The following is a 54,943-nucleotide window of genomic DNA, read 5'->3' on the forward strand; positions in this document are numbered from 1 at the left end:
CGGTGTGCTCGGCGCAGCCGCCCTGGCCGCCGCGGTGTGGCCCGCCTACGCCGCGACGCCGCTGGCGGCTGGCCCGGCGCGGGCCGAAGCCGTGGCCGAGGCCTACTCCCCGTCGCGCCTGGCGGCGCTCCGCTCGGACGGCAAGCCGGTGTTCGTCAACTACACCGCCGCCTGGTGCGTGAGCTGTCAGGTCAACGACCGCGTCGTGCTCTCCACCCGCCCGGTGATCGAGGCCATGAAGCGCGACGGCTTCACCTACCTGAAGGCCGACTGGACGCGCCGCGACCCGGCCATCGCCGCCGAGCTCGCCCGCTACGGCCGGGCCGGCGTGCCGCTCTACCTGGTCTACGGCGCGGGCGGCGCCCAGCCGGTGATCCTGCCCGCCATCCTCACCGAAGGCGCGGTCATCCACGCCCTCGACGCCGGCGCCGCGAAGGCGGGCTGATGGGACCCGCGCGCCGGACAGCCCTGGTCGCGCTCGCCGCGCTCGGCTTCGCCGCGCCGGCGCTGGCGGCGCCGCAGATCGATGCGCCCGCGCCCGACTTCCAGGCTGCCGACGCGCGCGGCCGCGTCCGCGCGCTCGCCGGCTATCGGGGCAAGATCGTGGTCCTGGAGTGGACCAGCGACGCCTGCCCCTACAGCCACAAGCACTACGATTCCGGCAACATGCAGCGGCTGCAGGCCAAGGCCCGCCGGCAGGGCGTCGTCTGGTTCACCGTCATGACCGCGCCCCGCGCCAGCGCCGAGTACATGACCCCGCCCGAGGTGCGCGCCTGGAAGAAGAAGGTGCACAGCCACGCCACCGCCGTGCTGATCGATTCCGACGGCCGCCTCGCCCGCGCCTACGAGGCCAAGACCACGCCGCACATGTTCATCATCGATCCGACCGGGCGGCTGGTCTACATGGGCGGCATCGACGACCGTCCGTTCACCGACCCCAAGAGCCTGAAGGGCGCGGACAACTACGTGGCCGACGCGCTCGCCGACCTCAAGGCGCACCGCCCGATCGCCCATCCGGTGACCCGCCCCTACGGCTGCAGCGTTAAGTACCCGCCCCTGTGATGATGGGAAGCCTCCACCCGGATGGACCTGCGCGTGCCTGAGACGGACGCCGCCTGGAGCCGACTGCAGGCCGCCGCGGGCCGGGCCTCCGAGCGGCGCATCGCCGACCTGTTCCGCACCGAGCCCGACCGTCTGGCGCGGCTCAGCGTGAGCGCCGCCGGCCTCGACCTCGATCTGTCCAAACAGCCCTGGTCCCTCGGCGACCTCGACGTCGCGATCGATCTCGCCCGGGCCTCGGGCCTGGAGGCCGCCCGGACGGCGCTGTTCGCCGGAGAGGTCGTCAACCGCTCGGAGGGGCGTCCCGCCCTGCACATGGCGCTGCGCGCGCCGCCCGGCGCCGGTTTCCGCGCCGCCGGCGCGCCGGTCTCGCCCGAGATCGAGGCGACGCGAGCCAGGATCGCCGCCTTCGCCGAAGCGGTCCGCTCCGGGGACCGCCGCGGCGCCGCCGGAAAGCCGTTCCGCGCCGTCGTTCACATCGGCATCGGCGGCTCGGATCTCGGCCCGCGGCTCGTCTGGGAGGCGCTGAAGCCGCTCAGCCCCGCGATCGAGCTGCGCTTCGCCGCCAATGTCGATCCGGCCGAGCTCGCGCAGGCGCTGACCGGGCTCGACCCTGCCGAGACCCTGGTCGTGGTGGTCTCCAAGACCTTCACAACGCTGGAGACGCTGACCAACGCCGAGACCGCCCGCGCCTGGCTCCGCGACGCGCTCGGGGCCCGCGCCGACAGCCAGCTCGTCGCCGTCTCCGCCGCTCCCGAGAAGGCCCGCGCCTTCGGCGTCCCTGAGGATCAGGTCTTCGCCTTCTGGGACTGGGTCGGCGGTCGCTATTCGGTCTGGTCGGCTGTCGGCCTCTCGTGCGCTGTCGCCCTGGGCTTCGAGGTGTTCGAGGCCCTGCTGGCGGGCGGTGCGGCGATGGACGCGCACTTTTTTCAGGCGCCTCTGGAGGCGAACGCGCCGGTCCTGTTGGCGCTGGCCCATGTGTTCAACGGCGACGGGCTCGGCCGCCGGGTCCGCGCGGTCGTTCCCTACGCCCAGCGGCTGCGGCTGTTCCCTGCCTTCCTGCAGCAGCTGGAGATGGAGTCCAACGGCAAGCGGGTGGACGCGCAGGGCCGCCCGGTGGCCCATCCCACCGCGACGGCCGTGTTCGGTGACGCCGGCACCAACGGCCAGCACGCCTTCTTCCAGTACCTGCACCAGGGCACCGACATCGTGCCGGTCGACATCCTCGCCGTCCGCGAGCCGACCGACGGCGATCCCGCCGGCCAGCGCAAGCTGCTCGCCAATGCCGTCGCCCAGGCCGAGGCCCTGATGATCGGCCGCTCGCAGGACGAGGTCGGCGCCGAACTGGCCGCCGCCGGCAGGCCGCCGGCCGAGATCGCCGAGCTCGCGCCGCAGCGCGCCTTCCCCGGAGACCGGCCCTCGAGCTTCATCCTGCTCGACCGCCTCAGCCCCGAGCCGCTAGGCGCGCTCATCGCGCTCTACGAGCACAAGGTGTTCGTGGAAGGAGTGCTCTGGGGCATCAACGCCTTCGACCAGTGGGGCGTCGAGCTCGGCAAGACCCTGGCCGCCCGTGTGCTCTCGGATCTCGAAGGCGGGCCGCCGGGCGCCCACGACCCCTCCACCGCCGCGCTCATCGCCCGACTGAAGCGTTGAGTGGCCATGCTTTGCCGGTCTGCTAAGCTGGAGCTCGGGGAAGGAGCTCCGTCATGAAGCGCACATCCGGCGTCGTCTTCGCAGGCCTGCTGCTGGCCGCCTCGGCAGGCTTCGCGGGCTCGGTCCAGGCCCAGGCGCCGAGGGCGCGCCCCGACCCGGTCACCGACCAGAACGCGCCGGGTGATGCGCTGAGCGACCCGTCGCTGAAGGGTCCGCAGGTGGTGGCCTTCGTTGGGGTGAAGGCCGGGGACCGGATCGCCGAAATCGTCGCCGGCCGCTTCGTGCGCATCTTCGCGAAGACCGTCGGCCCGAAGGGCAAGGTCTACGCCGTGATCCCCACCGAGGTGATCAAGGCCCACCCGCAGGTGGAGGGCCTCCTGAAGTCCACCGCCGCCCAGACGCCGAACGTAACGGTGCTGACCCCGCCGATCGACCGCATGGACCTGCCGAAGGGCCTGGACGCGGTGTTCATCCGCCAGAACTATCACGACCTGCACGACAAGTTCATGGGCCCGGCCGACGTGGCGGGCTTCAACAAGGCCGTCTATGCGGCGCTGAAACCCGGCGGCGTGTTCGTGGTGCTGGACCACGCCGCGCCCGGCACGGGGCTATCGGCCACCGAGACCCTGCACCGCATCGATCCGGCCGCGGTGAAGTCCGAGGTCGAGGCCGCCGGCTTCAAGTTCGACGGGTCGAGCGACATCCTCGCCAACCCCGCCGATGACCACACCAAGATGGTCTTCAACCCGGCGATCCGCGGCAAGACCGACCAGTTCCTGTACCGTTTCCGCAAGCCCCGCTGAGCCTCGCCTCCCGCTGTTGCGCGGGCTCTGAGTTCCTCCCCCGGCCCGCAGCCGGGGTTCGACGCCGCCCCGTCGCCCGAGCCGCGACCGTCCGGCTGAGCGCGGATTCGCTTTCTTCACCATCCTCGGCTATATGCGCCGCCCCATGAACGCCGCCGCGCACCATCACCGGCCTCACCATCCGACCCACGCGGGATCGGGCTGGGATCGCTTGCCCTAAGCGCCGCCGCCTGAGCCCCGCCGATGCGGACGGGGCTCGCTCACAGCTTCGTCCGTCGCGACCCCCTCCAGCAGGATCCGACGCATGGACCGTTCTCCTTTCCAGAACCCTCGCTTGAGCCCGCCGCCGGCAACCGCTAAGCGGCCCGGCATGCCCGATCCGCCCAAGCCGTCCGCCGCCCGGCCCGAGGCCCGCAATCCGCGCGGCTTCGCCGATCGCCGCGCCCGCGACCTCGCCGCCGAGCGCGCGATCCTGGCCGCCGTTTCGGCGGTGTACGAGCGCTACGGTTTCGAGCTCCTCGAGACGCCCGCCTTCGAATTCACCGATGCGCTCGGCAAGTTCCTGCCCGACGCCGACCGGCCGAACGAGGGCGTCTTCGCCCTGCAGGACGATGACGAGCAGTGGCTGGCGCTGCGCTATGACCTGACCGCCCCGCTCGCGCGCTTCGCGGCCCAGAACTGGGAAACGCTCGCCAAGCCGTTCCGCCGCTACGCCTTCGGCCTCGTCTGGCGCAACGAGAAGCCCGGTCCCGGCCGCTACCGCGAGTTCGTGCAGTGCGACGCCGACACCGTGGGCTCCGCGCGGCCCGAGGCGGACGCCGAGATCATCGCCATGGCCGCCGAGGGCCTTGCCGCCACGGGCATCCCTGAGGGCGCGGCGGTCCTGAAGATCAACAGCCGCAAGCTGCTCAACGGCCTGATGGCTTCGGCCGGCGTCGCCGAGGAGGGCCAGAAGCTGGCGGTGCTGCGGGCCGTCGACAAGCTCGACCGGCTGGGCGAGGACGGCGTGCGTTTGCTGCTGGGCGAGGGCCGCCTCGACGAATCCGGCGCCTTCACCAAGGGCGCGGGCCTCGACGGCGCCGCCGCCGAGCGGGTGCTCGCCTTCACGCGGGCGGGCGCCGGCCGCGACGAGACCCTGAATCGGCTCTCCAACGTGATCGGCGGTTCGACGGCGGGCGATGAGGGCCTGGCCGAGCTGGCCGGCATCGAGGCGGCGCTCACCAGCCTCGGCGTTGGACCCGACCGCGCCGTCTTCGACCCTTCGGTCGTGCGCGGCCTGGAGTACTACACCGGCGCGGTCTTCGAGGCCGAGCTGCTGCTGGAGACCAAGGACGAGCGGGGCCAGGCCGTGCGCTTCGGCTCGGTGGGCGGCGGCGGCCGCTACGACGACCTTGTCGCCCGCTTCACCGGCGAGCGGACGCCCGCGACGGGATTCTCCTTCGGCGTCTCCCGCCTGGCCGCGGCGCTCAGAGCGGCCGGCCGCGATCGGGGCGCGGAGGTGCGCGGGCCGGTGGTGGTGGTCGCCTTCGACCAGGGCCGCATGGCCGACTACTTCGCGGTCGCCTCCGAGCTTCGCGCCGCCGGCATTCCCGCCGAGGTCTATCTCGGCCAGTCAGGCATGAAGGCGCAGATGAAGTACGCCGACCGCCGGTTCTCGCCCGCCGCGGTGATCATCGGCGAGGACGAGTTCGCCGCGGGGACCGCGACCGTGAAAGACCTCGACCTCGGCCGCGCGCTTTCGGCCGGCGTCGCCGACAACGCCGCCTGGCGCGCCGAGCGGCCCGGTCAGGTCACCGTGCCGCGCGCCGAGCTGGCGGCCGCGATCCGCAAGATCCTGGATCCGCGCCGGTGAGGGTCGAGCCCGCCGTTTCCGGCGAAGCCAGGGCCGCCATCCGCGAGGCGCTGCTCACCGGCGGCGCAGAGCCGGCTGACGCCCCCCTTCTGCAGCCGCTCGGCCTGCTGCTCGACCTCGCCGGCGAGGCCATGCGCGCACGCCTCTTCGTGGTCCAGGCCGAAGGGGGCGCCGAGATGTGCCTGAGGCCCGATTTCACCGTCGCGGTGGCGCGACAGCATATCGAGCGCGGCGCGCTCTCCGGCCGCTACTACTACGAGGGGGCGGCGTTCCGCGCAGCCCCGGGCTCCGACCGCCCGGAGGAGTTCCTGCAGATGGGCGTCGAGGTCTTCGCCCCCGCCGAAGGCTCGCCGGCCCGCGCCGACGCCGAGATCGCGCAGATCGCCTGGCAGGCCGCCCGCGCGGGCGGCCGTGGCGACCTCACGCTCTGGCTCGGCGACGTCGGCCTGTTCGGCCCGTTCATCGATTCGCTCGGCATGTCGGGCGCGCTCGCCGGGCGGCTGAAACGCGTGGCCGGTCGTCCGCGCCTGCTCGCCGCCGAGCTCGCCCGGGCCGGCCGGGAGTCGGCTGCGCCCGGCGCGGAGGGCGCGCTCGCGGCTCGCCTCGCGGGGCTTCCGCAGGCCGAGGCCGCCGCGCTGCTGGAGGAGGTCTGGAGCTTGGCCGGCATCGAGCCGGTCGGCGGACGCGGTCCAGGCGAGATCGCCGCGCTCCTGGTCCGCAAGGCGGACGCCGCGCGGGCGGCGGCGCTCAAGGCCGACCAGGCCGGCGCCATCTCGGCGTTCATGGCCATCTCCGACGCGCCGGAGCCGGCGCTGGCCAAGGTCCGCGCGCTCGCCGGCCGCAAGGCGGGAATGCTCGACGCGGCGCTGGAGACCTGGCGCGCGCGGCTCGAACGCCTCGCCCAAGTCGCGCCGGCCGACCACATGCGGTTCGCCCCGGCCCTCGGCCACGCATTCGACTATTACGATGGCCTGACGTTCGAGGTGCGCAGCGCCGCGCTCGGCGAGGACCGCCCCATCGCGGTCGGCGGCCGCTACGACAGCCTGCTCGCCCGGTTGGGCGCCCGCGCCGACGCCGGCGCGGTGGGCTGCGTCGTGCGGCCCTGGCGCGCGTATGTGGAGGGCGAGGCGTGAGCCGGCCGCTGATCATCGCCTTGCCGTCCAAGGGGCGGCTGAAGGAGCAGGTGGAGGCGTGGCTCTCCGATTGCGGCCTGGAGCTGCAGACGGTCGGCGGCGCGCGCGGCTATCTCGCGAGCCTTTCCGGCCTGGCCGGCGCGCAGGTGCGCTTGGTCTCGGCGGGCGAGATCGCCGAGGCGCTGGACGCCGGCGAGGTTCACATCGGCGTCACCGGCGAGGATCTGCTGCGCGAGCGGGGCGAGGACCTCGACAGCCGCGTCCTGCTGCTGCGGGGGCTAGGCTTCGGCCGCGCCGACCTGGTGGTCGCCGCGCCGCGGAGCTGGCTCGACGTGGAGACCATGGCCGATCTCGAGGAGGTGGCGCACGATCATCTGGCGCGGACCGGCCGGCGCATGCGGGTGGCCACCAAGTACCCCGCCCAGACGCGCGCATTCTTCGCCCGCCATGGGGTCGCCGACTACCGAATCGTGGAGTCTGGCGGCGCCACCGAAGGCGCGCCCGCCGCAGGCGCGGCCGAGCTTGTCGTCGATATCACCACCACAGGCTCGACGCTCGCCGCGAACGGCCTGAAGACGCTCGCCGACGGGCTCATCCTGAAGAGCCAGGCGCAGCTCGCCGCCAGCCTGCGCGCGCCCTGGCGCGCCGAGAGCCTCGCGGCCGCCGAGCAGCTCCTGCGCACGGTCGAGGCTCGGGCGGCGGCGCGCACGCGCGCCACGCTCATCTGGCCGCAGTCCGGCGGCGCAGCGGAAAAACGGATCGTGGCGAAGCTCGCGGCGGCCGGCGCCGCGCCCCGCCCGAACGGCCTGCTGGTCGACTCCGCCCGGGTGTCCGAGGCGGCCCGGGCGCTGACCGAGGCGGGCCTGGGGCCGGTGACCGCCGCGCGGCCGGACTTTGTCTTCGAGGTCGGCTGCCCGCCCTTCGAGGCGCTGAAGGCCCGCGTCTGCTGACCCCGGCGAGAACATGACGGCGTAAAGATTTGCCGCCTCGCGAAATTCTGATCTGGCCTTGCCGGGAACTTGCCGGGCGTGCGTTGACTCGGGCAGAAAATTGCCGTTCCTTCCGTGTCGCGAGAGACATGAAGGCGCCAAGTCCTGAGGTCTCCGGCGTTTCGGGGAGGAAACGCCCGCTCATCAGAGCGACTGCTCAAGAAGCGGCCCGCTGCGATTATCCCCCGCAGCGGGCCAAATTTTTGCCATCGCCAAACCTGCGACCCATCGGTTGGCGCGACCTGCGCCATGGCGGCTCAGCGGGTTTTCGCGTCAGGCGGCGGGGTGATCCTCACGACCAGATTCGTGCGGATACGCGCTCCGCTGGCCAACCTCAGGACCGCCGGGATCTGGTCCCCCGGCCGCTCGGCGTGCTTGAGGCCGATCAGCATGAGGTGCGCGCCGCCGGGCCCGAGCGTCAGCGCGCCGCCGGCCGGGATCTCCAGTCGGCGTACCGGCGCCATGGACATCACCCCGCCGGTCATCCCCGTGCGATGGATCTCCACCCGCGTGGCCGCAGGCGTCTCCGCCGCCACCAGGGCGTCGGCGGCGCGGCCGTGGTTGACCAGCGTCAGGAAGCCGGCGCCGGTGCCGCCGGCCGCGGCCGGCCTGCTCCACGCGTCACGGACCTCCATGCGGGCATGCGCCCCCTGCGCCGCCGCGGCTTGGCCGGCGAGGCCCAGGATCGCCGCGAGGCTCCAGGCGAGGCGAGGACGAGGATTCGGGAACATCATGGCGGCTCTGTAGGCCTTCGCGCGGCTCTGACAAGCGCGCCTGCCCTCCCTGGGGCGAAGCGGCGCCGGAATGATGGCGCGGCGCGGCCTTAGGGCGAATCAGCCGGGCGCCGGAACCAAGCGCGGCCATGGACGTTGAAGGCCCATCGCTGCAGGGGCGGCGCGGGATCGAAGTGGGGCGTATGGGCCTGTTGCGTTACAGCGCGAACGGCAGCATCAGCGTGAGGGTCAATCCCGCTGCGCCGCTCTCGCGCTGCGGCGTCGCAAGAGCTTCCAAAATATTAACAATGACTTCGCAAATGGTCTGTCAGGATGGCCCTGGTTCGCGCCGAGGTGAAGGCCGAGAAATCGACCGACGGCTCGGCGGTTTCGGCGGACGCCAGGAGCATCGAGACCTGAGATTGGAGGGCTCCGCCATCCGCCGCCGCGTTGATTGCAGGCGTGGAGGTCGTATAGCGTCCTGGCTTGGGTCGAGCGGCTTTGGGAGATTGCGGTCTGAGTGTGGCTTCAGCGACACTTACGCAACCGACGGGCCTTGATATAAACCGTGCTGGGTCAAATGGCCGCAGCAGTGAAGGGCAACGAGAGGGCTTTGAGAATGAAATTCAAACTCCTGGCGGGAGCCGCCTTGATCGCGGTCTTCACCGCCTCCAGCGCTGCCGCGCAGGTTGGCTGGTACGGCGCCGCGGATCTCGGCTACCACTGGCCGGACGCGTGGAAGGGCACGTCGAGCAACAACGCTGCGAACGGCATCCCCTTCACCTGGAACTTCGACCAGAAGAACGACTGGGCCGGCTTCGCCCGCGTTGGCTATCAGGTCAGCGACCACTGGCGGGTCGAGCTCGAGGTCGGCTACCGGCCCGGCGAGGTCGAATCGGTCCGCGGCGGCTCGAACCAGGCGGTTCTTGGCCTCTGCACCCCCGCCGTCACCCGTACGGCTGCGGCGCCGAGATGCGGATCGCCCAATGGCGACATGCAGTCCTGGACCGTCATGGGCAACGTCCTCTTTGACATCCTGCCCAGCTCGAGCCTGGATCCGTTCATCGGCGCCGGCGTCGGCGTGAACCACCTCTCGATGCACGTCGACGGCCAATTCTCCAACGTCACCGGCGTCATCACCGGCACGCCGAGCGGCGGGGCCAATCCCGCGCTTCAGAACCTGCATATCGGCGATGACGACACCGCCTTCGCCTGGCAGTTGATCGGCGGCGTCGCCTGGCGGGCGACCGATCGCCTGAACGTGGACCTGACCTATCGCTATCTGGACGGTTCGGACCTCACCTTCGCTTCGACGGGCACGGCGGCGCTGCAGCCCGGCAAGTTCCAAGGCAAGTACAAGGATAACTCGGTGACGCTGGGGCTGCGCTACTCGTTTGCTGCGCCGCCGCCTCCGCCTCCGCCGCCTCCGCCGCCTCCTCCGCCTCCGCCGCCGCCTCCGCCTCCGCCGCCGCCGCCTCCGCCGCCGGCCTTCGAGGCGAAGCAGTTCATCGTCTACTTCCCCTTCGACCAGTACATCCTGACGCCGGAAGCGCAGCAGGTGGTGCAGGAAGCGGCCAACTACGCCAACCAGGGTCACGCGACCAAGGTGGTGGTGGTCGGCCACACCGACACCTCCGGCTCGGACGCCTACAACGTGCGTCTGTCGGAGCGCCGCGCGAAGGCGGTGGCCGATGCGCTGGTGGGCCTCGGCGTCAACCAGTCCGCCCTGGCGGTCGACTGGAAGGGCGAGAAGGACCTCGCAGTCCAGACGCCCGATGGCGTGAAGGAGCCGCTGAACCGCCGCTCGACGATCGACATCAACTTCTGATCGCGATCGTTCGGACGGAAGCTAACGGGAGCCCGGCCGTACGGCCGGGCTCCTTTCCTATGGGGCTCTGACCGGAGCGAACGGCCCTCCGGCGGCGTCAGCCCAGGCAGCCATTAGTCGCGCTTTGCGTTCCCTGCCTCGGTCCGCCGCGATCCGGCGCCCGGGGAGAGCGCATGACCTATCACCAGGCCCTGGCCTTCGGCTTGGTCGTCGTCACTATCGCGTGCTTCATCTGGGGGCGCTTCCGCTACGACCTCGTTTCGCTGTTCGCCCTCCTCGCCTCCGTGGCGCTGGGCCTCGTGAAGCCCGCCAACGCCTTCGCAGGTTTTTCCAACGACGTTGTGGTGATCATCGCCTGCGCCCTTGTGGTCAGCGCCGGCTTCGGCAAGTCCGGCCTGATCGAAGCCCTGCTGCGCCCGATCACGCCCCGCCTGAAGAGCGCCCGCAGCCAGGCGCCGGTGTTCGTCACGGCCGTGACCCTTCTCTCCATGGCCACCAAGAACGTGGGCGCGCTCGCCATCATGATGCCGATCGCCACCCAGACCGCGCGGCGGACCGGCACGCCGGTGTCGCGCCTCTTGATGCCGATGTCGTTCGGGTCGCTGCTGGGCGGCCTCGTGACCCTGGTCGGAACGTCGCCGAACATCATCGTCTCGCAGGTGCGCCAGGAACTCTACGGCAAGCCGTTCGGCATGTACGACTTCGCCCCGGTGGGCCTGGGTCTCGCCGCCATGGGCGTGGTCTTCCTGGTCTTCGCCTACCGCCTGCTGCCGCACGCCCGCACGGGCGCCAAGACGATGGACGCCGTGCTCGAGGCCAAGCCCTACGTGACCGAGGTGGCCGTACCCGAGGACTGGGCGCCGGAGAAACGCCGCATCGCGGACCTGCAGCATCTGGCCGAGGGGCGGGTCTCGGTGATGGCCCTGCTGCGCGGCGGCAGCCGCCGGAGCGAGCCGCACGCCAACACCCGCCTGCAGGCCGGCGACGTCCTGCTGCTCGAGGGCGAGCAACAGGCGCTGGACGCCATCATCTCCCGCGCCAAGCTCAAGCTCACGCGCTCGGATCGCCCCGTGCTCATGGAGCAGCCCACCGACGAAGTGCGCGTCGTCGAAGGCGTCATCGAGCTGGACTCCATCCTGGCGGGCCAGTCCGCCGCCAAGCTCGATCTGCATGGGCAGTATGGCGTGAACCTGCTGGCGGTGAGCCGCAGCGGCTATCGGCTGAGGCTGAACCAGACGCTCCGCAGCGTTCGCTTGCGGGTCGGCGATATCGTCATCCTGCAGGGCGGCGAGCGCAACCTCCCGGGCGCGCTGGAGGATCTCGGCGTGCTGCCGTTGGCCGAGCGCAACGTCAGGCTCGGCGGCTTCCGCCGCGCGCTCGCGCCGGCCGCCATTCTCGCGGCCGCCATGCTCTCGATCGCCTTCCACCTGGCGCCGGTGGCGATCGCCTTCTTCGCCGCCGCCGTCGCCATGCTGGCGTTCGGCGGCCTGCGCGTGCGCGAGGCCTACGCCGCTCTCGACGGCCCGGTGCTGGTGCTGATCGCCGCCCTGATTCCGGTGGGCGAGGCGATCCATGCGACCGGCGGGGCCGACCTCGCGGCGGGCTGGCTTTCGCAGATCCTCGGTCCGACGCCGCCGCTCGTCGGTCTGGGCGCGCTCATGCTCCTGGCGATGATCAGCGCGCCGTTCATGCACAATGCCCCCACCGTCCTGGTCTTCGCGCCGATCGCCGCCGGTTTCGCCGAGCGGCAGGGCCTGCATCCGGATCCGTTCCTGATGGCGGTGGCGGTGGGCGCGGCCTGCGACTTCCTCACGCCCATCGGCCACCAGTGCAACACCCTGGTCATGGCGCCTGGCGGCTACCGGTTTTCGGACTACCCACGGTTGGGCGCGCCCCTGAGCGTCCTCGTGCTGGTTGCCGGCACTCTGCTGATCGCCGCGGTCTGGCCGCTCAGGGGGTGACGGCGCCGTTCACAGTCGCGTGAGCGCGGATATTCCGCGGCGGTCCAAAGCCTGGGCCTGCCGAGGCGCCGGCGCACGCGTTAACCTCTTGTTTACGAAAAAAGCTGGGGGCGGACGGCCCGCCTCATTGACGACTCCTTAGGCACTGTGTCCCCATATGTGGGTTGTCTGGGCTCCCGGGCCCACAACATATTGTTGGGCGAGCAGATCGGGGCCGGGGGAGCCACCGCCTGCATAGTAGGGTTTGGGGACGATGAGCGAAGCGGCGAAGGTTGGGGTTGCCGAAACGGCGGACCGGGGCCAGAGGCGGCCCGAGCGGCCGCAGCTGCAGCTGGTCAGGAAGGTCGAGGTCGACCGTACGCGCGATGCGCTGCTGACCGATTTCGGCAAGACGACGCTGGAGGACCGCTATCTGCTGCCGGGCGAGTCCTACCAGGACATGTTCGCCCGCGTCGCCACGGCCTTCGCCGACGACGCCGAGCACGCCCAGCGCATCTACGACTACATCTCGAACCTGTGGTTCATGCCGGCCACGCCGGTGCTGTCAAACGGCGGCGCCGGGCGGGGGCTGCCGATCTCCTGCTTCCTGAACGCCGTGCCGGACAACCTGGAAGGCATCGTCGGGGTCTGGAACGAGAACGTGGCCCTGGCCTCCAACGGCGGCGGCATCGGCACCTATTGGGGCGGCGTCCGCTCGATCGGCGAGAAGGTGAAGGCCGCGGGCCAGACCAGCGGCATCATCCCTTTCATCCGGGTGATGGACTCGCTCACCCTTGCGATCAGCCAGGGGTCCCTGCGGCGCGGCTCCGCCGCCGTCTATCTCGACGTCCACCATCCCGAGATCGAGGAGTTCCTGGAGATCCGCAAACCCTCGGGCGACTTCAACCGCAAGTCGCTCAACCTGCACCATGGAATCTCGGTCACCGACGAGTTCATGGAGGCGGTGCGCGAGGGCGCCCCGTTCGGGCTGCGCTCGCCGAAGACCGGCGAGGTGATCCGCGAGGTGGACGCCCGCAGCCTATGGCAGAAGATTCTCGAGATCCGCCTGCAGACCGGCGAGCCCTACCTGATCTTCGCCGACACCGTGAACCGGGCGATGCCGCAGCACCAGCGCGAGCTCGGACTGTCGGTGCGGCAGTCCAACCTCTGCTCGGAGATCATGCTGCACACCGGCAAGGATCACCTCGGCGAGGAACGGACCGCGGTGTGCTGCCTGTCCTCGGTGAACGCCGAGAAGTTCCTCGAGTGGCGCGACCATCCGAGCTTCATCGAGGACGTCATGCGCTTCCTCGACAACGTGCTTGAAGACTTCATCCAGCGCGCCCCGCCGGAGATGAAGAACGCCGTCTACGCCGCGCAGCGGGAGCGATCCGTCGGCCTCGGCCTGATGGGTTTCCATTCCTTCCTGCAGAGCCAGAACGTGCCCTTCGAGAGCGCGCTCGCGAAGAGCTGGAACATGCGGCTGTTCAAGACCTTGCGGCGCCAGTGCGATGCGGCGTCCCGCACGCTGGCGGCCGAGCGCGGCCCCTGTCCGGACGCCGCCGACCGCGGGGTGATGGAGCGCTTTTCCCACAAGCTCGCGATTGCGCCCACCGCCTCGATCTCGATCATCTGCGGCGGGACGAGCGCAGGCATCGAGCCGATCCCGGCCAACATCTACACGCACAAGACCCTCTCAGGGTCATTCGCGGTGAAGAACCCGTATCTCGAGCGGTTGCTTCAGGAAAAGACCCAGGACACGCCGGCGGTCTGGGACTCCATCCTGCAGAACGAGGGATCCGTTCAGCACCTCGACTTTCTGAGCCAGGACGAGAAGAACGTCTACAAGACCGCCTTCGAAATCGATCAGCGGTGGGTCGTGGAGCTCGCGGCCGATCGCACGCCGGATGTCTGCCAGTCCCAGTCGGTCAATCTGTTCCTTCCGGGTGACATCCAAAAATGGGACCTGCACATGCTTCACTGGACGGCGTGGGAGCGGGGGTGCAAGTCGCTCTATTATCTGCGCTCCAAGTCGGTGCAGCGGGCGGCGCACGCGGGGGGCGAGGCGGCCGCGGCGCTGCACAACCCAAGCGGCGAGAAGACCGACTACGAGGAGTGCCTCGCCTGCCAATAGGGGCTGGCCCAGGTCTTGCAAGGTCCAGTTTGAGACAGGTCAACGCGCCCGGCGCCGCAGCTTGGCAATGATGCGGAACTAGTTCGCCGGTTGCGCCTTAGCTTCCTGGAACCTTTGCAGCGCGGCCGCCGCGGTGCAGGAGCCGGGCTGGGAGACGTACGGATGCGGCGAGCGCCTATTCTCGCCATCGTCTTGAGTTGCGCCGCAGGCTCGGCGCTGGCGGCGCCGCAAGGTTCGCCGCTCGTCCCAACCGCCCAGGCGCTGGCCGAAGCCGCCTTCGCCCCGGGCGCCGCGCCCGCCGACAACGATCCCATCGGCCGCCTGCTGGACCACAATTCCGCCTGGGCGATCGGCAGCCCCGCCGCCGACACCATGCGCGTCTCGATCGGCAGGTTCTCGTTCGGCGCCGCCGGCGTGGCCGTCGACGTCGAGCCGCACGCCGGCCTGGGCTTCGACTCCTACGGAGAGAGCTCGGCCGAGGCCGGCGCCACCGTCCAGCTGTCCCGCGCGGACCTGGCGGGCGAGCGGCTGAAGGCCATGGGCGTGCGCGACGGGGCCGAATTCGGCGGCCAGGGCCGCTGGTACATCTTCGCCGCGGCCAGCGGCCGGGCCGTCGGCCTCAACATGCTGCACGGCGAGCAGGGCTGGAACCGCGCCGGCTGGTCCACCGACCCGACCTCGCGGCTGGTCGGCGACACCCAGGTGGGCGTCGGCTGGCGCAAGGGCGCGCTGCAGTCCTCGGTCGGCTTCGTGCACCGCGAGGTGAAGGGCGAGCACCTGCTGCGGGGGATCGACCCGCACGCCGATTCGCTGGTCGCCTTCTCGCTCTCGGTCAAGCCGCGGCCCTAGCCTTCCCAGCCCTCCTCGAACGGCATCCGCTCGGCCCACAGGGCGGCGAGCCGCGGCTCGGCGTCGACGCGCCTCACCACCTCGGCCATCTTCGGCGCGACCTCATAGAAGCGCCTGCGACCGATGATCCAGCGCGAGATCACGGTCACGTAGATATCCAGCACGCTCATCCGCGCGCCCGCGATCCACGGAGAGGGCTCGACCTGCGCGTCCATCATGCGCCAGCAGTCGGCGACGCGCTCGCGGGTCCGCGCCTTGATCACCGCCTCGGCCGCCGGCCCGGCGGCCAGCCGGCTCGGCACGTCGCGCACCCAGCACATCGAATAGATCTGCGCCGGCACATAGATCATCCAGCGCAGGAACTGCGCGCGCTCGGGCGCATCGGCGGGCGGCGCGAGCCGGGCTTGCGGGTGCGCCTCCGCCAGGTAGAGCAGGATCGCGGCGCTCTCGGTGATCACCTCGCCCGAGGCAAGCACCAGCGCCGGCAGCTGCCGCTGCGGGTTCAGCCGCCCCGCCTCGGCGTCGGTCTGGACGTCATACCAGTTGGCAAGGTCGCGCAGCTCGTAGGGCGCCCCGATCAGCGTGAGCGCCGCCTCGACCGGGACCGAGCCCGAGCCCTTGGCGCCCCAGACGACGTATTCGGAAGCCATCGACGTCCCTCCTGCGTGGCGCTCGCACGGCTCGCTTCCTCCTCGATGGAGGAAGGGCCAGGGATGGTGGCGGCGGCAGGGCGGCCACGGCAAGTCCCAAGCGACGCAGGCGCCACGTGCGTCCGCTGCGACGCCTCCGTGTCCGCACCACCACCCTCCTGCATTGAGGATGAGGGACGTCATTCGGCCCCATCCCCAGACAATTCACAACATCTTGGGCCGGAGCGGCAATTTCGCGCTAGATGTTGTCAGTTTCGGTGTTAGCGTGATGGCGCGCTCCGCGTCAGTCCGTCCGTTCACCCGAGGCCAAAGTTCCGTGACCCAGTCCAAATCCCTGCCCGGCCTGCTCACTCCTTCCTACGCCTACAAGCCGTTCCGCTACCCGTGGGCCTACGAGTTCTGGAAGAAGCAGCAGCAGGTGCACTGGATCCCCGAGGAGATCCCGCTGGGCGAAGACTGCAAGGACTGGGCGGCAAAGCTGAACGACCGCGAGCGCAACCTGCTCACCCAGATCTTCCGCTTCTTCACCCAGTCGGACGTCGAGGTGAACGACAACTACATGGAGCGCTACGGCCGGGTCTTCAAACCGACCGAGGTGAAGATGATGCTCGCGGCGTTCTCCAACATGGAGACCATCCACATCGCCGCCTATGCGCTGCTGCTGGAGACCATCGGCATGCCGGAGGCGGAGTTCACCGCCTTCCTCGACTACCAGGCGATGCGCGACAAGCACGACTACATGCAGCAGTTCGGCGTGCAGACCGAGGCCGACATCGCCCGCACGCTCGCCATGTTCGGCGGCTTCACCGAGGGGCTGCAGCTGTTCGCCAGCTTCGCCATGCTGATGAACTTCCCGCGCCACAACAAGATGAAGGGCATGGGCCAGATCATCTCCTGGAGCGTGCGCGACGAGAGCCTGCACTGCGAGGGGATGATCAAGCTCTACCACGCCTTCCAGGCCGAGACCGGCGCGGTGACGAAGTCGGTCGCCGCCGACATCGTCGACTGCTGCAGGACGGTGGTGGGCCTGGAGGACAAGTTCATCGACCTCGCCTTCGAGGCGGGCGAGGTGACCGGCATGACGCCGGCCGACATCAAGGCCTACATCCGCTTCATCGCCGACTGGCGGCTGCGCCAGCTGAACCTGCCGGAGGTGTTCGGGAGCGTGAAGGAGAACCCGCTGCCCTGGCTGCAGTCGATGCTCTCGGGCGTCGAGCACGCCAACTTCTTCGAGGCCCGCGCGACGGAGTACTCCAAGGCCGCCACCAAGGGCGCCTGGCACGGCGAGACCGGGGTGTGGGCCGAGTTCGACCGGCTTCAGGCGAGGCGGGCGGAGAACGTGCTGCCGGCGGGGTGAGGGCATCACCCCAAACCGTTCTTCCTCGATGGAGGAAGGGCCGGGATGGTGGCGTGCGCAGGCGATGAAGCACGGGCCGAACCGCTCGGGGCTGATGGCGCGTCTCCTTCGGCTTAGCGGTGCGCGAAGTAGATGGCGCCGGCCAGCAGCAGCGTGAATGCGGCGATGGCGATATAGAGTTGCGGCGGCGCGGGGCCGGCGGGAGCGGAGCCGCGCAGCGTGCGATCGATGGCCGGCGACCAGAAATCCATAATGGACTTGTGCGGGTCCGCGTCTCGGACGAGGCGCCAAAGCATGCGCTGGGCGCGCTCCGCCGGCGTAGAAATCGAACGGCCGCCCCCGATTGGCGGGCCGCTCGTCTCGCCGTAAGGGCACCGGACGTGGAGGAGGCCATCCTGCACGTACCACTCGCCGTCGCAGCGGCGCCCCCGATAGGTGATGGAAACCGCGTGGATCTCAGCCAATTCGCCCCAACGCCCCGATGGGCGCTTCCCAGCCCCTGATCTCACGGAGGATGCGAGCCTGCCGGGACGGGCGAGTCAAGCGGAGGGGTGACGGCTCGGCTCCTCGCGAACAGCACCGCGAGCGCGGCCGGCCGGAGCTGGGGCCTTCGCCTTCGGGAGGACCCCGATCACACTGAAACGGGTTCGAGGCCGAGGCGCCGGGAGACCGTATCGAGCAGGGCGGCGAACCTCGGGTCGGCGCGCAGGGGGTCCAAATCGGTATCCATGCGGATGTTCTGCAGGCCCTCCAGCCCGACGTTCGTCGAGGCCTTGGCCAGCAGCTCGAAGGCGAGATCGGCTTCGCCGGCCTGGGCCATGCCGCAGCCGACGTTGTAGACCGCATTGAGGTTGTCCGGATCGACCAGCAGCACGAGCTCGGCCCAGTCGCGGGCGCGCTCGAGCTCGCCCAGGCGAACGAGCGCCGCCACGCCGAATGACAGGGCGGTGCCGTTGTCCGCCTCGGCGGCCAGGCCCCGTTCGACGCGTGCCAGGCACTCCCGGGACCAGCTCAAGGTTCCCGGCTCGTCGCCGAGCGCCTCGTGGACCTGGATCAGCATGCCGGCCGACCAGATGTCCTCGGTGTCCGCGGTCGCGGCCGCCTCGAGGTAGCGCCGCGCGTCCTCCTGCCGTCCGCCCCCTAACGCCCAGCGGGCGGCGCCGGCGTTCACCTCGTAGGACTCCGGATCGAGCTCGAGCGCCCGCCGATGCTGCTCCCAGCCCGCCTCGCGCAGGCCCTGCGCGGTCAGGATCCGACCCTTGGCCGAATACGCCTCGGCGAGGTGCGGTTCGAGCGCCAGCGCCCGCTCGGCCGCCTCGAGCCCGTACTGGCCCGAATTGTCCGACGAGAAGCGCAGGTCGGCCTGGCAGATCGACAGCAGCGCCCAGGCGCGGGCGTAGTTCGGATCGAGCGAAACCGCCTTTTCGCAAAGCCGCACGATCACGTCGCGGTGGCGGGTCCAGCCGCCCCGCCAATACCGGCGAGCCATCAGGTAGAAGCGGTAGGCGTCCGGGTCGCTGGTGCCGCGCTGGGCGAGGCCCTGGCTCTCGGACGAGGCGAGCCGCACCTTGAGCGCTGCGACGATCGAGCGGGAGATGTCGTCCTGCACGGCGAAGATGTCGTCGAGGTCGCGGTCGTAGCGCTCGGCCCAGAGATGCTTGTCGCTGGCCGCCTCGATCAGCTGGGCGGTGATCCGCACGCGGTTGCCCGCCTTGCGGACGCTGCCTTCCAGGACGTGGCTGACGCCGAGCTGGCGCGCCACCTCGGGGATGGCGACGCGCCGGCCCTTGAAGGTGAAGGCGGTGTTCCGCGAGGCGACGTCGATGGAGGAAATGCGGCTGAGGTCGGTGATGATGTCCTCGCTGATCCCGTCGCTGAAGTACTCCTGCTCGAGATCGCCGCTGATGTTCTCGAACGGCAGGACGCAGATCGCCGGCCGCGAGGCCGAGCGCGACGCGGCCGACGCGGGCGCCGCCGCGCCGCGCTCCGGCTCCAGCAGGTTGCGCACCGCGCGAGCGAGCTGCTGGAACGCCGGATGCTGAGCTTCGCCGCCCCAGCCGTCGAGATCGGTGGTGTGGATCGCCCGCGCGTCGATCGGCAGGTGCGCGGTCCCGAACCTGACCGGCACCAGCCGCCCGCGATCGGCGGCGTCGCGCGCCTCGCCGCGCACCCAGCGCGAGGCGACCGAGGCCTCTGTCCAGACCACCACCACGCACCCTGCGAGGTCGAGCTCCTTGGCGATGAGCTCATCGAACTCCTCGCCCGGCGCGATCTGCGGATCCCACCAGACGCTCCAGCCCTCGTGCTCGAGCGCCGCGACCAGCGGGGCGACCTGCGCCCGATCGCGCCGCGCATAGGAGACGAAGACGTCAGCCATGGCGCCACGCTTCACGGCCGAGGCGCACTGGTCAAGCGCCGATGCTACCGCGGCTTCAACTCCGCCGAGCCCCCTTCCTTCCCCCCGCCCCGATTGGCTACAGAGCGGGGCATGGCCACGACCAAAACCGTTTCGATTCCCCTTGAACGGGTGGCGCCGGGCCGCTGGAGCACCGTCGCGGGGCCCGAGTGGGGCAATCCGGGGGGAGGGCTCTGGGGCGGCTACGCGATCGGGCTCTGCATCCGCGTGGTGGAGGCCGAGCCGCAAGCCGTCGGCGAGCCGCTGTCGCTGACGCTGACCTACGCCGCGGCGCTGCCCGCCGGACCGCTCGACATCCGCACGCGGCGGCTGCGGCAGGGCGGCTCGGTGGGCGTCTGGGAGGTGGAGATCCTGCCGGCCGGCTCGGACCAGGTGGGCGTGCACGGCATGGTCACCATGGCCAAGCGGCCGCGGACGCCCGACTTCGCCTTCGCCCAGATGCCGGCCGCGCCGGAGCCGGAGAGCCTGCCCGCCCCCGAGCTGCCGCAGCAGGCTTCGCGGCACTTCGGCGCCTCGGCCTTCGAGCGGCGGATGGGTGACGCCTTCCCGCCGACGCCCTCGGGGGATTCGCGCACGCTGGCCTGGGCGCGCTCCCGGCGGGGGCCGCTCGACAAGGCGCTGCTGGGCATGATGACCGATCACTCGGCGCCGCGGGCGATGTATGCGCTGGGCCGCAACGTGATGACCACGACGCTGTCGCTGACCGCCTACCTGCATGCCACCGCCGAGGAGATCGCGGCGGTGGGCGACGACTTCATCCTGGTGGAGTGCGAGGGCCGGGTGGGCGGCGGCGGCGCCTCGGACGAGCGGTCGAGCTACTGGCGGCGCGACGGCAAGCTCTTGGCCACCAGCGAGCAGCTGGTCTGGTATCGCGAGGTGCGCCGCAACGCGCCGGAGTAGCGGAGGCTCAGACCTCCACCACCGCCTTGCCCACCGGCATGAGCGCCAGGCCCGCGAGCTTCACGTGCTGCCAGGCGAACGGGATGCCGATGATGGTGATGGCCAGGCCGAAGGCCAGCACCAGGTGGTGCAGGGCGAGCCACCAGCCGGCGAGCAGCAGCCACAGGACGTTGAGCAGGCAGCTCGCCGGGCCTTCGTCGCGGTCGATGACGATCCGGCCGAACGGCCAGTAGCTGAAGCCCGCCATGCGGAAGGCGGCGGGCGTCCAGGGCAGGCCGACGACGGTGATCGCCAGGAGGACGCCGGCCAGGATCCAGGCCGTGCCGGAGATCCAGCCGCCGAGGATGAACCACAGGATATTGAGCAACAGCCGCATGGCGCGCCCTCCCGGACCCGGTCTAGCACAAGGCCGGGGAGGGCGCGCGCCGGCGGCTCAGCGGTAGCGGGCGGCGCGATCGACGTCGCGGTCGAGGTCGCGCAGCCGCTCGCGCAGGCGGTGGCGGGCGTCCGGCGGAAGGCGGTCGCCGCGCGCCTCGAATATGCGGGCCTCGTCGGCGCGGATGTCGCGCAGGCGGCCCATCAGGTCGCGGGCCTCGCCGCGGTCGATACGGCCGTCGCGCACGCCGTGGCGGATCTCCTCGCGGATGCGGTCCTCATAGGCGCGCAGGTCCGGATAACCCGGCCGGTCGCCCCAGGCTCGGTCGTCATCCCAGTCGCCACGCGGCGGCGGGGCGCGGTACTCGACCGGGCGGTAGTCGGCCGGGCGGCCCTCGACCCATTCGCCGCGGCGGTCGTAGTAGCCCCAGGCGAGGTTGGGATCGACGGCGTTGGCGTGCCAGCCGCCGCGGTCGTCGTACCAGCCGTAGGCGTGACGGCAGTCGGCCGGACCCTTGGCGACCTGGTTGCCGATCACCGCGCCGGCGACGCCGCCCACGACGGCGCCGGCGGCGCGGTCGTGGTGGCCGGCGACCGACGAGCCGATCAGGGCGCCGGCGACCGCGCCGATGGCGGTTCCGGCCGCCCGGTTATGGGCACGCTGCTCGCAGGTCTCCTGCGCCGCGGCGGCGGAGGGGATGACGATCGCGAGCGCGAAGCCCGCCAGCAGGATGTTGCGACGCATGTATGCTTCCTTCTAAGCGACGGCCCCGAGCCGCCTATGGCCGGGGAACCTGCGCCGAACAAGCTGAACTGCGCGGGACGCGCCCGTTCAGCCGCGGTTCACCCGCCGGGTTCGCCGCGGGGCCGCCCGTCGGCGCAGCGGCGGGAGGCAATAACGCCGATGACTCAACTGCTACGGGCAACCCCGAGTTAACCTCTGTGGTGTGGACTCAGGCTCTTGCTGCGAGGTCGGTGATGAGCACCAGGACGGGCCGCGACTTTCCAACCAGCGACGCCGACGAAGGCCAGGATCTGCTCGCGGCGCCGAAGCTATGGCTGCGCGGGGCGCTGGCGGGCCTGGTTGCGATCGCCGCCTGGCCGGTGGTCCCGACGAGCTGGGTCGCCGGCTGGATCGCCGCGTGGGTGGCGATCAGCCTGGGGGAGCAGGCGTTCGCCAGCCGCCGCGGCTTCGTGGCGCCGACCGCCGTGGGCCTTGCGCTAACCTTCACGCTGGCGGTGCTGGGAGCCGGGGCGGCGGCGCTGCTGATTGTGCGCGGCGACGGCGGGGCGCGGCTGTTCGCCGTGGCGCTGATCGGCTTCTCCACCGTCAACATCCTGCTGCGCTACTATTCGGCGCCGAAGATGCTGCTGGCGGCCTTGTCCCCGCATGTGGCGGTGCTGGGGCTGGTCGCCTACGGGATGACGGCGCGGAGCCTGCAGCAGGGCGAGATCCTGCGGGCGCTGACGCCGCCGGGGACGCTCGCGCTCTACGTGATGCTGCTCTGGCCGGCGCGCAACAAGCTGATGGCCGCCTGGCGCAGGCTCGCCGAAGCCAAGGCCGCCGCCGAGCAGGCGAGCCGCGCCAAGGACCAGTTCCTGGCGACCATGAGCCACGAGATCCGCACGCCGCTGAACGGCATCCTCGGCATGGCCCAGGCGATGCTGGGCGAATCCCTGCCGGCCAAGCAGATGGGGCGCCTCAGGATCATCCGCGGCTGCGGCGAGACCCTGCTGGCGATCCTCAACGATGTGCTCGACCTGGCGAAGATCGAGGCGGGCCAGCTGAAGATCGAGCGCGAGCCGTTCGACATGGAGCACGTCACCCGCGGCGCGGCGGCGCCGTTCGCCCAGATGGCGGACAAGAAGGGCGTGGCGCTCAGCTTCTCCATCGAGGAGCCCGCCAAGGGCTCGTTCCTGGGCGACCGGGTGCGGATCCGCCAGGTGCTCTACAACCTGGTCTCCAACGCGGTGAAGTTCACCGACCGCGGCAGCGTGGCGGTCGGCGTCACCTATGGGCCCGAGGGCCTGCGGCTGGAGGTGGCCGACAGCGGCGCGGGGATGTCGCCGGAGACCCGCGCGCGAATCTTCGAGCGCTTCGTGCAGGGTGACGGCTCGACGACCCGCCGGGTGGGCGGGACCGGGCTGGGGCTGGCCATCTGCCGCCAGCTGGTCGAGCTGATGGGCGGCGTGATCGCGGTCGACAGCGCCGAGGGCCGCGGCTCGATCTTCACGGTGACCCTGCCGATGGAGCGGCTCTCGGGGCCGCAGGCGCCGGCTGCGCTCGAGGAGCCGCAGGCGCCCCCGGCGGGTGCTGCGCTGCGCATCTTGGCGGCGGAGGACAACGAGGTGAACCGGCAGGTGATCGCAACCCTGCTCGATCAGGCGGGCCTGTCGCTGACGCTCGCCATCGACGGCGCCGAGGCCGTCTCGGCCTGGCGCGGAGGCCAGTGGGACCTGATCCTGATGGACATCCAGATGCCGGTGATGGACGGCGTCAGCGCTGCGCGGCTGATCCGCTCAGAGGAGGCGAGCGCCGGGCGCGCGCGCACGCCGATCCTGGCTGTCACCGCCAACGCGCTGCCGGAGCAGCGGGCCGAGTATCTGGCCGCCGGCATGGATGGCGTGGTCGCCAAGCCGCTGCAGATCGCGAGCCTGTTCCAGGCCATGGAGCGGGCGCTGGAGGGCGACACGGGACCGGCGGTCGCGGCCGCCTGATCTCCGCGCCAGTCGGAACCGAACCTTCGAATGAGGGTTCTTGGCGTCCATGACGCCGGAGGACCTGCGAGACGAGGCGAGCGTCGCCGAGGCCGCGGCCGGCAAGCTTGCGCCCGGCCCCGACCGGGACTGGCTGCTGGCCAAGGCGGAGGCGCTGCGCCACGAGGCCGATCGCCTGGAGCGGCGGCTGACCACGCGCGCGCGGCTTCTGCGGCCGGACGAGCGCGATCATCCTGACCGCTAGCCGGCCTTGCTGAAGCCCGCGGCGGCGAAGGCGCGCCCGGGGTAGGGGGCGACGGCCCCCTCGATCAGCCGCCGCAGCGGCTCGACCAGCAGGGGCTTGGAGATCACCGCGGCGAAGCCCAGGACGCGGTACTCCTCGCAGGCGCGGCTCATCACGTCGGCGGTGATGGCGATGACCGGGATCGCCGCGGTCTCCGGCGCGCCGGCGCGCAGCCGCGCCAGAAACCCCGGCCCGTCCAGCTCCGGCATGTGGATGTCGGAGATGATCAGGTCGAACCGCTCGTCGGCCAGCCGCGCTAGGCCTTCAGCCGCGGAGCTGGCGCCCTCGGCCGCGTGGCCGAGCTCGGCCAGCAGGTGGTGCATCACCAGGCGGCTCACCGCATCGTCGTCGACGTGCAGGATCCGCAAGGCCTGCGCCGAGCGGGCGGAACGGACGTCCATGGCGGGGGTCCCCCTGGCGTTCACGCCCGCATCTGAGCGCGGCGTGGTGAAGGCGGCGCCAAGATTCACCATGAACGAAAAGATTTCGGGCCGGCGGGCTACCCATATTGGGGCGCCGGCGCGGCGGAGCGTCAGGCGGGAGCCGGCTCCACGATCTGGTTCTCCCACTTGGCGACGACGGCCGAGGCGACCGAATTGCCGACCACATTGGTCGCCGAGCGGCCCATGTCGAGCAGGTGGTCGACCGCGAGGATCAGGATCAGGCCCGCCTCCGGCATGCGGAAATAGGCCAGCGTGGCGGCGATCACCACCAGCGAGGCCCGCGGCACGCCGGCCATGCCCTTGGAGGTCACCATCAACAGCAGCAGCATGGTCACCTGCTGGGCGATCGACATGTGGATGCCGTAGACCTGGGCGATGAACAGGGTCGCGAAGGTGCAGTACATCATCGAGCCGTCGAGATTGAACGAATAGCCGAGCGGCAGGACGAAGCTCGCCACCTTGCGCGAGATGCCCCAGCGCTGCAGCTCTTCGAGCGTCCGGGGATAGGCGGCCTCCGAGGAGGCCGTGGAGAAGGCGAGCAGCGCCGGGCTGCGGATCGCGCCGATCAGCTTCAGCGCGCGCCGCCCGGCGACCGCCACGGCCACCGCGACGAGCAGGGTCCAGAGGATCGCCAGGGAGAGATAGAAGCCGCCCACGAACTTCGCGTAGGTGACCAGGATCGAGAGCCCCTGGGTCGCGACGGTCGAGGCAAGCGCGGCGAAGATCGCCAGCGGCGCGGTGCGCATCACGTAGCCGGTCACCTTCAGCATGATCGCCGCGACCTGCTCGACCAGCGCCAGCACCGCGGGGGCGCGGTCGTCGACGCTCGCCACCGCCGTGCCGACGAAGATCGAGAAGACCACGATCTGCAGGATCTCGTTGTTGGCCATGGCGTCGATGATGGACGAGGGCACCAGGTGGGTGATGAAGGCCCTGAGCGTGAACTTCGACATGTCCACCGCCGCGGCGGCCTTGCCGGCGTCCGGCGCCGTGAGCGACAGCCCAGCGCCGGGGTGCAGCAGGTGGACCATGATCAGGCCGATGGTCAGCGAGACGATGGAGGCTCCGATGAACCAGCCCATCGTCTTGGCGCCCGTGCGGCCGATGGCGGCGGCGTCCTCCATGTGGGCGATGCCGGCGACCAGGGTCGAGAACACCAGCGGCGCGATGATCATCTTGATCAGCCGCAGGAAGACGTCGGTGATGATCGACAGGTTGTCGGCGGCGGCCTTGGCCTGATCGGGGCTGGCGTACTGGTTGAGCGCCCACCCGACCGCCACGCCCAGCACCATGGCGGCGACGATCAGGCTGGTGAACAGGCGGTTCATCGGCTGCGCGCCCCCGTGGCTTGGGCGCGCTTTGTGGCGGCGAAGCGCCGCCTTGTCCATCCCGCCCCGGCCTGTGACGCCGGTCACAGCGACGGTCCGGGGGCCGGCCTAAGAAGCTGATGTCGCGAACGGCGACACCACTCCAAGGGGCTTTCCAATGATCCGCTACAGCTTCACCGCCGCCCTCGCCGCACTCTCCCTGGCGTCCGGCGCCGCTTTCGCCCAGACCGCCGACCAGATGGTCGTCAAGGTCGGCGACCTGAACCTCGCGACGTCGCTGGGCGCCGCCATCGCTCACAGGCGCATCGACAACGCCGCCAGCAAGTTCTGCGGCGGAGACCTGAGCCGTGACCTCGGCCAGCGGCTCGAGCAGCAGAAGTGCGTCGCCCACATGAGCGGGCAGGCGGACAGCCAACTCAAGGTGCTCGTCGCTTCGGCCCGCAACCCGCAGAACGGCGCCATCGTCGCGAGCCGCTTCGGCCGCTGATCACCGCGCTCTCCCCGAGGGAGGCTCGCCGCGCATCGCCTGTGATAAGCTCACAGCCCGTGCGTCGGCGGGCTCTCTTGCTCCGCCGCGGGCCACGGACGGGGACGCGGCATGGCCAACGAGACCCTGCAGCGGGTCGCAGCAGCGCTCAAGGAGGGCGATGTGCTTCGCGTGCTCTCGATGGAGGCGTGCCTGTCGCTCGCCCGCTCCGGGGGACCCCTGGACCTCGCCTCGGGCGCCCTGCTGTGCCAGGCCGGCGACCCGGGCGACGCCGTGTTCCTGATCCTCGAGGGCGAGATCGAGATCCGCACCAGCCTGGCCGGCGGCCGTGACGTCCGCTTCGTCTCCTTCGGCCGCGGTGCGCTGATCGGCGAGATGGCCGTCCTCGACGGCGGCCCGCGCTCGACGGACATGGCCGCGACCCGCAAGAGCCGGCTGTGGCGCATCCCGCGCCGCGCGCTGATCGAGACCCTGGAGTCCGAGCCGAAGGCGGCGGTCGCCCTGCTCGCCGAGCTCAGCGGCCGGCTGCGGCGCACCAACGCGGCGCTGGAAGCCATGGCCGGGCTGGACCTCGCAGGGCGGCTGGCTCGCTCGCTGCTCGCCGAGCAGAGCGGCCGCGGCCTCGTCGGCCTCACCCAGTCGGAGCTGGCGCGTCGCGTCGGCGCCTCGCGCGAGAAGGTCAACCGCAAGCTCAACGAGTGGGCGGAGCAGGGCTGGGTCGAGCTGTCGGCGGCCGGCGTGCGCCTGACGGCGCCGGACCGGCTGCAGGGACTGGTCAGCGGAAGCCTGTCTGGTTAGGCGCTCGCGAACTCGAGCCACGGCGCGAGACTCGCGGCGAGTTCGGGCATAATCATCCACATCTTGGGCCGTCCGGGGCCGATTTGGGGGAAATCACCCATGCCGATGTTGCAGACCTACCTCGCGCAGCTCAACCGCCAGTTCCACCCCGACCGCATCGCGGGCTTCAAGGCCGAGCGGCTGCAGCATTTCGCGCCGGGCCAGTCCCTCGACCTGGCCTTCCTGGGTGACGAGAAGACGCCGCTGCATCGCGCCTGGACGAGCTATTTCCAGACCGTCCCGCCAAGCATCCGCGAAGCGGTGCGCGCGGTGATCCATTCTGCCCTCGCCACCGATCCGCCGACGCCGCTGACGATGTCCTGGGCGCCGGGCTATGACTTCGAGCTCAACGTCTGGCATGCGCCGGACACCGACATGACCCGCGGCGGCATCACGGTGCTGATCAAGTCCCGCTACCCGTCGGACCCGCATCCGCAGAGCCGGGGCGGCCGCTAGCTGATCCGCTCCAGCAGGCCGTCGCCGACGCCGGCGGCGCGCAGCGCCTCGACGAAGCCTTCGCGATCAGCGGGCCGCGCGTACGGCGAGAGCCTCGGGACGCGCAACCGGCGCGCGCGGTCCTGGTCCTCCGGCGCGAAAGCGGCCCGCGCCTCCTCGATTCGCCCGAGCCGCACCAGGCTGGCGGCGATGATGCCGGGAGCCCGGGCGTCATGCAGGGCGCCGGCGATTTCGGCTTGCCTGATCGCCTCCTCGTACTGGCCCGCGTGGAAGTGGGCCAGCGCCAGGAGCGAGCGCATGGCGCGCAGCTGTGGATCGTAAGGGCTGTAGCGGATGCTCCGCTCGATCGGCGCGACAGCCTCGGCGGCGCGGCCGGAATAGACCAGCACCTGGCCCAGCCGGAAGTGTCCGAAGGCCAGGTTCGGGTTGAGAGAAAGGGTCTTGCGGGCTTCCTCCAGCGCCTCGCTGTGGCGGCCGAGATAGAGCGAGGCGCCGGACGAGGCGAAGTAGCCATAGGCGTCGCGCGGATCGAGGCGAATGGCCGTGTGCGCCGCCGTGCGCGCCTCGGCCAGATCCGACATCGGCCGCTCGGACCAGTCGTAGACCGCGAGGCCGTAGAGCGCGCGGGCCAGGCCGGTGTAGCCCAGCGCCAGCTCGGGGTCCCGCTCGATGGCGCGCCGGAAGAAGCTGATCGCCAGCCGGCAGCCCTCCGCCGAGACCTTGTTCATGTGCCACATGCCGCGCTGGAAGCAGTCGAGCGCGTCGAAATCGGAGAGGTCCTTGCGGGCGGTGCGCACGCCTTCGCTCTGCAGCATGGCCGGCTCGATCGCGCCCACCACCTGCTCGGTGATCTCGTCCTGCAGGGCCAGCACGTCGGCGAGCTCGCGGTCATAGTTCTCGGCCCAGATGTTGGCGCCGTCGGCCGCCTGGACGAGCTGCACGCTGACCCGCATGCGCGTCCCGCCGCGGCGGACGCTGCCCTGCAGCACGTAGCGGACGCCGAGCTCGCGCCCCACGCTGGCCAGGTCGAGCTCGCGGCCTTTGAGGGCAAAGCTCGAGTTGCGCCCGATCACGAAGAACCAGCGCCAGCGGGAGAGCGCCGTCACGATATCGTCGGTGATCGCGTCGGCGAAATATTCCTGCTCGGGGTCGCCGCTCATATTGCGGAACGGCAGCACCACGATCGAGGGCTTGCTGGGAAGCGACAGCGGGGCGGCCGCGGGCGACGGCGCGCCCTGGCCGCGCAGCCGGTAGACCTGCACCGGGCGCGGAATGTTCTTCAGCTTCTGCGGCCCGAGATCCTCGAACTCGGCCTCGAGCCGGCCGTTGACGTCCTCGTAGACGCGCCCGGAGACGGCGATCCCGCCCGGATCGGCCAGACCCTCCAGCCGCGCGGCGACGTTGACGCCGTGGCCGAAGAGGTCGCCGTCCTCCACCACCACCTCGGCCGCGTGCACGCCGATCCGGAACAGGATGCGCCGGTCGGACGCGGCCTGACCGTTGCGGCTCGCCGTGCGCGCCTGAATGGCCATCGCGCAACGCACAGCCTCTGCGGCGCTCGCGAAGGCCGCGAGCACCCCGTCGCCAGTCGTCTTGATCACGTCGCCGCCTCCCTCGGCGACCGCCGGGCGCACGACCTCGTCGATGAGGCTGGCGACGGCGGCGAGCGTCGCGTCCTCGTCGCGCGCCACCAAGCGGCTGTAGCCTTCGATATCGGCCGCCAGTATGGCCCGAAGCCCCCTTTGGACTGGCGTGCGCGCCAACCTCACTCCCCCTGCGAGCGTTCCAGCGACTCCCTAACGGTCGTTTGAATCAGAACACGGGCGGCGGAAAAGGTGAAGATGAAGCGCGCAGGCGGCTTCGCCTTCCGCGGGCGCCTGGCCGCCCTGGGCTCGCAACCCCCGAGGAGCGGGATATAAGGCGGCCATGGCACTGGACAGCACCGCCGCCGGCGTCGTCGATCGGCTGGAAGCGGAATACCTTCGCAGCGTGGAGGCCTTGCGCGCCGCGCTCAAGGATTTCCTCGAGCACGGGGCGACGCCGGATCCGACGCTCAGGTTCCAGGGCGCGTTCGTCTATCCCCAACTCAGCCTGCACTGGCCGGCGGGCCGACCCTATCCCCGCATCGGCCGCGCCTTCGCCCGCATCGGCCTGCCCGGCCGCTATTCGGTGACGATCACCCGCCCGGACCTGTTCCGCGACTACCTGGTCGAGCAGCTCTCGCTGATCCAGCGGGACTTCGAGGTGGAGATCGAGGTCGGGCGCTCGGCGCAGGAAATCCCCTTCGCCTATGTGCTGGACGGCGCCGCCGACATCGAGCTCGCCGATCGCAGTTCGATGGAGATCGCCCGCCACTTCCCGACCACCGAGCTGGCCCACATCGGCGACGAGATCGCCGACGGCTCCTGGATGACGCCCGGCGACGCGCCGCGCCCGCTGGCGCTGTTCGACGGTCTGCGCACGGATTTCTCGCTGGCCCGGCTCGCGCATTACACCGGCACGCCGGCCGAGCACGTGCAGCAGTACATCCTGTTCACCAACTACCACCGCTATGTCGACGAATTCGTCCGATGGGGTTGCGAGCAGCTGAAGGCGGGCGGCCCCTACCGAGCCCTGTCCGCGGCCGGGCAGGTCTATGTGACCGAAGAGACGGCCAATCCGGAGGCGCAGGTCGCCGCCGGCTCGTGGCGCAAGCATCAGATGCCGGCCTACCACCTGATGGCCGAAGGCCGACGCGGGATCAGCCTGGTGAACATCGGCGTCGGCCCCTCCAACGCCAAGACGATCTGCGACCACCTGGCGGTGCTGCGGCCGCAGGCCTGGCTGATGATCGGCCACTGCGGCGGCCTGCGGGGCTCGCAGACGATCGGCGACTATGTGCTGGCGCACGCCTACCTGCGCGACGACAACGTGCTCGACGAGGTGCTGCCGCCGGAGATTCCGATCCCGCCGATCGCCGAGGTGCAGGTGGCGCTCAACGCCGGCGCCGAGCAGGTGACCGGCGAGACGGGCGAGGTGCTGAAGCGGCGTCTTCGGACCGGCACGGTGGTCACCACCGACGACCGCAACTGGGAGCTCCGCTACTCCTCGTCCGCCCAGCGGTTCAACCAGAGCCGCGCGGTCGCCATCGACATGGAGTCAGCGACCATCGCCGCCCAGGGCTACCGTTTCCGCGTGCCCTACGGGACGCTGCTCTGCGTCTCCGACAAGCCGCTCCACGGCGAGATCAAGCTGCCCGGCCAGGCCAACGCCTTCTACGAGCGGGCGATCGGCCAGCACCTGCAGATCGCCATCGCCACGGTCGATCTCCTGAAGGGCGAGGGCGCGCGGCTGCACTCGCGCAAGCTCAGGAGCTTCGACGAGCCGCCGTTCCGGTGAGAGGGCGCTTCGCGCCGAATCAACGCGCGAAGGAGTGGTCCGATCAGGTTTCTGGCGCATGGCGTCATGGCCCACTAGCGCCGCCAGTGGAATAGTGACGTTATTCGAACCCTGGATTCGAGGGGATGATGCGCCGCCTCCCGCTGCTTGCCCTAGCCGCCGTGCTGACCGCGGGCGCCGCCGACGCCGGCCCCTATCACGCGCCGCGCACCGCCAATGGCGCGCCTGACCTGCAGGGGGTTTGGACCAACGCCTCGCTGACCTTCCTGGAGCGGCCGCCGATCTTCAAGGGGCTGATCGCCACGCCGCAGGAAGAGGCGATGATGATCGCCGGGTTCAAGAAGAGGGCGGGGACCTTGCTGGACGCGAAGGTCGATCCGAACCTGCCCGCCCCGCCGGTGGTGAAGGCCGCGCCGCAGGCCGACATCCTGGAGATGGACCTGCGGCTGGCGCGGATCGACGGCCAGCCCCGCTCGTCGTGGATCGTCGAGCCGGCCGACGGCCAGGTGCCTTACAACGAGGCCGGCAAGGCGGCCGCCAGGGCCGCGGACCAAAGCTCCTACGACGGCCCCGAGACGCGGCCGCTCAGCGAGCGGTGCCTGACCGCCGTGGGCTCGCCCGAGGGCCCGCCGATGCTGAACACCGGCTTCAACGCCAACTACCAGGTCTTCCAGACCAAGGATTATGTGGCCATCGAGGTGGAGATGAACCACGACGTCCGCATCATCCGGCTCGGCGACACGCTGCATATTCCCGGCAATATCCGTCCGTGGCTCGGTGACTCGATCGGCCACTGGGAGGGCGAGACCCTGGTGGTGGAGACCACCAACCTCGAGCCGCGCTCGAATGTGGAGTCGCGGGGCGCGAACCTGGTGTTCTCGCCGCAGGCGAAGATCACCGAGCGGTTCACCCGGACCGGCCCGGACGAGATCCTCTACGAGTTCGGCGTCGACGACCCGACCTACCTGACCAGGCCGTGGCGCGCCCAGATGGCGATGCGCGCCGCCAAGGGACCGATCTACGAATACGCCTGCCACGAGGGGAACTACTCCCTCGCCAACGCCCTGCAAGGCGCACGTTACGAGGAGACCCATCCCGTCGCCGCCGCGCCGCCGGCGGCTCCCGCCGCGGCGCCATCGCCGAAGGCCGGAGCCGGACGGCCATGAGCCATAGCCGTCTCGATCCGTCGCCCGAAGCGGGTTAGAGGATCGGCCGATGAGCCGGCACATCGACTTCGACGGGATCGAGAACTTCCGGGACTTCGGCGGCTATCCCACCGCCTGCGGGCGCGGCGTGAAGACGGGCCGGCTCTACCGGTCCGGCGCGCACCACTTGGCGAGCGACGCCGACCTCGTCCGGCTGCGGGAGCTCGGCGTCAAGGTGGTGGTCGACCTGCGCCAGCCGCACGAGCGCCGGCGCGAGCCGTCGCGCCGTTGGAACGGCTTCGACGCCGCAGTGATCGAGAACGACATCGTCTCGGAGCATCCCGACTGGCTCGACAAGCTGAAGGTCTGCGACCTCAGCGCCGGTTGGTTCTTCGAGGACACCCGCAACTACTACCGGGTGACGCCCTTCGAGGCCCGCTACACCGATCTCTACGGCGCCTATTTCCGCAGCCTGGGCGACGCCGAGGGCGCGGTGCTGGTGCACTGCGCAGCGGGCAAGGACCGCACCGGCATCGCCTGCGCGCTCACCCACCACATCGCGGGCGTCCATCCGGACGACATCATGGCCGACTACCTGCTGACCAACGACGAAACCCGCATGGAGCGGAAGATCGCGGCGCTCGAGCCCTATTTCGCCGAGCACCTCGGGCGGACGGCGAGCGACGAGGCGCTGCGCACCGCGGTGTCGGTGTTCCCGGAGTACCTGGAGACGGCGTTTGCGACCATCCGGGAGACCTGCGGCTCGGTGGACGCCTATCTGGAGCAGGCGCTGGGCATCGACGCGGAGGCGCGCGGACGGATTCACGACCGCGTGCTGGCGGGCTGAGGGGCTGTCTCGATTCCGTCAGACCTCGGCGCTAAGCGAGGCGCCATGACCGCGTCCATCGCCTTCGAGGGCATCGACAACTTCCGCGACTTCGGCGGCTACCGCACGAGGCACGGAGCGGTGATGGCGACCGGCCGGCTGTTCCGCTCGGGCCACCATGCCCGCGCCACGGACCAGGACCTCGAGAGGCTGGCCGATCTCGGCATCGGCGTCATCGTCGACCTGCGCCGGCCGAACGAACGCGAGCGCGACGTCGCGCGCCGCTGGCCCGGCTTCGGCGGCGTGGTGATCGACAGCGACGTCGGCCAGCAGAGCCTCGACGAGTGGCAGGAGTTCATCGCGCGCTCCGACCTGACGCCCGCGTCGTTCCAGAACTACATGCTGGACTACTACCGCCAGGCGCCCGCGGAGCCCCGGCACATCGATCTCTACCGTCGCTACTTCCGCGCGCTCGCGGAAGGCCGCGGCGGCATCCTCGTGCACTGCACGGCGGGCAAGGACCGCACCGGCATCGCCTGCGCGCTCACTCAGCACATCGCAGGCGTGCACGACGACGACATCCTCCACGACTACCTGCTGACCAACGATCCCGCGCGGATCGAAGCCCGCATCGGCCTGGTGCGGCAGGCGATCGGCGACAACATCGGGCGGACCCCCAGCGAAGAGGCGGTGAGGATCGCGATCTCGGTGGACGCGGCCTATCTCGCACAGGCTTTCGAGGCCATGCGCGAGCGGTTCGGCTCCATCGACGGCTACCTGGAAGACGCGCTCGGGATCGACGCGGCCCTGCGTGACCGCATCCACGACAAGCTGCTGGGCTGATATGCGTGCGCCCGCCGCAGCCTCCGCAAGCCGCGACGGGCGCAATCAGGGACAGACCTCCAGAGGAAGGCCCACGACAACAATTGCGTGCGCCGCGCGAGGCGCCTAATCACCACGCCGTGAATCACGGAGTGATGATGCAAAGCTTCCAACCGCCGCGGCGGATCCTCATGGGGCCGGGCCCCTCCGACGTCAGCCCCCGCGTGCTGGCCGCGCTCGCCAGGCCGACGATCGGCCACCTCGATCCTGCGTTCCAGGCGCTGATGGAGGAGATCAAGGCCGCGCTGCAGCGGCTGTTCAACGCCCCCGAGCACGCCTGCGTGCCGCTACCCGCCCCGGGCACCGCCGGCATGGAGGCGGCGATGATGAACCTGCTGGAGCCCGGCGACCGGGCGGTGATCGCCGTCAACGGGGCGTTCGGCGGCCGGATGGCCGACATGGCGGCCCGCGCGGGCGCGAGCGTGGTCACCGTCGAGCACGAGTGGGGCCAGCCGGTCGATCCGAAGAAGCTGGAGCCGGCGCTCGCGGAAGCACGGACCAAGGTGCTGGCCTTCGTTCACGCCGAGACCTCGACGGGGGCGCGGAGCGATCCCGCCCCGCTCTGCGCGCTGGCCCGCAAGCACGGCGCGCTGACGGTCGTCGATTGCGTGACCTCGCTGGGCGGCATCGCCGTCGACGTGGCGGGCTGGGACGCCGACGTGGTCTATTCGGGGACCCAGAAGTGCCTCTCCGCGCCGCCCGGCCTTGCGCCCATCGCGCTCTCCAAACAGGCGCAGGCGGCGATCTCCGGACGCAAGGAGAAGGTCCGCAACTGGCTGCTCGATTTCAACCTGCTGATGTCCTACTGGGGTGGCGAGGGCGGCCGGACCTATCACCACACCGCCCCGATCAACGCGCTCTATGGCCTGCACGAAGCGCTGGTCGCGCTGTTCGAGGAGGGCCAGCAGGCGGCGATCGTCCGCCACGCCCGCATGCACGAGGCGTTCGCCGCCGGGCTGGAGGCCGTGGGGCTGCAGATCCTGGGCGATCCGGCTCATCGGCTGCCGCAGCTGAACGCTGTCGTGGTCCCGGACGGCGTCGAGGAAGCCGCGGTCCGCGCGCGGGTGCTGCAGACCTGGGACCTGGAGATCGGCGCAGGGCTCGGGCCTCTGAAGGGCCGCATCTGGCGGATTGGGCTGATGGGCGCCTCCGCGACGCCGTGGCACGTGCGGCTATGCCTGACGGCGCTCTGCCAGGCGCTGAGTTCGGAGGGATTCAAGGCCGACGCCGCCGCGGCGCTGGCCGCCGCCGAGCCGAAGCTCGCCGCCTAGCGCGCTCCGGGCGTTGCGGCTAACGTCGGCCGCAAACCGCCTCTCCGATAAGGGCGGAGCCGCCCCGGGGAGACGCCGTTGACCGAATCCAGCTCGATCGAGACCCACGGGCCGTCGTCCGTCATCGACCCGCCGATCGTTTCGGAGATCGGCGGCGACGCCAAGCTGAACCGCGGCGCGATCTCCTGGTCGATCTTCGAGGGCGGGCGGGATCCGTACGTGATCCTGATCACCATCTACATGTTCATGCCCTACGTCGCCTCGGTGATGGTCGGCGATCCGGTGCGCGGGCAGGAGGAGATCTCTCGCTGGCAGCAGTACGCCGGCTGGATCGTGATGGGCACCGCCCCGTTCCTGGGCGCCTCGATCGACAAGCTCGGGCCGCGCAAGGCCTGGATCGCCCTGCTGGTGGCGGTGATGACGCCGATGATTGCGGCGCTGTGGTGGGCCAGGCCCGACCAGAGCGGGCTGTCGATCACCGCCACCATGTTCATCGCCATGGTGGTCAACGTGCTGTTCTCCTACACCGAGGTGCTGCACAACTCGATGCTGGTCAGGGCCGCCGGGCTGGAGAGCGCCCACAAGGCCTCGGGCCTGGCTCTGTCGCTCGGCAACGGCGCCTCGGTCCTGGCGCTCGCCTTCACGGCCTGGGCGTTCGCGCTGCCGGGCAAGGTGCATTGGGGCTGGGTGCCCGCCCACCCGCTGTTCGGCCTCGACCCCGCCCGCCACGAGCCGGAGCGGGTCACCGCCTTGCTCGCAGCCGGGATCCTGTTGCTGGGGGTCGTCCCGCTGCTGCTGTTCACGCCCGATGCGCCGCGCACCGGCGTCCCGGCCCTGAAGGCGCTCGCCGACGGGGCCAAGGACCTCTGGGCGATGCTGAAGACCGTGCGCCGCTTCAAGGACGCGGTCGTCTACCTGGCCAGCCGGATGTTCTTCGTCGACGGCATGAACGGCGTCTTGTTCTTCTTCGGGGTCCTAGCGGCGGGCGTCATGAAGTGGGGTCCGCTGGAGCTCCTGATCACCGGCGTCATCCTCTCCGTGCTTGCGGTGTTCGGCGGCTTCGTCGGCCGCTGGCTGGACGCCGGGCTCGGGCCCAAGAACGCGCTCCGGATCGAGATCTTCATGACCATGCTGGGGCTGATCGCGCTGCTGGGCATGCGCCCCGACACCATCTTCTATGTGGTCCACTTCGATCCGCACGCGCACGCGCCGCTGTGGGACGGGCCGGTGTACCGGACCTGGCCGGACCTCATCTACCTGCTGATCGGCTTCAACAATGCGATCTTCATCACCGGCCAGTACGCCTCGGCGCGGACCACCCTGACCCGGCTCACTCCGCCCGAGCAGACCGGCGCCTTCTTCGGCGTCTATGCGCTGTCCGGCGTAGCGACCGCCTGGCTGGCGCCCAGCCTGGTCAACATCGGCACGCGGGTGACGCACACCCAGCAGGGCGGGTTTGCGAGCATCGTCCTGCTGCTCGGAGTGGGGCTCGTGGGGCTGCTGTTCGTGCGCGGCGCGGGCCCCCGGGCGGCCTGATCGCGGCGGCAGCTCGCGGCGAGTCAGCTCGGCCTGCGATTTTTTTCAAGGCGCTCCAATAGGCCGCGAGCGGGGTTCCGCGCGGAAACGCCCATTGAATCTACAGGATTTTTCGGCCAAGAATAGGGCATATGCTTAACAGATGATCATGATTAATTTCAGTAAACCAAAGAAATTTTGCCGCGAATACTCTGGTGTTTACTGGGAATTAAACGCGTTCGGCGAAATTGGTCCTGCGTTTGGACGAGCAGGCGGTGGTCCTTTCCCCTCCCGCCGCCGGCCCGCGATTAGAAGGAGCAAGTCATGTCCAAGTACGTCACGCGTTTCCTCAAGGACGAATCCGGCGCCACGGCCATCGAATATGGCCTGATCGCCGCGCTGATCGCCGTTGTGCTGGTGACCGCTGTCACCGCCGTCGGCTCGAAGCTCAACACGACCTTCACGAAGATCGACAACGCTCTGCCGTAGTCGTTGTTCGCGTAGACGAGCAACGAAGGCCCCCGCGCCCAGGCGCGGGGGCCTTCTGCTTTTTCGGGACGGCGGTTGAGCGCAGCGCGCGCCGATCCGCTCCCGGGCGGGTTGCGGCCCGGCGGGACTTGCGCGACAGGGTGGACCTCCTTGCAAGCCGCGGGTCGCCCATGTCCGACGTCATCCTCGACACCGCCGAAGGTCCGGCGATCCCGGTGCGCGCGCTGCTGGAGAGCGAGACGGAGTCGGCGCTCGCGGCCGCCCCCGCCGCGGCCAAGGCCTACGCCGCCATCTCCGAATTCAAGGGCAAGGCCGGTCAGGTGCTGGCGGTCCCCGGCCGGGACGGCGCGCTGGCCAGCGTGCTGTTCGGACTGGGACAGACGCCGGACGCCTTGGCGTTCCGCGCCCTGCCCGCCAAGCTGCCCGCCGGGACCTACCGGATCGCGCGTGCGCCGAAGGGGCTCGCGGCCGACCAGATCGCGCTCGCCTTCGCGCTCGGCAGCTATAAGTTCGATCGCTACAAGAAGCCCGCGAGTGACAAGCCCAGGCTGCTGGCCGAGGGCTTCGACGCCGCTGAGGTCCGGCAGGTGGCGCATGCCTGCGCGCTCGCCCGCGACATGGTCAACACCCCCGCCAACGACATGGGCCCCAAGCAGATCGAGACCATCGCCCGCGAGATCGCCGAGCAGCACGGCGCCGAGATCACGGTCGTGACCGGCGAGGGCCTGCTGGAGGCCAACTATCCGGCGGTGCACGCCGTCGGCCGCGCCGCGGTTCCCGAGCGCGCGCCGCGGATGATCGAGATCACCTGGGGCAAGGCGGACGCCCCTCGCGTCGCCCTGGTCGGCAAGGGCGTGGTGTTCGACACCGGCGGCCTCGACATCAAGCCTTCGGCCGGCATGCGGCTGATGAAGAAGGACATGGGCGGAGCGGCCCACGCGCTGGCGCTCGGGCGGATGGTGATGGCGGCGGGGCTGCCGGTCCGCCTGGCGGTGTTGGTCCCGGCGGTGGAGAACGCCATCTCGGGCGACGCGATGCGCCCGGGCGACGTGCTCGCCTCGCGGCGGGGGCTCTCCATCGAGGTCGGCAACACCGACGCGGAGGGGCGGTTGATCCTCGCCGATGCGCTGACCCGCGCGGCCGAGCTGGAACCGGCCCTGACGCTCGACTTCGCCACCCTCACCGGCGCCGCGCGCGTGGCCCTCGGGCCGCAGCTGCCGCCGTTCTACACCGACGACGATCAGCTGGCCGCCGATATCGCCCGCCACGCCGAGGCCGCCTGCGATCCGCTCTGGCGCATGCCGCTTTGGAAACCCTACGCCGAGGCGCTGGAGTCCGACGTGGCCGAGATCAAGAACGATCCCGACGGCTGGGCGCAGGCGGGCTCGGTGACCGCGGCGCTGTTCCTGCAGCGCTTCGCCCCGCAGGGAGCCTGGGCCCACTTCGACATTTTCGCCTGGAACCCGCGGGGCCGGGCCGGCTGGCCCGCGGGCGCCGAGGCGCAGGCGATCCGCGGGCTCTATGGCCTGCTCGGGGAACGTTTCGGGTGAAGCTGGACCCGCGCATCACGCCGCTGCGCGACGGGGTCGCGGCGCGCGCGCTCGAGGGCGTCGTGCCCGCCGAGGTGTATCTGGATCCGAGGCCGATGATCTGCGCGGCGCCGGCGGCCGGCGTCCACGCGGGCCCGGACGCCTCGGCCGAGCAGATGGACCAGATCCTGTTCGGCGAGGCTTTCGATGTCCTGGAGGAGGAGGCGAACGGCTGGGTCTGGGGCCAGGCCCGGCGCGACGGCTACGTGGGATTCGTCAGAGCGGAGGCGCTGCGGCCGCCGGGCCCTGCGCCGACCCACCGGGTCGCGGCGCTGCGCACCTACGCCTTCGAGGGCCCGAGCATCAAGACCCGGGCGCGGGGCCCCTATTCCCTGAACGCCCTGGTCAGCATGGAGGCCGCCGAGGGGCGGCTGCGCAAGGTCCGCGGGGCCGGCTGGATGACCGCCGAGCACCTGGCGCCGATCGGCGCCTTCGAGGCCGATCCGGCTGCGGTGGCCGAGCGGCACCTGGGCGCGCCCTACCTGTGGGGCGGCCGCGAGAGCCTGGGACTCGACTGCTCGGGGCTGGTGCAGCAGGCGCTGTTCGCCTGCGGCCGGGCCTGCCCGCGCGACACCGACCAGCAGGAGGCGGTGGGCCAGGCGATCGACAGGCCGGGGTTCGGCCGCGGCGACCTGGTGTTCTGGAAGGCGCACGTGGCGATCGGCCTTGACGCCCAGCGGATCGTCCACGCCAACGGCCATCACATGATGGTCGCCATCGAGCCGCTGGACGAGGCGATCGCGCGCATCGCCGCCGAGGGCCACGGCGAGCCGACGAGCTTCAGACGAATCCCGCCTCTCTAGGGAGCTCAGTGCTTGGCGGTGTCGCCGCCGGCTTTGCCCGGGCCGGAGACGCCCTGCTGCTGCGGGGCCGCATTGGTCCCGGCGTTCTTGCCCTGACCGGCCGGACCGCCGGCCTTGGCGCCCTGGCCCGCGCCGGCCGTCGGGCCGCCCGCGGTCGTGCCGGTCGCGACCGGCTTGTTGCCAGCCGCCGCGCCGGGTGCGGCCGCACCGGCGGGCCCGGTCGTTCCCGCGGCCGCCGCGGCCTTGGCCGGGTTCGGCGCAGGAATCGGCAGGTGCGAGCCCTGGGTGTGCAGGAAGGCGATCACGTTGATGCGATCTTCCGGCTTCTTGAGGCCGACGAAGGTCATCTTGGTGCCGGGGATGTAGTTCTGCGGCCCCTTGATGAACTCGAACAGGTGGTCGTAGTCCCAGATCGGCTGCTTGGCGGCGAACGCCTCCATGGCCGGCGAGTAGGAGAAGCCCGGCTCGCTGCCCGGCTTGCGGCCCACCACGCCCATCAGGTCCGGACCGATGCCGTTGGCGGTCAGGCTGTGGCAGGCCTGGCACTTGGCGAAGGTCGTCTGGCCGGCGGCCACGTCGGCCTTGGGCAGCACCGTGCCCCAATCGGGCGGCACCTCAGGCGCATTGGACTCGGCGCCCGCCTCCGCAGCGACCTCGACCTTGTAGCCCGGCTTGGCCGGCTGCTCCGGGGTGAACATGCCCGACGAAAGCGCCCGAAGGCCCACGATGACCAGACCCGTCGCGAGCACCGCGCCGGCGACCTTGTTGAACGTGAGATCGCTCGCCATTGATCCTTCGTCGGCCCTCTCCACGACCGGCCCCTCGAGACCGGCGACCGCGCGGGAATCCCGCCCCTTATTGCGCCCGGCTCTCTTACACGCTACCGGCGCTCGCGCAACCCGCCCGCTGGCCCCATGAACCCCATCGTCCTGATCCCCGCGCGGATGGCCGCGACACGTCTGCCGGGCAAACCCCTGGCGGACATCGGCGGCATACCAATGATCGTCCGCGTGCTGCGTCAAGCCGAGGCCGCGGGGGCCGGTCCTGTGGCTGTCGCGGCGGGTGATGCGGCGATCGTTTCGGCCGTGGAAGGCGCCGGCGGACGCGCCGTCCTGACCGATCCGGACCTGCCCTCCGGCTCCGACCGGATCCTCGCCGCGCTCGCCGAACTCGACCCGGGGAGCCAGCACGACGTGGTCATCAACCTGCAGGGCGACATGCCCTTCCTCGATCCTGCCGCGCTCGCCGCCTGCGCGGCGCTGCTGGCCGAGCACCCGGCGTGCGATATCTGCACCATCATGGTGGCCGAGCGCGATCCGGCCGAGCGGCGCAACCCGGACATCCCCAAGGTGGTCGCCTCGATGCAGCCGGACGGACGCACCGCGCGCGCCCTCTACTTCACCCGCTCCGTGCTCTACGGCGACGGGCCGGTGTGGCTGCACCACGGGGTTTACGCCTACCGCCGCGAGGCGCTGGAACGCTTCACCGCAGCGCCGCCGTCACCCCTGGAGATGCGCGAGCGGCTGGAGCAGCTCAGGGCGCTGGAGCTCGGCATGTCGATCTGGACGACCGTGCTCGACGAGCCGCCGATCTCGGTCGACAACCCGGCCGACCTCGAGCGCGCCCGCGCCCATGCGAGGGCCACGGCATGACCCAGCGTAGGATCGCCTTCCAGGGGGAGCTAGGCGCCAACGGCCACGAGGCCTGCCTGGCGGCGTTCCCCGACGGCCAGCCCGTTCCGTGCGCCACCTTCGAGGAAGCGTTCGCGGCGGTGAAGACCGGCAGCTGCGATCTCGGCATGATCCCGGTGGAGAATTCCACGGCCGGCCGGGTCGCCGACGTGCACCACCTGCTGCCGTCCTCGGGCCTGAAGATCATCGGCGAGCGGTTCAAACCGATCCACTTCCAGCTGATGGGCGTGAAGGGCGCGAAGCTGGAGGACATCAAGACGGCGATGAGCATGCCCATCGCGCTCGGCCAATGCCGCAAGACCATCCGGCGGCTGAAGCTGAAGACCGAGGCGACGGGCGATACGGCCGGCGCCGCCAAGCTGCTCTCCGAGCACCCCGATCCGGCCAAGGCGGCGATCTCGCCGGCGCTCGCAGCCGAGATCTACGGGCTCGAGATCCTGCTGCGCGACATCGAGGACGAGCACCACAACACCACCCGCTTCCTGATCATGACGGCGGACCCCAATCCGCCGGCGCCGCCGTTCACCGAACCCTGTATCACCAGCTTCGTGTTCCGGGTCAGGAACCTGCCGGCGGCGCTCTACAAGGCGCTCGGCGGCTTCGCGACCAACGGCGTCAACATGACCAAGCTCGAGAGCTACATGGAGAACGGCGCCTGGACGGCCACCTTCTTCTACGCCGAAGTCGACGGCCGCCCCGAGGACCGTGGCCTGGCGTTGGCCTTCGAGGAGCTGCAGTTCTTCTCTGAGAAATTCGAGATCCTGGGCGTCTACCCCGCCGATCCGTTCAGGAGCCGCTAGGCCCCGTTGCTCCCGTAGCAGGGGAGCCCTCTGGGCGATCTCCCTCCGGGGGGAGGACCTGATCAGCCCGCTTCCGCCCAGGCCTTGATGAGCTGGTGGGCGATGGCGAGGGGCTGGGGGGCGAAGGTTCCTTCGATCTGGCCGGCGATCAGCTGCTTCGCCTCCTCGCGGGTGAACCAGCGGACCTCGGAGAGTTCGGTCTGGTCGGGCGTCCCCTCCTCGTCCTCCACCTCGGCGATCAGGCCGATCATCAGCGACGACGGATAGGGCCACGGCTGGGTGGAGTGGTAGCGGACCTTCACCGCGTGCAGCCCGGCTTCTTCATTGAGTTCGCGCGCGCAGGCCTCTTCGATCGACTCGCCGGGCTCCAGGAAGCCGGCCAGCGCGGAGAACATGCCTTTCGGCCAGGCCTCCTGACGGCCGAGCATGCAGCGGTCGCCGTGGTAGGGCAGCATGATCACCACCGGATCGGTGCGCGGGAAGTGCTCGGCTTCGCAGGCGGGGCACTGCCGCTTCCAGCCCCCGTCGACGGCGACGGTGGGCTCGCCGCAGACCGCGCAGTGGCGGTGGCGGCGGCGCCATTCGAACATCGCCTTGGCGGTGGCGACCATGGCCGCATCGCCCGGCGGCAGGCTCATGGCCACGCGGCGCAGGTCCTCGAACGCGCCCATCCCGGCGAGCGGTCCGCCGTCGGCCGGATTGGCCTCGCCGTCGAGATCGAGAGCGAAGACCGCGGTCTCCTTCCAGAGCCCGAGGAACAGCAGCTGCTCGCCGCCCTCGGAAAGCTCCTCGGCCATCCTGGCGGGCAGGTAGGCGATCTGATGGCCGCCCTCCTTCCTGGGCTCCACCAGCGGGCGGCCGTTCCAGAGCGCCAGCGCCAGCGAGTCCGGCGCGGCGAGCTGGCGTGCGATCCAGGCCTTGTCGGGCCGGCGGTCGCTCGCGCGGTCGAGCGGGTTGCCGGCGAAGGTGTTCCTGAAGACGTCGAGAGGCATGCCGGGCTTTTAGGGCGCCATCATTCAAACCCCAACCGTCCGTCAGGGCCGAGCTCGTCCCGGCCGCCCATGGACTCCGATTCAAGCGTTCATCTCCGCCGCGAATCCCCGGCACAAGGCCGGAGACGACGTTCGGGAAAATGGCATACCGCTGCGGCTCCGCGCCTCAGCTTGCGGAACCCCACGCCAGCGGCGATATAGGAGGCGGAGATCGGCGGCGGGCGGACGCCTCGCCAACCCGGTCAGGTCCGGAAGGAAGCAGCCGTAACGAGTTTCGCTCCGGGTCGCTGTCCGGTCTCCACCCATCCTCTCCAAGGCGCCATGGCGGACGAAGACCTCACGCTCGACGACGATACCCCAGAGCGTGATCCCAACGCGCGCGACATGTTCGGCGGTGCGCCTTCGCCGGAGGCTTCCGCGGGACAAGTCGAGGACTCCGCCGCCTACACGGTCATCGCGCGCAAGTACCGGCCGCGCAGCTTCGAGGACCTCTATGGCCAGGAGGCGATGGTCCGCACGCTGCGCAACGCCTTCGCCACCGGCCGGATCGCGCACGCCTTCATGCTGACCGGCGTCCGCGGCGTCGGCAAGACGACCACCGCGCGGCTGCTGGCGCGCGCCCTCAACTACGATACCGCCGCCGTCCATGAACCGACGCTCGACCTTCGCGAGGAAGGCCGCCACTGCCGGGCGATCATCGAGGGCCGGCACATGGACGTCCTCGAGCTGGACGCCGCCTCGCGCACCGGGGTGGCCGACATGCGCGAGCTGCTGGAAGGCGTGCGCTATGCGCCCGTCGAGGCGCGCTACAAGGTCTACATCATCGACGAGGTGCACATGCTCTCGACGGGCGCATTCAATGCGCTCCTGAAGACGCTGGAAGAGCCGCCGCCGCACGCCAAGTTCATCTTCGCCACCACCGAGATCCGCAAGGTGCCCGTGACGATCCTGTCGCGCACCCAGCGGTTCGACCTGAGGCGGGTCGAGCTGGAGGCGATCGTCAAGAACCTGGAGATGATCTGTGAGAACGAGGGCGCCCGCGTCGAGGCCGACGGCCTGATGCTGATCGCCCGCGCCGCGGAAGGCTCGGTGCGCGACGCCCAGTCGATGCTCGACCAGGCGATCGTCCAGGCCGAGCCCGGCCAGACGGTCACCGCCGAAGAAGTCCGCGACATGCTGGGCCTGGCCGACCGGGCGCAGACCATCAGCCTCTTCGAGCAGATCATGAAAGGCGAGGCGGGGGCCGCCATCGAGACCTTCCGCGCCCTCCACGGCTTCGGGGCGAGCCCGGACCAGGTGATGCTCGATCTGCTGGATCACTGCCATGGCGCTTCCGTCGCCAAGGCGATCGGGCCGCAGGCGCTGGTGCTGCCCAAGGACCAGGCCGCGCGCCTGACCGCCGTCGGCGCAGCGGTCTCGGCCGGGACGCTGGCGCGCCTGTGGCAGCTCACACTCAAGGCCTATGACGAGGTGCGCCGCGCACCCGACGCGGCGGCCGCCACCGACATGGCCATCATCCGGCTGGCCTACGCCGCCGATCTGCCGGGGCCGGAGCAGGCGCTGAAGCGGCTGCAGTCGGGCGAGCCGCTGCCGGCCGGCGCTCCGAGCGGCGGCTCGGGCGGGGCGGCGAGCGCAGGCTCGGGCGGCGGGGCCGCGGCGACGGCGCGCAGCCCGGCGCCCCAGGTGCAGGTGCAGCCGGCGAAGGACCCGGTCGTGTCGCTGGCCACCTTCGAAGACATGCTGGCGCTGATCGAGCAGCGGCGCGACATCGCCCTCAAGCTCGACGTCGAGCGCTACGTCCGCCCGATCAGCTTCCGGTCCGGCGCGATCGAGTACGAGCCCGCGCCCGGCGCGCCGGCCAACCTAGCCCAGCGCCTCGTCGGGCGGCTGAAGGAGTGGACCGGCGAACGCTGGCTGATCGCCGCCCACGGCGGCGGCGGGGCCGAGAGCGCCTGGGAGCGGCAGAAGCGGCAGGAGCGGGAAGTTCGCGCCGAGGTGGAAGCCGATCCATTCGTCCGCGAGGTGCTGCAGGCCTTTCCGGGCGCCGAGATCGTCGGCGTGCGCAACATCGCCAGTCCCGAGCCCGCCGCCGAGCCGCCGGTCGAGGACGACAGCGAAGAGGACTGAGCCTTGAAGGATCTGAACGCGATCATGAAGCAGGCGCAGGCCATGCAGCAGAAGCTGGCCGAGGCGCAGGCGAAGCTCGCCGAGATGGAGGTGGAGGGGACGTCCGGCGGCGGCATGGTCAAGCTGGTCCTGAAGGGCACCGGCGAGCTCGCGCGCGTCGACATCGACGAGAGCCTGATGGCGCCGGGCGAGGCTGAGGTGGTGGCCGACCTGGTGGTCGCCGCCCACGCCGACGCCAAGCGCAAGCTCGACGCCGAGCAGCAGGAGCTGATGAAGCAGGCGGCCGGCCCCTTCGCCGGCATGCCCGGCATGCCGAAGCTGTTCTAGTTGGCCCAATCCGCCGGACCCGAGATCGAGCGGCTGATCGCCCTGCTCGCGAAGCTGCCCGGGCTCGGGCCGCGCTCGGCGCGGCGCGCCGCCCTGGCGCTGCTCAAGCGCCGCGACCAGCTCCTGGCCCCGCTCGCCGACGCGCTCGCCGAGGCCGCAGCGCGGGTGAAGACCTGCCACCTCTGCGGCGCGCTGGACACCCAGGATCCCTGCGCGATCTGCGCCGATCCCGGCCGCGACGGCGCGCTGATCTGCGTGGTCGAGGAGGTGGGGGCGCTCTGGGCCATGGAGCGCGCCGGCGCGTTCCGCGGCCGCTACCACGTGCTGGGCGGCCTGCTCTCGGCCCTCGACGGCGTAGGGCCCGAGGCGCTGCGCATCGGCCCGCTGGTGGCGCGAGCCGCGGGCGAGGAGGTCCGCGAAGTCATCCTGGCGCTGCCGGCGACGGTCGACGGCCAGACCACCGCGCATTACCTGGCCGAGCGGCTGGCGAACACCGGCGTCGCAGTGACCATGCTGGCCCGCGGCGTGCCGGTCGGCGGCGAGCTCGACTGGCTCGACGACGGCACCATCGCCCAGGCGTTGCGGGCCCGCCGGCCGGCTTGAGCGCCGCAGTGGCCCCGACTCGCCGGGCAAGCTAAGAACGCAGCATGAACCTGCTGCTGATTCTCGCGCTGCTCGCCGGCGCTTCGACCGTAGCCGCGCTCGCCTGGGGGCTGCGCGAGCGCTCCCGCGCCAAGCTCGCCGAGGCCAGGATCGGGCTCCTGCAGGAGCAGGCGCGGATGGTGGAGGCGCAGGCCGCCCGCTCCGCCGAGAGCGTCGCCGAGGCGATCCTGAAACGGAACGAGGAAGTCCAGGCGAGCCGCGAGCAGCTGGCGCAGGCCAAGCTGGAGGCGCAGCTCAAGCCGGTCGCGGAGACGCTGCAGAGATACCAGGAACAACTGGCGGCGGTGGAGAAGGCCCGCGCCGAAGACGCCGGCGGCCTGAAGGCCCAGATCACGGCCCTGCTGCAGGCCTCGACGGCGACCCAGGAGGAGGCGCGCAAGCTCTCGGCGGCGCTTCGGCGCGGGGCGGGCGTGCAGGGCCGCTGGGGCGAGCAGACGCTGCGCAACGTGCTGGAGGCGGCGGGGCTCTCGCATCGCTACGACTTCGAGGAGCAGGCCTCCACCGACACCGACGAGGGGCGGCGGCGGCCGGATGTCACCGTGCGCCTGCCGGGCGGAGCGGTGTTCGTGATCGACGCCAAGTGCTCGCTGAACGCCTTTCTCGAGCTGCAGGAGGCGACCGACGAGACCGCGCGCGCGGCGGCGCTCGCCCGCCACGTGCAGAGCGTGCGCGGCCACATCCAGGGGCTCTCGGCCAGGGCCTACTGGGACCAGTTCGAGGCCTCGCCGGACTTCGTGGCGATGTTCGTGCCCGGCGATTCCATGCTGGCCGCCGCCCTCGACCAGGCGCCGGAGCTGATGACGGAGGCCATGGACCGGCGGGTGGTGATCGTCACCCCCTCGACGCTGTTCGCGCTCTGCAAGGCGGTGGCCTATGGCTGGCGGGTAGAGGAGCAGGCGGCCAACGCCCGGCTCGTCGCCGACCTCGGGCGCGAGCTCTACAAGCGCATCGCGGTGATGGGCGGCCACGCCGGCTCGGTCGGCAAGGCGTTGGAGGCGGCGGTCTCGCGTTACAACCAGTTCGTGGGCTCGCTGGAGAGCCAGGTGCTGACCCAGGCCCGCCGCTTCGAGGAGCTGAAGGTCGACCACGAAGCCCGCGAGGTCGCCGAGCTGCAGCCGGTCGAGACGGCGGTCAGGCCGCTGAGCAAGCTCGGCAAACCCGATGCGCCGCCGGTGCGGCTGGTGGCCGGCGACGAGAGCTGAGACTGCGGGCTCGCGCCAACTTGACGGTCGGTACCCAGCCTCCTACCTCGCTGGCATGGCGATCCGTGAAATCCTCGTCGTCCCGAACCCGGTCCTGAAGGAGGTCTCCGCGCCCGTCGAGCGCGTCGATGACGAGCTGCGGGCGCTGATGGACGACATGCTGGAGACCATGTACGCGGCGCCCGGCATCGGCCTCGCCGCCATCCAGGTGGGCGTGCCGAAGCGGGTGATCGTCATGGACATCGCCCGCGACGGCGAGGAGAAGCAGCCGCGCTTTTTCGCCAATCCCGAGATCCTCTGGGCCTCCGAGGAGACCGCGCCCTACGAGGAGGGCTGCCTCTCGGTGCCGGAGATCTACGACGAGGTGGAGCGGCCGGCGCGCGTGAAGATCCGCTACCTCGACTATCGGGGCGAGACGGTCGAGGAGGACGCCGAGGGCCTGTTCGCCGTCTGCATCCAGCATGAGATGGACCATCTCGACGGGGTGCTGTTCATCGACCACCTGTCGCGGCTGAAGCGCGAGCAGGCCATCAAGAAGGTCAAGAAGCAGGCCAAGGCGGCCTGATCGCCTCGAACGCTACTGGCCGCTCTTTTCTCCCGAGGCGGAGTTCGTGTCCTCATCCTTGTGGCGCTTGGAGGCGTCCTTCACCGAGGAGCCGAGCTCCTTCAGCGAAGCCTTGAGATCGCCTGCGGCCTTCTTGACTTCCGGGTCCTTGGCGATGGCCTTCAGGTCCTTCCCGCTCTTGGCGGCGCTCGTCTTGATGTCGGCACCGAGCTTCTTGGCGTCCGCCTTGACCTCCTGGCCGGCCTGATCGCCGCTGGACTTCACGTCGGCGGCGGCGGACTTGGTGTCGGCCTGGGTCTTCTGCTGGTCGGCCTTGCTGCAGGCCCCGACGGCCAGCAGCAGGCCGAGGAACGATGCGGTGAGGAGCGTACGCATGGCGGCAAGCCTCCGTCGGGTCGCCTGTGCAACCGCCAAGCTTTACGGCAGGTTCCGGCGTTTTGCGCAAGTCGGCCGTCCCGGCTAGAGGACGGCGCATGCGGCTCGCTTTCCTCGGCACCCCCGACTTCGCGGTGGCTTCGCTCCGGCGGATCGTCGAGGCGGGATTCGAGGTGGCCTGCGTCTATTCCCAGCCGCCGGCGCCGCGCGGCCGCGGCCACGAGCTAAGGCCCTCGCCGGCGCACGCCTTCGCGGGGGCACACGGCCTCCCGGTCCGCACGCCCGCCTCGATGCGGGATCCGGCCGAGGTCGCGGCCTTCCGGGCGCTCGGGCTCGACGCGGCGGTGGTCGTCGCGTTCGGCCAGATCCTGCCCCGGGAGGTGCTGGAGGCGCCGACGCTGGGCGCCTTCAACCTGCACGGCTCGCTGCTGCCCAGGTGGCGGGGCGCCGCGCCCATCCAGCGGGCGATCATGGCCGGCGACGCGGTGACCGGGGTTCAGGTCATGCGGATGACCGAGGGGCTCGACGAAGGCCCGATTCTCGCCACGCAAACCTTGCGCATCGGTCCGCTCGACACCGCCGGAACGTTGCACGACCGCATGGCCGAAGCCGGCGCCGAGCTCCTGGTCCGCACGCTCCACGCCCTCGAGCGCGGCGAGGCCAGGGAGACGCCGCAGGCGTCCGACGGCGTCACCTATGCGAAGAAGATCCGCCCCAGGGAGGCGCGCATCGACTGGACCCGGCCGGGCGCCGAGGTGGATCGCAAGATCCGCGGCCTCTCGCCCGCGCCGGGGGCCTGGTTCGAGCTCCCCACCGACCGAGGACCGGTGCGCGTGAAGGCGCTGCTTTCGGCGAACGAGGACGGCGACGGCGCGCCGGGCGAGGTGCTGGACGAGGCGCTGCTGGTCGCCTGCGGGTCGGGCGCGGTGCGGCTGCTTCGGGTGCAGCGCGAAGGCCGCGCGGCGCAGGACGCGGAGGCTTTCCTGCGCGGCCAGTCGGTCGCAGCTGGCGAGAGGCTCGGCTGATGCCGCGCTACCGGCTGCTGATCGAGTATGACGGGCGGCCCTACCACGGCTTCCAGGCGCAGGGGGAGCTGCCGTCGATCCAGGGCTCCATCGAGCGGGCCGTGAAGGGCTTCTGCGGCGAGGCGCTGCGCCTCCAGGCCGCCGGCCGCACCGACGCGGGGGTTCACGCCACCGGCCAGGTCGTCCACGTCGATCTTGCGAAGGCCTGGAAGGCCGAGGTCGTCCGCGACGCCCTGAACGCCCACCTCGTCCCCGAGCCGATCGTCGTCCTGGAGGCCGCGGTGGCGCCGGAGGGCTGGCACGCCCGCTTCTCGGCGACCAGGCGGCGCTACCGCTACCGCATCCTCAACCGCCGCAGCCCGCCGGCGCTCGACCAGGGCCGCGTCTGGCATGTGAAAAAGCCGCTGGACGCCGAGGCGATGCATGCCGCCGCGCAGGTCCTCGTGGGCCATCACGACTTCACCACCTTCCGCGACCTTGCCTGCCAGGCCAAGTCGCCGATGAAGACCCTCGATGTGGCGGCCGTGCGCCGCGAGGGCGAGCAGGTGTTGCTGGAGTTCGCCTCGCGCTCCTTCCTGCACCGCCAGGTCCGCTCGATGACCGGCTCGCTCGCCGAAGTCGGGACCGGCCGCTGGAGCGCGGATGACCTGGCGGCCGCGCTCGAGGCGCGCGACCGCAAGGCCTGCGGGCCGGTGGCGCCGGCCGATGGGCTTTATCTGAGCGGGGTGGAGTACGAGACGACCTAGCGTGGTCCGGCGTGGCCGCGGCTTCCCGGATCTTCGCCGACCGCTCGTCATGTCCCTCGAACCGCTTGTCCCTGCGCCCTGCCGTTCGTCCCAGCCGGTTCTCGCGCCGGCCCATGGACCTGGAAGGTGACGGGGCGCTGCGGCCATGCTCCGTCCGATCGATCAGCCGGAGCCTGCCCGCATGACACGCCGCACCTTCCTGGGCGCCAGCGCCGCCCTCGCCGCCTCGGCGGCGTTGCCCGCGACCGGGGCCCGCGCCGACCCGCGCGAATCGAGGGTGCGCGCCGGCGCGCCCGGGTGGCCTGGGCCCGCCGACTGGGAGGGGCTGAACCGGCTGGTCGGCGGCACGCTGTCGCCCGTCGCCATGCCCGACCTCGCCGATCCCGCCATCCGCAAGCTCGTGGCCGATCCGTTCTGGATCGGCGAGCATCCGGCGCTGACCCAGAGCTCGGGTTGGCTGGACGCCTGGCGATCCGCGCCCAGCCGCTACGTCGTCGCCGCCCGCTCCGCCCAGGACGTGGCCCAGGCGGTCCGTTTCGCCCGCGCCCACAATCTGCGCCTGGTCGTCCGCGGCGGCGGCCACAGCTACCTCGGCCAGTCCAATGTCCCCGACAGCCTGATGGTCTGGACGCGGCGGATGGACCAGATCGCCGTCCACGACGCCTTCCGGCCCAAGGGCTCGAGCGCCGCGCCGGTCCCGGCGGTGTCGGTCGGCGCCGGCGCCATCTGGCTCCGCGCCTACCAGGCCGTGAGCGTGGGGGCGGGGCGCTACGTTCAGGGCGGCGGCTGCACCACAGTGGGGGTTGCGGGCCTGGTCCAGGGCAACGGCTTCGGCTCCTTTTCCAAGCGCTACGGGACCGTGGGCGCGAGCCTGCTGGAGGCCGAGATCGTGACGGCGGACGGGCAAGTGCGGGTGGTCAACCGCGCCCGCGAGCCCGACCTCTTCTGGGCCCTGAAGGGCGGCGGCGGCGGGACCTGGGGCGTCGTCACCCGCGTGACGCTCGCCACCCACGAGCTGCCGCAGACGGTGGGCGGCCTCAATCTCACCATACGCGCGAAATCGGACGAGGCTTTTCGGCGGCTCCTCGCGCGCTTCGTCGACCATTACGCCACGCACCTCTTCAATCCGCACTGGGGCGAGACCGTGCACGCCCGCCCGGACAATCGGCTCGAGGTCACCATGGTGTTCCAGGACCTGACGCAGGCCGAGGCGCGGGGAGCCTGGGCGCCCCTGACCGCCTTCTGCGACGCGAGCCCCGGCGATTACGAGGGCCAGAAAGCGCTCCTCGGCCTGGCCATCCCGGCGCGGGGCTTCTGGGACGCGGATTTCATGAAAGCGCATCTGCCGATCGCCATCCGGCCCGATCCGGAACCGGGCGCGAAGCCCAGCGACTTCTGGTGGGCGGGCGATTCCGATCAGATCGGCGCCTTTTGGGCCGCCTACAGGTCCGCCTGGCTCCCGCAGTCGCTGCTGAAGCCGCAGAACCAGGCGCGGCTGGTCGACGCCTGGTTCGCCGCCAGCCGCCACGCCGAGGCGAGCTTCCACTTCAACAAGGGGATCGCCGGGGCGCCGCCCGAGGCGGTGGCCCGGGCTCGCGACACCGCCACCAATCCCGCCGTCGCCGACGCCTTTGCGCTCTGCATCATCGCCGCTGCGGCCGGTCCGGCCTTCCCCGGATTTCCGCAGCCCGACATGACGCGGCTCGCGGCCGGCCGCGCCCGCGTCCATGCAGCGATGGACGAGATGCTGAGGTGCGCGCCGGGGGCGGGCTCCTACGTCAACGAGACGGACTGGTTCCAGGCCGACTGGCAGCGGGCCTTCTGGGGCCCGAACTATCCGAGGCTGCTCGCCGTCAAGCGCCGCTACGACCCGACGGGCCTGTTCACGGTGCACCACGGCGTGGGCAGCGAAGGCTGGTCCGCGGACGGGTTCACCCGGGGCTAGCCGAACGTCTCGAAGTACCGCGCGATCAGCCGCTCGTAGACCTTCTGCAACAGCGCGATCTCGGCCACCGGCGTGCGCTCGTCGACCTGGTGCATGGTGGTCCCGACGAGGCCGAGCTCGACCACCGGACAGAGCGCGCGAATGAAGCGGGCGTCGGAGGTGCCGCCGGAGGTGGAGAGCTCGGGCGCTCGCCCCGCCACCTCGCGCACGGCTTCCGCGGCGATGTCGGTGAAGCGGCCGGGCTCGGTGAGGAAGGCCTCGCCGGAGATCTGCGGCGTGACCTTCACCGAGCACCTCGTCCCCTCACAGGCGGCCTGCGCCTCGTCGTCGATCCAGGCGGCCAGCGCCGCGCCGGCGTGGCTCGGATTGAAGCGGATGTTGAGGCGGGCGCGGGCCACGGCCGGGATCACGTTGGTCGCCGTGTTCGGGACCTCGATCCAGGTGACTTCGAGGTTGGACGGCTGGAACTCCGGATAGCCCTCGTCGAGCTTGCGCGCCTGCAGCGCTGACAGGATGCGGATCAGCACCGGCGTGGGATTGGCCGCCCGCTGCGGATAGGCGACGTGGCCCTGGATTCCCACGACCTCGATCTCGGCGTTGATGGAGCCGCGCCGGCCCACCTTGATCATGTCGCCCAACGCCTCCGACGACGTGGGCTCGCCGACCACGCAATGGTCCACCGCCTCGCCCTCGGCGATCAGCGCTTCGACGACCTTCCTCGTGCCGTGAGTGGCCACCCCCTCCTCGTCGCCGGTGATCAGGAACGAGAGCGAACCCGTCACCTGGCCCGCTTCGATGGCGTTTGCGGCGGCGGCGGCGAAGGCGGCGATGGCGCTCTTCATGTCGACGGCGCCCCGCCCGATCAACACGCCGTCGACCACCTCGGCGGCGAAGGCGTCCCTCGACCAGGCGGCCTGATCGCCCACCGGAACCACGTCGGTGTGGCCGGCGAAGCAGAGATTGGGCCGCGCCGTGCCGTAGCGGGCGTAGAGGTTCTCGATCTGGCCGAACCGCATCCGGCGGCAGGAGAAGCCGACCCGCTGGAGCGTCCGCTCGACGAGATCCATGGCCCCGCCGTCGGCCGGGGCGACCGACGGCTTGCGGATCAGCTCGCGGGTCAGGTTGACGGCGTCGATCAAGCTCGAACCCTGGCTGTGCAGTTCCTAAGTGAGGGCTGTCCTAGCCTAACGGAGCGCCAATGCCCAAGATCGAGATCGACAAGGCTCGGCGGATCGAAGGCTCCGGCTACCCGCCGCCGCTCGATCAGCCATGCAATGACCAGTGGGCGCACCAGCTCGGCGATGTGGCGGGGCTCAGCCAGTTCGGCGTCAACCTGACCCGCCTGTCTCCCGGCGCCTGGACCTCGCAGCGGCACTGGCACACCCACGAGGACGAGTTCGTCTGGATCCTCGAAGGCGAGGTGGTGCTGGTCGAAGACGCGGGCGAGACGGTCCTGTGCGCCGGCGATTGCGCGGGCTGGAAGGCGGCGGTCGCCGACGGCCATCACTTGCAGAATCGCTCCGGGCGGGAGGCGGTGATCCTGGAGATCGGCAGCCGCTTCCCCGACGTCGACGGCTGCGACTACCCGGACCTGGACATGGTGGCCAAGCCCCGCGAGGACTTCTACCGCCACCGAGACGGGTCGCCCTATCCAAAGAAGGCGAGGTGAGCGGCCATGCCGAAGATCGATATCGAAAACGCCGCGGTCCGGATCGGGACGAGCTACCCGGCGCCGCATGACGCGCCTTGCCGCGCGCGCGAACGCCGCCGACTGGGAGACGCCGCCGGCCTGACGCAGTTCGGAGTCAACCTCCTCCGGCTCGCGCCCGGCGTCTGGTCGTCGCAGCGCCACTGGCATTCGGCCGAGGACGAGTTCGCCTGGGTGCTGCAGGGGGAGGTGGTGCTGGTGGAGGACGAGGGCGAGACGATCCTGCGCGCGGGCGACTGCGCCGGCTGGAAGGCGGGCGCGCCGAACGGTCATTGCCTGCAGAACCGCTCCGCCGCCGACGCGGTCGTTCTGGAGGTCGGAACCCGCCTGGAGACCGATCGCTGCACCTACCCGGACATCGGCATGGTCGCCGACGAAAAGGGAATGCGGCCGGAGTAGGCCTGAGTGAGCGCGCCGGCCCAGACGAGCGTGAGCCGTCGCGGGTTAGGAAGCCTGTCGTTTCGCCGAGGCGCTGGAATCGTCCAACATCCAGACAGGGAGGTCCGCGACGAGTTCGAAGCCCAGGCTTGCGTAGAGCGGCCGGCCCGCTTCGGTGGCGCCCAGGTGGAAGCGGGCCACGCCCCGGCGCCGATAGTCGTCGATCACCTGGCTCAGCAGGGCGCGGCCGACGCCCTTGCGCTGGTGCTCGGGTGGCGTGGCCATGAGTGTGATCCCCGCCGTGTCGCCCGTCGGGGTCACCGAGACGGTGCACAGGGGGCCTCCGTCGCCCCAGGCGATATAGGTCTCCACGCCCGAGGTCTCGGTCATGCTGACCTCGATGCACCTGGCGATGACGCCGCGCGGCTCGCCGAAAGCGGCCGCGATGAGATCGCCGGCGACGCCGACCAGCTCCGGGCCGAGCGCGCGGACGATCTTCATGCGGCGGCTCGGTTGAACAGGAACATCCGGGCGAAGCACCATGAGCGGCGCGGCGCCGACGGCGGTGAGGCCCAGCCGCGTCGCGACCGGCGCAAGGTGCTGCGCCACATGGGGGCTCATGGTCGCCATGAGCGGCCGATGCCGTTCTTTCGCCCGCGCCACCGATCGAATGAGGAACCCCGCGACGTCGGGATCGGGGCCAAGGATCAGCCTGTTATGGTCGGCCAGGGGCTCGTCGGTGAGGCCCAGAATGCAGTTCCGGGTCATATGCAGCTCGATCCCAGGCGCCGCGTGCATCTGCGCGGCGAGGGCGCGGACGCAAAGCTGGATCAGCTCTTCGGCCTCATCCATAGGCGGGCCCTCACCCGAGCTTCTCCCGCAAGCGACGGAGATGCCTGCTACTCCCGCAACAGCTCGTTGACACTGGTTTTCGAGCGCGTGCGTTCGTCGACGGTCTTCATGATCACCGCGCAGTAGGTGGAGGGCAGGCCGGGATCGACCGGGTTGGGCCGCGAACCCGAGACCACCACCGAATAGGGCGGCACTTCGCCCAAGAAGGTCCGGCCGGTCCTGCGCTCGATGATCGGGGTGGTCGACGTGAGATAGACGCCCATCGAGAGCACGCTGCCCTCGCGCACGATCACTCCTTCGGCCACTTCGGCCCGGGCGCCGATGAAGCAGTTGTCCTCGATGATGGTCGGGTTGGCCTGCAACGGCTCGAGCACGCCGCCGATCCCCGCGCCTCCCGAAATATGGCAGTGCTTGCCGACCTGGGCGCACGAGCCCACGGTCGCCCA

Annotated in this window: 54 protein-coding genes and 1 other RNA gene (1 of these 55 cut by a window edge); 40 read left to right on the plus strand and 15 right to left on the minus strand. The window is 70.8% G+C overall.

Annotated elements, in window-relative coordinates; genetic code table 11:
- The 7 genes from Q0W60_RS02735 to hisG form a co-directional block, all read left to right on the plus strand.
- Window positions 1-445 (plus strand): thioredoxin family protein (locus tag Q0W60_RS02735; protein WP_297692318.1); only part of this gene is annotated, 445 nt, incomplete at its 5' end.
- Window positions 445-1,062 carry a redoxin domain-containing protein gene (locus Q0W60_RS02740; protein WP_297692320.1) on the plus strand — a complete coding sequence of 206 codons (618 nt, stop codon included), beginning with the start codon at window positions 445-447 and terminating at the stop codon, window positions 1,060-1,062. The genes Q0W60_RS02735 and Q0W60_RS02740, both read left to right, overlap by 1 nt.
- 33 nt (window positions 1,063-1,095) lie before the next feature.
- On the plus strand, window positions 1,096-2,712 hold the full coding sequence (pgi, locus tag Q0W60_RS02745; protein WP_297692459.1) for a glucose-6-phosphate isomerase: 1,617 nt from the start codon (window positions 1,096-1,098) through the stop codon (window positions 2,710-2,712).
- A 53-nt stretch (window positions 2,713-2,765) separates the two neighbouring features.
- Window positions 2,766-3,515 (plus strand): methyltransferase, encoded by a 750-nt coding sequence (locus Q0W60_RS02750; RefSeq protein WP_297692322.1) that lies wholly within the window; start codon window positions 2,766-2,768, stop codon window positions 3,513-3,515.
- Window positions 3,516-3,885: 370 nt separating this feature from the next.
- Window positions 3,886-5,367 (plus strand): histidine--tRNA ligase, encoded by a 1,482-nt coding sequence (hisS, locus tag Q0W60_RS02755; protein ID WP_297692324.1) that lies wholly within the window; start codon window positions 3,886-3,888, stop codon window positions 5,365-5,367.
- Window positions 5,364-6,500, plus strand: coding sequence for an ATP phosphoribosyltransferase regulatory subunit (locus Q0W60_RS02760; RefSeq protein ID WP_297692326.1), 1,137 nt, complete (start codon window positions 5,364-5,366; stop codon window positions 6,498-6,500). Before hisS ends, Q0W60_RS02760 begins: the two co-directional genes overlap by 4 nt.
- Window positions 6,497-7,450, plus strand: a complete 954-nt coding sequence (gene hisG / locus Q0W60_RS02765; RefSeq protein ID WP_297692328.1) for an ATP phosphoribosyltransferase — start codon at window positions 6,497-6,499, stop codon at window positions 7,448-7,450. Before Q0W60_RS02760 ends, hisG begins: the two co-directional genes overlap by 4 nt.
- Window positions 7,451-7,746: 296 nt before the next feature.
- Here the strand turns inward: hisG and Q0W60_RS02770 are convergent, their stop codons facing one another.
- Window positions 7,747-8,223 carry a copper chaperone PCu(A)C gene (locus Q0W60_RS02770; RefSeq protein ID WP_297692330.1) on the minus strand — a complete coding sequence of 159 codons (477 nt, stop codon included), beginning with the start codon at window positions 8,221-8,223 and terminating at the stop codon, window positions 7,747-7,749.
- A 598-nt stretch (window positions 8,224-8,821) separates the two neighbouring features.
- Between Q0W60_RS02770 and Q0W60_RS02775 the strand changes: the two genes are divergently transcribed.
- From Q0W60_RS02775 to Q0W60_RS02790, 4 genes are all read left to right on the plus strand, one after another.
- A complete protein-coding gene (locus Q0W60_RS02775; protein WP_297692332.1) occupies window positions 8,822-10,030 on the plus strand; it encodes an OmpA family protein in 1,209 nt (402 codons plus the stop codon).
- A 173-nt stretch (window positions 10,031-10,203) separates the two neighbouring features.
- Window positions 10,204-11,991 (plus strand): SLC13 family permease, encoded by a 1,788-nt coding sequence (locus Q0W60_RS02780; RefSeq protein ID WP_297692334.1) that lies wholly within the window; start codon window positions 10,204-10,206, stop codon window positions 11,989-11,991.
- A gap of 253 nt (window positions 11,992-12,244) precedes the next feature.
- Window positions 12,245-14,104, plus strand: a complete 1,860-nt coding sequence (locus Q0W60_RS02785) for a ribonucleoside-diphosphate reductase subunit alpha (protein ID WP_297692336.1) — start codon at window positions 12,245-12,247, stop codon at window positions 14,102-14,104.
- Window positions 14,105-14,266: 162 nt separating this feature from the next.
- A complete protein-coding gene (locus Q0W60_RS02790) occupies window positions 14,267-14,953 on the plus strand; it encodes a lipid A-modifier LpxR family protein (protein ID WP_297692338.1) in 687 nt (228 codons plus the stop codon).
- Here the strand turns inward: Q0W60_RS02790 and Q0W60_RS02795 are convergent.
- Window positions 14,950-15,603, minus strand: a complete 654-nt coding sequence (locus Q0W60_RS02795) for a glutathione S-transferase family protein (RefSeq protein ID WP_297692341.1) — start codon at window positions 15,601-15,603, stop codon at window positions 14,950-14,952. The two genes, Q0W60_RS02790 and Q0W60_RS02795, sit on opposite strands and share 4 nt — an antisense overlap.
- 316 nt (window positions 15,604-15,919) lie before the next feature.
- On the opposite strand from Q0W60_RS02795, the gene Q0W60_RS02800 reads away from it, so the two are divergent.
- Window positions 15,920-16,960, plus strand: coding sequence for a ribonucleotide-diphosphate reductase subunit beta (locus tag Q0W60_RS02800; RefSeq protein WP_297692343.1), 1,041 nt, complete (start codon window positions 15,920-15,922; stop codon window positions 16,958-16,960).
- Window positions 16,961-17,073: 113 nt separating this feature from the next.
- Here the strand turns inward: Q0W60_RS02800 and Q0W60_RS02805 are convergent, their stop codons facing one another.
- Window positions 17,074-17,211: a hypothetical protein gene (locus tag Q0W60_RS02805; protein ID WP_297692345.1), complete on the minus strand. Its 138-nt coding sequence runs from the start codon at window positions 17,209-17,211 to the stop codon at window positions 17,074-17,076.
- Window positions 17,212-17,591: 380 nt separating this feature from the next.
- The gene (locus Q0W60_RS02810; protein WP_297692347.1) at window positions 17,592-19,337 is read right to left on the minus strand and encodes a TIR domain-containing protein; all 1,746 of its coding nucleotides are present in this window, start codon (window positions 19,335-19,337) and stop codon (window positions 17,592-17,594) included.
- A gap of 111 nt (window positions 19,338-19,448) precedes the next feature.
- On the opposite strand from Q0W60_RS02810, the gene Q0W60_RS02815 reads away from it, so the two are divergent.
- A complete protein-coding gene (locus Q0W60_RS02815; RefSeq protein WP_297692349.1) occupies window positions 19,449-20,276 on the plus strand; it encodes a thioesterase family protein in 828 nt (275 codons plus the stop codon).
- A 7-nt stretch (window positions 20,277-20,283) separates the two neighbouring features.
- On the opposite strand, the gene Q0W60_RS02820 is transcribed toward Q0W60_RS02815, so the two are convergent.
- Both Q0W60_RS02820 and Q0W60_RS02825 read right to left on the minus strand, forming a co-directional pair.
- The gene (locus Q0W60_RS02820) at window positions 20,284-20,652 is read right to left on the minus strand and encodes a YccF domain-containing protein (protein WP_297692351.1); all 369 of its coding nucleotides are present in this window, start codon (window positions 20,650-20,652) and stop codon (window positions 20,284-20,286) included.
- Window positions 20,653-20,709: 57 nt separating this feature from the next.
- Window positions 20,710-21,396, minus strand: coding sequence for a glycine zipper 2TM domain-containing protein (locus Q0W60_RS02825; RefSeq protein WP_297692353.1), 687 nt, complete (start codon window positions 21,394-21,396; stop codon window positions 20,710-20,712).
- A 233-nt stretch (window positions 21,397-21,629) separates the two neighbouring features.
- Between Q0W60_RS02825 and Q0W60_RS02830 the strand changes: the two genes are divergently transcribed.
- Window positions 21,630-23,369, plus strand: coding sequence for an ATP-binding protein (locus Q0W60_RS02830; protein ID WP_297692355.1), 1,740 nt, complete (start codon window positions 21,630-21,632; stop codon window positions 23,367-23,369).
- 40 nt (window positions 23,370-23,409) lie between these two features.
- A complete protein-coding gene (locus Q0W60_RS02835) occupies window positions 23,410-23,613 on the plus strand; it encodes a hypothetical protein (RefSeq protein WP_297692357.1) in 204 nt (67 codons plus the stop codon).
- Here the strand turns inward: Q0W60_RS02835 and Q0W60_RS02840 are convergent.
- Together Q0W60_RS02840 and Q0W60_RS02845 are read right to left on the minus strand one after the other, a co-directional pair.
- The gene (locus Q0W60_RS02840) at window positions 23,610-24,053 is read right to left on the minus strand and encodes a response regulator (protein WP_297692359.1); all 444 of its coding nucleotides are present in this window, start codon (window positions 24,051-24,053) and stop codon (window positions 23,610-23,612) included. The genes Q0W60_RS02835 and Q0W60_RS02840 overlap by 4 nt on opposite strands.
- A gap of 131 nt (window positions 24,054-24,184) precedes the next feature.
- Entirely contained in the window at window positions 24,185-25,423 is a 1,239-nt protein-coding gene (locus Q0W60_RS02845) for a dicarboxylate/amino acid:cation symporter (protein ID WP_297692361.1), read from the minus strand.
- A gap of 157 nt (window positions 25,424-25,580) precedes the next feature.
- Here Q0W60_RS02845 and Q0W60_RS02850 point away from each other — a divergent pair, with 157 nt between their 5' ends.
- From Q0W60_RS02850 to Q0W60_RS02860, 3 genes are all read left to right on the plus strand, one after another.
- Window positions 25,581-25,910: a UrcA family protein gene (locus tag Q0W60_RS02850; protein ID WP_297692363.1), complete on the plus strand. Its 330-nt coding sequence runs from the start codon at window positions 25,581-25,583 to the stop codon at window positions 25,908-25,910.
- A 111-nt stretch (window positions 25,911-26,021) separates the two neighbouring features.
- Window positions 26,022-26,708 (plus strand): Crp/Fnr family transcriptional regulator, encoded by a 687-nt coding sequence (locus tag Q0W60_RS02855; RefSeq protein WP_297692365.1) that lies wholly within the window; start codon window positions 26,022-26,024, stop codon window positions 26,706-26,708.
- A gap of 99 nt (window positions 26,709-26,807) precedes the next feature.
- Window positions 26,808-27,203 carry a hypothetical protein gene (locus Q0W60_RS02860; RefSeq protein WP_297692367.1) on the plus strand — a complete coding sequence of 132 codons (396 nt, stop codon included), beginning with the start codon at window positions 26,808-26,810 and terminating at the stop codon, window positions 27,201-27,203.
- Here the strand turns inward: Q0W60_RS02860 and Q0W60_RS02865 are convergent.
- A complete protein-coding gene (locus tag Q0W60_RS02865; RefSeq protein WP_297692369.1) occupies window positions 27,200-28,966 on the minus strand; it encodes an adenylate/guanylate cyclase domain-containing protein in 1,767 nt (588 codons plus the stop codon). The genes Q0W60_RS02860 and Q0W60_RS02865 overlap by 4 nt on opposite strands.
- A gap of 163 nt (window positions 28,967-29,129) precedes the next feature.
- On the opposite strand from Q0W60_RS02865, the gene Q0W60_RS02870 reads away from it, so the two are divergent.
- The 9 genes from Q0W60_RS02870 to Q0W60_RS02910 all read left to right on the plus strand — a co-directional run bounded on the left by Q0W60_RS02870 (window position 29,130) and on the right by Q0W60_RS02910 (window position 39,101).
- Window positions 29,130-30,581 carry an AMP nucleosidase gene (locus Q0W60_RS02870; protein ID WP_297692371.1) on the plus strand — a complete coding sequence of 484 codons (1,452 nt, stop codon included), beginning with the start codon at window positions 29,130-29,132 and terminating at the stop codon, window positions 30,579-30,581.
- Between the two features lie 125 nt (window positions 30,582-30,706).
- Complete coding sequence (locus Q0W60_RS02875; protein WP_297692372.1) at window positions 30,707-31,747, plus strand: hypothetical protein; 1,041 nt, start codon at window positions 30,707-30,709, stop codon at window positions 31,745-31,747.
- Between the two features lie 49 nt (window positions 31,748-31,796).
- The gene (locus Q0W60_RS02880) at window positions 31,797-32,573 is read left to right on the plus strand and encodes a tyrosine-protein phosphatase (protein ID WP_297692374.1); all 777 of its coding nucleotides are present in this window, start codon (window positions 31,797-31,799) and stop codon (window positions 32,571-32,573) included.
- 45 nt (window positions 32,574-32,618) lie between these two features.
- The gene (locus tag Q0W60_RS02885) at window positions 32,619-33,395 is read left to right on the plus strand and encodes a tyrosine-protein phosphatase (protein WP_297692376.1); all 777 of its coding nucleotides are present in this window, start codon (window positions 32,619-32,621) and stop codon (window positions 33,393-33,395) included.
- Between the two features lie 137 nt (window positions 33,396-33,532).
- On the plus strand, window positions 33,533-34,705 hold the full coding sequence (locus tag Q0W60_RS02890; RefSeq protein ID WP_297692378.1) for an alanine--glyoxylate aminotransferase family protein: 1,173 nt from the start codon (window positions 33,533-33,535) through the stop codon (window positions 34,703-34,705).
- A gap of 78 nt (window positions 34,706-34,783) precedes the next feature.
- On the plus strand, window positions 34,784-36,241 hold the full coding sequence (locus Q0W60_RS02895; RefSeq protein ID WP_297692380.1) for an MFS transporter: 1,458 nt from the start codon (window positions 34,784-34,786) through the stop codon (window positions 36,239-36,241).
- 303 nt (window positions 36,242-36,544) lie between these two features.
- Entirely contained in the window at window positions 36,545-36,709 is a 165-nt protein-coding gene (locus Q0W60_RS02900; protein ID WP_297692382.1) for a Flp family type IVb pilin, read from the plus strand.
- 170 nt (window positions 36,710-36,879) lie between these two features.
- A complete protein-coding gene (locus tag Q0W60_RS02905) occupies window positions 36,880-38,259 on the plus strand; it encodes a leucyl aminopeptidase family protein (protein WP_297692384.1) in 1,380 nt (459 codons plus the stop codon).
- On the plus strand, window positions 38,256-39,101 hold the full coding sequence (locus Q0W60_RS02910; RefSeq protein ID WP_297692386.1) for an NlpC/P60 family protein: 846 nt from the start codon (window positions 38,256-38,258) through the stop codon (window positions 39,099-39,101). The genes Q0W60_RS02905 and Q0W60_RS02910 overlap by 4 nt, the downstream gene beginning before the upstream one ends.
- Window positions 39,102-39,106: 5 nt before the next feature.
- On the opposite strand, the gene Q0W60_RS02915 is transcribed toward Q0W60_RS02910, so the two are convergent.
- Window positions 39,107-39,889, minus strand: coding sequence for a cytochrome c family protein (locus tag Q0W60_RS02915; protein ID WP_297692388.1), 783 nt, complete (start codon window positions 39,887-39,889; stop codon window positions 39,107-39,109).
- 126 nt (window positions 39,890-40,015) lie between these two features.
- Between Q0W60_RS02915 and Q0W60_RS02920 the strand changes: the two genes are divergently transcribed.
- Together Q0W60_RS02920 and Q0W60_RS02925 are read left to right on the plus strand one after the other, a co-directional pair.
- On the plus strand, window positions 40,016-40,753 hold the full coding sequence (locus Q0W60_RS02920; protein ID WP_297692390.1) for a 3-deoxy-manno-octulosonate cytidylyltransferase: 738 nt from the start codon (window positions 40,016-40,018) through the stop codon (window positions 40,751-40,753).
- A complete protein-coding gene (locus Q0W60_RS02925; protein ID WP_297692392.1) occupies window positions 40,750-41,592 on the plus strand; it encodes a prephenate dehydratase in 843 nt (280 codons plus the stop codon). The genes Q0W60_RS02920 and Q0W60_RS02925 overlap by 4 nt, the downstream gene beginning before the upstream one ends.
- 62 nt (window positions 41,593-41,654) lie before the next feature.
- On the opposite strand, the gene nudC is transcribed toward Q0W60_RS02925, so the two are convergent.
- Entirely contained in the window at window positions 41,655-42,584 is a 930-nt protein-coding gene (nudC, locus tag Q0W60_RS02930) for an NAD(+) diphosphatase (protein ID WP_297692394.1), read from the minus strand.
- Between the two features lie 205 nt (window positions 42,585-42,789).
- Between nudC and ffs the strand changes: the two genes are divergently transcribed.
- The 6 genes from ffs (at window position 42,790) to Q0W60_RS02960 (ending at window position 47,468) form a co-directional block, all read left to right on the plus strand.
- Window positions 42,790-42,888, plus strand: an RNA gene (ffs, locus tag Q0W60_RS02935) — signal recognition particle sRNA small type.
- Between the two features lie 17 nt (window positions 42,889-42,905).
- Window positions 42,906-44,711 (plus strand): DNA polymerase III subunit gamma/tau, encoded by a 1,806-nt coding sequence (locus tag Q0W60_RS02940; RefSeq protein ID WP_297692396.1) that lies wholly within the window; start codon window positions 42,906-42,908, stop codon window positions 44,709-44,711.
- Window positions 44,712-44,714: 3 nt separating this feature from the next.
- Window positions 44,715-45,038: a YbaB/EbfC family nucleoid-associated protein gene (locus Q0W60_RS02945; protein ID WP_297692398.1), complete on the plus strand. Its 324-nt coding sequence runs from the start codon at window positions 44,715-44,717 to the stop codon at window positions 45,036-45,038.
- On the plus strand, window positions 45,039-45,641 hold the full coding sequence (recR, locus tag Q0W60_RS02950; RefSeq protein ID WP_297692401.1) for a recombination mediator RecR: 603 nt from the start codon (window positions 45,039-45,041) through the stop codon (window positions 45,639-45,641). It abuts the gene before it with no gap.
- Between the two features lie 44 nt (window positions 45,642-45,685).
- Window positions 45,686-46,903, plus strand: a complete 1,218-nt coding sequence (locus Q0W60_RS02955; protein ID WP_297692403.1) for a DNA recombination protein RmuC — start codon at window positions 45,686-45,688, stop codon at window positions 46,901-46,903.
- Between the two features lie 55 nt (window positions 46,904-46,958).
- The gene (locus Q0W60_RS02960; RefSeq protein WP_297692405.1) at window positions 46,959-47,468 is read left to right on the plus strand and encodes a peptide deformylase; all 510 of its coding nucleotides are present in this window, start codon (window positions 46,959-46,961) and stop codon (window positions 47,466-47,468) included.
- A gap of 12 nt (window positions 47,469-47,480) precedes the next feature.
- On the opposite strand, the gene Q0W60_RS02965 is transcribed toward Q0W60_RS02960, so the two are convergent.
- Window positions 47,481-47,843, minus strand: a complete 363-nt coding sequence (locus Q0W60_RS02965; RefSeq protein ID WP_297692407.1) for a hypothetical protein — start codon at window positions 47,841-47,843, stop codon at window positions 47,481-47,483.
- Window positions 47,844-47,941: 98 nt separating this feature from the next.
- Here Q0W60_RS02965 and fmt point away from each other — a divergent pair, with 98 nt between their 5' ends.
- The 3 genes from fmt to Q0W60_RS02980 all read left to right on the plus strand — a co-directional run bounded on the left by fmt (window position 47,942) and on the right by Q0W60_RS02980 (window position 51,559).
- The gene (fmt, locus tag Q0W60_RS02970) at window positions 47,942-48,868 is read left to right on the plus strand and encodes a methionyl-tRNA formyltransferase (RefSeq protein ID WP_297692409.1); all 927 of its coding nucleotides are present in this window, start codon (window positions 47,942-47,944) and stop codon (window positions 48,866-48,868) included.
- Window positions 48,868-49,614, plus strand: coding sequence for a tRNA pseudouridine(38-40) synthase TruA (gene truA / locus Q0W60_RS02975; RefSeq protein ID WP_297692411.1), 747 nt, complete (start codon window positions 48,868-48,870; stop codon window positions 49,612-49,614). The genes fmt and truA overlap by 1 nt, the downstream gene beginning before the upstream one ends.
- A 181-nt stretch (window positions 49,615-49,795) precedes the next feature.
- Window positions 49,796-51,559: an FAD-binding oxidoreductase gene (locus Q0W60_RS02980; protein WP_297692412.1), complete on the plus strand. Its 1,764-nt coding sequence runs from the start codon at window positions 49,796-49,798 to the stop codon at window positions 51,557-51,559.
- Here Q0W60_RS02980 and dapE read toward each other — a convergent pair.
- Window positions 51,556-52,719, minus strand: a complete 1,164-nt coding sequence (dapE, locus tag Q0W60_RS02985; RefSeq protein WP_297692461.1) for a succinyl-diaminopimelate desuccinylase — start codon at window positions 52,717-52,719, stop codon at window positions 51,556-51,558. The two genes, Q0W60_RS02980 and dapE, sit on opposite strands and share 4 nt — an antisense overlap.
- A 38-nt stretch (window positions 52,720-52,757) precedes the next feature.
- On the opposite strand from dapE, the gene Q0W60_RS02990 reads away from it, so the two are divergent.
- Both Q0W60_RS02990 and Q0W60_RS02995 read left to right on the plus strand, forming a co-directional pair.
- Window positions 52,758-53,228 carry a cupin domain-containing protein gene (locus Q0W60_RS02990; RefSeq protein ID WP_297692413.1) on the plus strand — a complete coding sequence of 157 codons (471 nt, stop codon included), beginning with the start codon at window positions 52,758-52,760 and terminating at the stop codon, window positions 53,226-53,228.
- A 6-nt stretch (window positions 53,229-53,234) separates the two neighbouring features.
- Entirely contained in the window at window positions 53,235-53,666 is a 432-nt protein-coding gene (locus Q0W60_RS02995; RefSeq protein ID WP_297692415.1) for a cupin domain-containing protein, read from the plus strand.
- Between the two features lie 45 nt (window positions 53,667-53,711).
- Here Q0W60_RS02995 and Q0W60_RS03000 read toward each other — a convergent pair whose 3' ends face one another.
- Both Q0W60_RS03000 and dapD read right to left on the minus strand, forming a co-directional pair.
- On the minus strand, window positions 53,712-54,497 hold the full coding sequence (locus Q0W60_RS03000; protein ID WP_297692417.1) for a GNAT family N-acetyltransferase: 786 nt from the start codon (window positions 54,495-54,497) through the stop codon (window positions 53,712-53,714).
- A gap of 47 nt (window positions 54,498-54,544) precedes the next feature.
- A protein-coding gene (gene dapD, locus Q0W60_RS03005; protein ID WP_297692419.1) for a 2,3,4,5-tetrahydropyridine-2,6-dicarboxylate N-succinyltransferase crosses the window boundary here: on the minus strand, window positions 54,545-54,943 show its final stretch. It continues 429 nt past the right edge of the window; the window shows 399 of its 828 coding nt (coding positions 430-828); its start codon lies off the right edge, out of view — the gene reads right to left on this strand; its stop codon occupies window positions 54,545-54,547.

Source organism: Phenylobacterium sp. (assembly GCF_025934275.1).
In the GTDB taxonomy this organism is placed as follows: domain Bacteria; phylum Pseudomonadota; class Alphaproteobacteria; order Caulobacterales; family Caulobacteraceae; genus Phenylobacterium.

What these genes read in the sequence shown, in the direction of transcription:
- Q0W60_RS02740 (WP_297692320.1), top strand. Translation starts at nt 445, where the DNA reads ATGGGACCCGCGCGCCGGACAGCCCTGGTCGCGCTCGCCGCGCTCGGC.
- Q0W60_RS02750 (WP_297692322.1), top strand. Translation starts at nt 2,766, where the DNA reads ATGAAGCGCACATCCGGCGTCGTCTTCGCAGGCCTGCTGCTGGCCGCC.
- hisS (WP_297692324.1), top strand. Translation starts at nt 3,886, where the DNA reads ATGCCCGATCCGCCCAAGCCGTCCGCCGCCCGGCCCGAGGCCCGCAAT.
- Q0W60_RS02770 (WP_297692330.1), bottom strand. Translation starts at nt 8,223, where the DNA reads ATGATGTTCCCGAATCCTCGTCCTCGCCTCGCCTGGAGCCTCGCGGCG.
- Q0W60_RS02775 (WP_297692332.1), top strand. Translation starts at nt 8,822, where the DNA reads ATGAAATTCAAACTCCTGGCGGGAGCCGCCTTGATCGCGGTCTTCACC.
- Q0W60_RS02780 (WP_297692334.1), top strand. Translation starts at nt 10,204, where the DNA reads ATGACCTATCACCAGGCCCTGGCCTTCGGCTTGGTCGTCGTCACTATC.
- Q0W60_RS02785 (WP_297692336.1), top strand. Translation starts at nt 12,245, where the DNA reads ATGAGCGAAGCGGCGAAGGTTGGGGTTGCCGAAACGGCGGACCGGGGC.
- Q0W60_RS02790 (WP_297692338.1), top strand. Translation starts at nt 14,267, where the DNA reads ATGCGGCGAGCGCCTATTCTCGCCATCGTCTTGAGTTGCGCCGCAGGC.
- Q0W60_RS02795 (WP_297692341.1), bottom strand. Translation starts at nt 15,603, where the DNA reads ATGGCTTCCGAATACGTCGTCTGGGGCGCCAAGGGCTCGGGCTCGGTC.
- Q0W60_RS02805 (WP_297692345.1), bottom strand. Translation starts at nt 17,211, where the DNA reads ATGGATTTCTGGTCGCCGGCCATCGATCGCACGCTGCGCGGCTCCGCT.
- Q0W60_RS02810 (WP_297692347.1), bottom strand. Translation starts at nt 19,337, where the DNA reads ATGGCTGACGTCTTCGTCTCCTATGCGCGGCGCGATCGGGCGCAGGTC.
- Q0W60_RS02815 (WP_297692349.1), top strand. Translation starts at nt 19,449, where the DNA reads ATGGCCACGACCAAAACCGTTTCGATTCCCCTTGAACGGGTGGCGCCG.
- Q0W60_RS02820 (WP_297692351.1), bottom strand. Translation starts at nt 20,652, where the DNA reads ATGCGGCTGTTGCTCAATATCCTGTGGTTCATCCTCGGCGGCTGGATC.
- Q0W60_RS02825 (WP_297692353.1), bottom strand. Translation starts at nt 21,396, where the DNA reads ATGCGTCGCAACATCCTGCTGGCGGGCTTCGCGCTCGCGATCGTCATC.
- Q0W60_RS02830 (WP_297692355.1), top strand. Translation starts at nt 21,630, where the DNA reads ATGAGCACCAGGACGGGCCGCGACTTTCCAACCAGCGACGCCGACGAA.
- Q0W60_RS02840 (WP_297692359.1), bottom strand. Translation starts at nt 24,053, where the DNA reads ATGGACGTCCGTTCCGCCCGCTCGGCGCAGGCCTTGCGGATCCTGCAC.
- Q0W60_RS02845 (WP_297692361.1), bottom strand. Translation starts at nt 25,423, where the DNA reads ATGAACCGCCTGTTCACCAGCCTGATCGTCGCCGCCATGGTGCTGGGC.
- Q0W60_RS02850 (WP_297692363.1), top strand. Translation starts at nt 25,581, where the DNA reads ATGATCCGCTACAGCTTCACCGCCGCCCTCGCCGCACTCTCCCTGGCG.
- Q0W60_RS02855 (WP_297692365.1), top strand. Translation starts at nt 26,022, where the DNA reads ATGGCCAACGAGACCCTGCAGCGGGTCGCAGCAGCGCTCAAGGAGGGC.
- Q0W60_RS02860 (WP_297692367.1), top strand. Translation starts at nt 26,808, where the DNA reads ATGCCGATGTTGCAGACCTACCTCGCGCAGCTCAACCGCCAGTTCCAC.
- Q0W60_RS02870 (WP_297692371.1), top strand. Translation starts at nt 29,130, where the DNA reads ATGGCACTGGACAGCACCGCCGCCGGCGTCGTCGATCGGCTGGAAGCG.
- Q0W60_RS02875 (WP_297692372.1), top strand. Translation starts at nt 30,707, where the DNA reads ATGATGCGCCGCCTCCCGCTGCTTGCCCTAGCCGCCGTGCTGACCGCG.
- Q0W60_RS02880 (WP_297692374.1), top strand. Translation starts at nt 31,797, where the DNA reads ATGAGCCGGCACATCGACTTCGACGGGATCGAGAACTTCCGGGACTTC.
- Q0W60_RS02885 (WP_297692376.1), top strand. Translation starts at nt 32,619, where the DNA reads ATGACCGCGTCCATCGCCTTCGAGGGCATCGACAACTTCCGCGACTTC.
- Q0W60_RS02890 (WP_297692378.1), top strand. Translation starts at nt 33,533, where the DNA reads ATGCAAAGCTTCCAACCGCCGCGGCGGATCCTCATGGGGCCGGGCCCC.
- Q0W60_RS02900 (WP_297692382.1), top strand. Translation starts at nt 36,545, where the DNA reads ATGTCCAAGTACGTCACGCGTTTCCTCAAGGACGAATCCGGCGCCACG.
- Q0W60_RS02905 (WP_297692384.1), top strand. Translation starts at nt 36,880, where the DNA reads ATGTCCGACGTCATCCTCGACACCGCCGAAGGTCCGGCGATCCCGGTG.
- Q0W60_RS02915 (WP_297692388.1), bottom strand. Translation starts at nt 39,889, where the DNA reads ATGGCGAGCGATCTCACGTTCAACAAGGTCGCCGGCGCGGTGCTCGCG.
- Q0W60_RS02920 (WP_297692390.1), top strand. Translation starts at nt 40,016, where the DNA reads ATGAACCCCATCGTCCTGATCCCCGCGCGGATGGCCGCGACACGTCTG.
- Q0W60_RS02925 (WP_297692392.1), top strand. Translation starts at nt 40,750, where the DNA reads ATGACCCAGCGTAGGATCGCCTTCCAGGGGGAGCTAGGCGCCAACGGC.
- nudC (WP_297692394.1), bottom strand. Translation starts at nt 42,584, where the DNA reads ATGCCTCTCGACGTCTTCAGGAACACCTTCGCCGGCAACCCGCTCGAC.
- Q0W60_RS02940 (WP_297692396.1), top strand. Translation starts at nt 42,906, where the DNA reads ATGGCGGACGAAGACCTCACGCTCGACGACGATACCCCAGAGCGTGAT.
- Q0W60_RS02955 (WP_297692403.1), top strand. Translation starts at nt 45,686, where the DNA reads ATGAACCTGCTGCTGATTCTCGCGCTGCTCGCCGGCGCTTCGACCGTA.
- Q0W60_RS02960 (WP_297692405.1), top strand. Translation starts at nt 46,959, where the DNA reads ATGGCGATCCGTGAAATCCTCGTCGTCCCGAACCCGGTCCTGAAGGAG.
- Q0W60_RS02965 (WP_297692407.1), bottom strand. Translation starts at nt 47,843, where the DNA reads ATGCGTACGCTCCTCACCGCATCGTTCCTCGGCCTGCTGCTGGCCGTC.
- fmt (WP_297692409.1), top strand. Translation starts at nt 47,942, where the DNA reads ATGCGGCTCGCTTTCCTCGGCACCCCCGACTTCGCGGTGGCTTCGCTC.
- truA (WP_297692411.1), top strand. Translation starts at nt 48,868, where the DNA reads ATGCCGCGCTACCGGCTGCTGATCGAGTATGACGGGCGGCCCTACCAC.
- Q0W60_RS02980 (WP_297692412.1), top strand. Translation starts at nt 49,796, where the DNA reads ATGACACGCCGCACCTTCCTGGGCGCCAGCGCCGCCCTCGCCGCCTCG.
- Q0W60_RS02990 (WP_297692413.1), top strand. Translation starts at nt 52,758, where the DNA reads ATGCCCAAGATCGAGATCGACAAGGCTCGGCGGATCGAAGGCTCCGGC.
- Q0W60_RS02995 (WP_297692415.1), top strand. Translation starts at nt 53,235, where the DNA reads ATGCCGAAGATCGATATCGAAAACGCCGCGGTCCGGATCGGGACGAGC.
- Q0W60_RS03000 (WP_297692417.1), bottom strand. Translation starts at nt 54,497, where the DNA reads ATGGATGAGGCCGAAGAGCTGATCCAGCTTTGCGTCCGCGCCCTCGCC.